Consider the following 54,201-nt stretch of genomic DNA (forward strand, 5'->3'; position numbering starts at 1 on the left):
GTCGGTCAGCACGATGTGGGTGCGGACGGCGGCGTACATCCTCGGCAGCGTGGCCTCGATGTCGGCCCGGTCGGCGGTCAGCGCTGCCGCTCGCAGTGTGCCGAGAGTCCACGGTCCGGGCCTGCGCGCGGTGGGGCCACGTGCCCGTGGCCGTGGCGAACACCCTGCTGGCCGGTAGGTGGGTAGTCTCGAAGCGCCTTATCCGGTCGCGGCCCGGGGCTGGTCGTGGGTGGCGCAGTGGATGCCACCGCCTCCGGCGGCGATGTTGTCGATCCTCAGTTGGCGGATCTCGCGGCCGGGGTACTGCTCGGCCAGGATCTGCCGGGCGTGGTCGTCGGCGGCGGCGTCGCCGAACCTGGGCAGAAGGACGACCTTGTTGGCGATGGAGAAGTTGGCGTAGGAGGACAAGAATTCCTCGCCCCGGCCGGTGATCTTGTCAGGGTCGGGCTGGGGCAGCTCGATGACCTTCAATTTCCTGCCGCGGGCGTCGGTGGCGTCGGCCAGCACCTGCTTGGCCTGAGCGGAGGCGCGCGACCATACGTCCGGCTCGGCGCCGGGTGCGGGCCGGTCCAGAAGGACGACCCCGGGTGCGGTGAAACGGACCAGGCAGTCGATGTGCGCGTCGGTGATGTCCTTGCCGGCGACCCCGGCGAACCAGATGACCTTGGTAACGCCCAGCGTCCGCTTGAGCTCGTCCTCGATCTGCTGCCGGGTCTTGCCGGGGTTGCGGTTGCGGTTGACCAGGGAACTCTCGGTCACCAGCAGCGTCCCCTGCCCGTCGGTCTCCAGCGCGCCGCCCTCGCTCACCAGCCAGGTCGCCACCCGCGGGATCTCGTACTTCGCCAGGACCGCGCGGGCGACGCGCGCGTCCTGGTCGTGGGGCTCCTGCTTGCCGCCCCATCCGTTGAAGTTGAGATCCACACCGGCCAGGGAGCGGTTCCGCTCGACGAAGACCGGCACCGTGTCGCGGGCCCACAGGTCATCGGCGGGGATCGGCACCACCTCGACGTCGTCGCCGCAGGCCCGCTGCGCCGCGTCGGCCAGTTCCGGCCTGGCCATCATGACCACCGGCTGATAGCCGCCGATCGTGCGTGCCAGGGCGGCGATGTCGCCCTGCACGGCACCCGCCTGCCCACCCCAGATGTCAGAAGTGGGCCAGCACATGAAGGTACGGGCCTGCGGTTCCCATTCGGCGCCGAGCCGCAGCCCGGCCGTGGCCGTCGAGGGGCCGACCGCCTGATCGCCGCTCCCGGAGCAGGCGGCGACCCCGGCCACGAGCGCGCCGCACCCGGCCAGGGAGCGCAGCGCACTTCGGCGGGACATGCCGGAGGCGGAAGACTCGGACACGGCAGACACCCCAGGATCGAGATCGGCTCGGTCGGGCACACCGGGGCGGACACGGACGTGCCGAAGAACCACCCCCCTCATGCCCGACCCAGATCCCGAACAAACAACGCCGCTCGGCTCTGACCTGGCGCTATGGATGATCGCCTCTTGCCGGCGCGGCCGGTCGGTGCCGCGTTCCGGCCTTGAGTGATGATCCGATGGCCCGACGGACGGCGCAGCAGGTGTAGTGCTTGGTCAGGGGACTCCGAGCTGGGAGGGCCGGAGGGTGCCGGACGCATCGACCTGAAGTTCACCGGCTCCCCGGCAGGCAGGTCGCCACCGTGCACCCTCACCTGTGAGGAGAACGGAGACGTCCGCGCCGCACGTTCGAGCTGACCGAGTGGTCGCGCCCGGCGAGGCGCCCGAGCGATTATCGAATCTGCTGGCGCGGTTTGACAACGGTAGGGACTGCGGAGAGCGGGCAGGCGGTAACGGGGTTCTCGCGGTCGCGGGCTCCTGGGGGAGAGATCGCCGAGCCGCTTGACCTTGACGTAGCGTCAGGGTCCGTAATGGGGGCATGCGGATCGGAGAGCTTGCCGCGCTGGTCGGGGTCTCGACGCGTGCGGTGCGGCACTATCACCATCTCGGGGTGCTGCCCGAGCCGGAACGGCTGGCCAACGGGTACCGGGAGTACCGGTTGCGGGACGCGGTCGTGCTCGCGCGGGTGCGGCGGCTGACCGAGCTCGGACTCTCGCTGGGGGAGGTCAGGGACGTCCTGGCCGACGGCCGGGGGCGTGAGCTGCGCGAGGTGCTCCTGGAGCTGGACGCGGATATGGCGCGCCAGCAGGAAGCGCTGCGCGAGCGGCGGGAGCGGCTGGCCGAGCTGCTGACCCGGACCGATCTGGACGCCGACTCGACGGTGCCCGCCCAGGCCGCCGCCGTCTTGAAGAGCGTGGCGCCGGGTGACTCCCGGTTCGCCGGCCTGGACCGGGAGATGCTGACGCTGGTGGCGAGCCTCGGCGCGGAGGAGGAGCGGCAACGGTTCCTCGCGATGCTGGCGCCGCTAGCCGATCCCGAGGTGGCCGCGCGCAGCCACGCGCTCTACGCCCGGCTCGACGAGCTTGAGGACGCGCCCGCGGACGATCCCCGGACCGAGACCCTGGCCCGCGACCTGGCGGCCCACCTGCCCGAGCCGATGGCCCGGCTCATGGCCGGCAACCCCGCCGACGAGCCCCGGATGTGGGCGTTGCTGGAGGAGCTCCCGCCGGCGCAGGCCGAGGTGTTCAGGATCTTGCCCCGCATCCTGAAGGGGACGCTCTGATGGTGCGCCTGGCCCGTGCCGCGCTGTTCATCGTCGTCCCGGCCGAGGCCGTCACCTTGATCCTGCCGGCGTCGGGCGTCCGACCTCCCGAGTCCGTCGTCGCGGTGGCCGAGGCGGCGGTGGCCGTGCTGTTCGTCGTGGAGGCGGCCGTCGCCGTCCGGCTGTGGCGGGCCCATCGCCGCACCGGGCTGAGCCGCCGCGCGGCACTGCGCACGGCCTACGAGGAACTCGTGCCGCTGAAGGTCCGCCGGATCATCGGGTTCGACACCAAGGGAATGGTCAGCCTGGCCCTGTTCGCCGCCCGCCGCAAACACGGCGTCCCGGACGGGGCCAAGGCGGTCTCCTATCACCGCGAGCAGAACATGTTGATGCTGATGTTCATGTTCGCGATGGTGGTCGAGGCGGTCGCCTGCGAGTTCCTGCTGCGCGGCGTCGGCGCGCCCGCGCCGCTGCGCAACGCCGTCCTCGCCGTCGATCTGTACGGCATTCTGATCGGCCTGGCCATCGCGGCGTCCAGCGTCACCCGCCCCCACGTGATCTCGGAGGACGAGGTGAGGGTCCGGTGGGGAGGATTCGTGGACCTGCGGATCCCCCGCGACCTGATCATTTCGGCCCACCGGGTGCGGAACTTCAACGAGGACAAGCACTTCCTGCTCCATGACGGTACCTTCGCCCTGGCGACCGGGTCCCAGACCAATATCGTCATTCAGTTGAGCGAACCGATCTCCGTCACCCGGCCCCTCGGCGGCCGAGACCGGGCACGGACGATTCGCTTCTTCGCCGACGAGCCCGACGAAGCGCTCCATGCCCTCACCGCCGTCCGCGCCGAGGTCAGATGATCCGGTGGCCTGCGCCACAACGCCGTAGCCCAGCGAGGGCAGGCTGACGATCACTGACCGGCAGAAACGGCGTGGCGAAGACCGGAACCGGATGGAAATGGTCGCCCAGCGGTTGAAAAGACCCCTTCACGAGCGGATCGACTGCTCGAATATTCCGATGTCATATCCGGTGCTCCGCATCTGGCGGTGGCGGTTCACCGAAAGCGCGGAATAGGCGGCGAGCAGGCTGGTCGGCGCTGAATGCCGGCTGAAGCAACCTGAAGCCGATTTCAGGATCGCGCGGCGCCGTGCTGCCATTATGACCCGATGCGATTGCTGCTGGTGGAGGACAACGAACGACTGACGACCACGCTGGCCCGCGGCCTGCGAGCCGAAGGGTACGGGGTCGACGTCTCCCATAACGGTCAGGAGGGACTGAGCCGTGCCCTTGCCCACCCCTATGCCGTGGTCGTCCTGGACATCATGCTGCCCGGGCTCAACGGCTTCGCCGTCTGCGAGCGGCTGCGCCGGAGCGGCAGCACGGTGCCGATCCTCATGCTGACCGCCAAGAACGGCGAGTACGACGAGGCGGAGGCGCTCGACACGGGCGCCGATGACTACATCAGCAAGCCGTTCTCCTACGTCGTCCTCATCGCCCGGTTGCGCGCGCTGCTGCGCCGCGGCGGCGCGACCCGTCCGTCGGTCCTGACCGCCGGAGACCTGCGGCTCGACCCGGCCGCCCGCCGGTGCCACCACGGCGTGACCGAGATACGGCTCACCGCGAAGGAGTTCGCGGTGCTGGAGTGCCTGGCCCGCCGCCCCGACGAGGTGGTCACGAAGATCGACATCATCGACGAGGTCTGGGACCACGCCTTCGACGGCGACGTGAACATCGTCGAGGTCTACGTCCGCACCCTGCGCCGCAAACTTCCGTCCGGCCCGGCCGCGATCCAGACCGTGCGCGGAGCGGGGTACCGGCTGGTGACGACCCATGCCTAGGCGGCTCAGATCGGTGCGGGCACGAGCCGCGCTGGGCGCGGCGCTCGCCGCCGCCGTCGTCTTCGGTGCCGGCGGCTGGTGGGTCCGCGACGCCATCGAGGACCAGTGGATGAGCGCGGCACGAGAGGCGGCGACGCGCGACGCCTTCTCGGTGGCCTCCGCCCTCGAATCAGGGGCCGGACCGCGCGGCACCGACTCCTCGTTCGCCGTCGTCCGCACCGATGGGCGATGCGTGATGACGGGCGGTACGGCCTTCGACGGCGATCTCGACCGGCCGCTACCTGGATTCCCTCCAAGGGTCGGGTGGAGCGTCCACGCAGTCCGCGGGAAGGGCCGGTTCGTCGTCGGCACCACCGACGTGCTGCCCTCGGACCGGATCGAGAAGCTGACCGGCGGCGGCGGGCAACCCGCGCAGCGCCTGACGGTGTACGTGCTCGTCTCGGCGTCCGACACCGAGACGGCCGTCGCCACAGTCGATCGCCTGCTCGGCTGGGGGCTGCCGCTCGCCGTACCGTTCGTCGGCCTGATCGCCTGGTTCGTCACCGGCCGGGCCCTGCGGCCGGTGGAGGCGATCCGGGTGAAGATGGCGGACGTCAGCGCCCGCGCGCTCGACCAGCGCGTCCCCGTACCGGACACCGGCGACGAGATCACCCGCCTGGCCCGGACCACCAACGAGACCCTCGACCGGCTCGAACACGCCCACCACCGGCAGCAACGCTTCGTCGCCGACGCCTCCCACGAGCTGCGGACACCGCTCGCGGGCCTGCGCAACTCACTGGAGATCGCGCTCGCCTACCCGGAGCGAACGGACTGGCCCAGCACGGTCGCCACGGCGCTGGCCGACGCCGACCGCCTGCAACGCCTGGCCGAGGATCTCCTCCTGCTCGCCTCGCCCGCTCGCGCCGCGGCGACGCCCTCGGACCTCGCCGACATCGTCGAGGAGCAGATCGCCGAACGCGCCCACACCGGCGACGGCCCCACCTTCACCGCGCATACGACCCGTCCCGCCCTCGTACGCGAGAGCGAGACCCGACTCGCCCGGATCGTCCGCAACCTGCTCGACAACGCGGCCCGGCACGCCCGCGCACAGGTGACGGTGACCGTCGCGGCCACCAACGGCAGCGTCACGCTGACCGTCGCCGACGACGGTCCGGGCGTCCCGCCGGAGGAACGCGAGCGGATCTTCGAGCGCTTCGTCCGCCTCGACGACGCCCGCACCCGCGCGGACGGCGGCACCGGGCTCGGGCTCACGATCGTCCGCGACCTCGTCACCGGTCTGGGCGGCACCGCCCGCATGGCGGACCGCTCCACCTTCGTCGTCACACTTCCCGGCCACGAGGAATGATCGCCACCGAGCCGAGGCGGATCCTCGCGGACGGTGTCACATCTGGTCGGCCAGGTTCCTGGCGGCTTCGACGGCGATGTCGATGGCCCGGGCCGCGAGTGGTGAGTGGTTGCGGCCGGCGGGCCAGCACAGGTACCACGTGCAGGTGGGCGATGGTCGCAACCGGTGGACGGTGAGCCGCTCGTCCGACCAGGCGTCCGAGCCGTAGAGGGCGAGCCACGGCAGGACCGCCGAGCCTATGCCCGCCCGCACCATCGACACGATGGTGTCGTGGCCGGTGGTCCGGAACACGATCCGGGGCCGGGCGCCGGCGTTCGCAAGCGCCCTCTCCAGCCATTTCTGGTGGGAGGTGGGCGGCCAGGCGACCATCGGGACATCGTCGAGCAGCTCGACCCCCACCGGGCCCTCGGGGAACGCGCCGGAGGCGGCCACCAGGAGGTGCGGCTCGTCGACGAGCCCGACGTGCTCGACGTCGCCGTCGATCCGGTCGTAGTGGAACAGCAGGTCGAGGTCCCCGATCCGCGGGTTCCTCGGATCCACCTCGGAGAGCCTGATGTCGCAGCCGGGGTGCTCGCTCAGCAGCCGGCGGACGACGGACGGGAGGATGAGCCTGGTCGCCCCCTGGAAGGTGCCGATGTCGATCCGGCCGTGGCCCGCGCGGTAGCGGTCGACGGCGTCGCCCAGCGCCTCGGCCTTCCTCAGCAGGTCGCGGCCGTGGGCGAGGACCACCTCACCGAGGGGCGTGATCCGTACCGGCCTGGGGCCTCCGGGACGGTCGAAGACGGCGCCGCCGACGGCCTTCTCCAGCGCGGCGATCTGCTGGCTCACCGACGACTGGGTGTAGCCGAGCCGGCCCGCCGCCCGTCCGAACGTCCCCTCCTCGGCGATGGCGGCCATGGTCCTGAGGTGGCGCAACTCCACGTCGGTCATGGCGATGAGCATAAACGGGAAGCGATCAATATGATCGGAATCAATCGCTTTTCTTAATGAAGTGCCGCTCCTAGGGTCATCGGCATGACGATCCACAGAGCTCCGGTGCGGCCGGACCTGCCGAACCTGGTCTGGGCCCTGGCGGCGACGCATTTCGTGAGCCGGGCCGGCGGGGCCGTGCAGTCGTTCCTCGTCCTCTACCTGACGCAGGAGCAGGGGCTGTCGCCGACGACCGCGGGCGCCGTCGTGGCGGCGGTCGGGGTCGGGGGCATCGGTTCACAGGTGCTCGGCGGCTGGCTGGGCGACCGGATCGGCCGGCGCCACACCATGCTGGCGGGGTTCCTCGGGACCACCGTGGCGATCGTCGCGCTCGGCTCGGCGGACACGCTGCCGGCGATCTGGGCGGCCGCGGTCGCCGTCGGGCTGATGACGGACCTGTTCCGCCCGGCCGGATCGGCCGCGGTGGCCGATCTCCCGCCACGGCAGCGGATCCGGGCCTTCGGGGTGCTGTTCTGGGCGACCAACCTCGGCTTCTCCGTGGCCACGGTCACCGCCGGGGCCCTGGCCCAGCACGGGTACGGGATGTTGTTCTGGATCAACGCCGTGGCCGCGGTCGCCGCGGCGCTGATCGTCTGGCGGCGGGTTCCCGAGACCCGCCCGCCGGCGCGGAGACAGCCCCGGCAGGCGCTGCTGCCGACGCTGGTACGCGACCGGCTGATGATCGCCATGGTGCTGCTCCACGTCGCCTACTTCACGCTGTTCCTACAGACGTTCGCGACGCTCCCGCTCGTCATGACGGCGGACGGGCACGGCCCCGCGACCTACGGCGCGGTGCTGGCCCTGAACGGCATCGTCATCGTCGCGGGCCAGCCGCTGGCCGTCCGGCTGCTCGGGGGCCGCGACCCCAGCACCGTGCTGGCCGTCTCCATGCTCATGGTCGGCGCCGGCGTCGGTGCGGGCGCCGTCGTGCACGGCGTCGCGGGTCAGGCGGCGTCGGTCCTGGTCTGGACGCTCGGGCAGATCGGCATCGCGGTCATGTTCGGCGCCACGTTCGCCGGCATCGCGCCGGCGGGGCTGCGCGGCAGGTACATGGGCGTCGCCTCCGCCGCCTGGAGCGCCGGCGCGATGCTCGGCCCGCTGGCGGGCACCGTCCTGCTCAACCATGCCGGACGGCCGGCCTTGGCGGTGGTGTGCGCGATCACCGGGATCGCGCTGTTCGCGGGGCAGCAGGCGCTCGGTCCGGCGCTGCGCTGCCGGACCGCGGCCCAGGAGCACCGGCGTCCGCCGGTCCACTGCGCGTCGGTTCGCGCCGGGCGACCGGCGTACGCGAACTCATGAGTGACCGCATTCCAACGATGAGAGGAAAGGTTCGATGAGCACCTTCGTATTGATCCACGGTGGGGGAGACGTCGGGTGGTACTGGCACCTGGTGGAGGCCGAACTGCGGGCGCGGGGGCACGACGTGGTGGCGCCCGATCTTCCCGCCGACGATGACGGGAAGACCCTGGTGGACTACGCCGACGCCGTGATCGAGGCCGTCGCCGGGAAACGGGACCTGGTCGTGGTGGGCCACTCGTTCGGAGGCTTCACCGCCCCCCTGGTCGCCGATCGGCTCTCCGCCGACGCGCTGGTCCTGATCGCCGGCATGATCCCGAGCCCGGGGGAGTCGCCGGACGAATGGTGGTCCAACACCGGATGCGGCGCCGCCGTCAAGGAGCAGGCCGAGCGGGACGGCGGCCTCACCGGCAACCCGGACCCGTTCGTCAGCTTCTACCAGGACGTGCCGCGGAAGCTGGCCGAGGAGGCGCTGAGCAAGGAGCGCGCCCACCCGTCGAGGGCCGCGATGGCCGCTCCGTGGCCGCTGGACGCCTGGCCGGACGTGCCGACGAGGTTCGTCCTGTGCACCGAGGACCGCACCTTCCCGCCGGACTTCGTCCGGCGGCTGGTCGAGGAGCGGCTCGGCATCGTCCCGGACGAGATCGCCGCAGGCCACTGCGTCGCCCTCAGCCAACCCGAAGCGGTGGCGGACCTGCTGACCGGCTACGCGGACACGGAAGGGGCCCGATCATGACCGGGTTGCGTTCGGCGCTGTGGCTGCCGATATTCGACGACCTCGCCGAACCGGCGGTGGTCGCGCGCCTGGCCGCCGAGGCCGAGGAGGCCGGCTGGCACGGCCTGTTCGTCTGGGACCACATCCGCTGGCGGTCCCCGGCCCAGCCGGTCGCGGACCCGTGGATCACGCTCGCCGCGGTGGCGACCGCCACCGAGAACCTCCGGTTCGGCCCGATGGTCACGCCGCTCGCCCGCCGCAGGCCGGCGAAGGTCGCCAAGGAGACCGCGACACTGGACCGGCTCAGCGGCGGCCGCCTCACCCTGGGCGTCGGACTCGGCAGCAACCGCTTCGCCGACGAGCTGCGCGCGACCGGCGAGGAACTCAGCGACCGCGAGCGCGGGCAGATGCTCGACGAGTCACTGGAGATCCTCACCGCCGCATGGTCCGGCGGGCCGGTGCACCACCACGGCCGCCACCACACCGTCGACGGGGTCTCCTTCCTCCCTCGGCCGGTTCAGCGGCCCGGTGTGCCGGTGTGGGCGGCAGGGTTTCCCGGCAACGCCAAACCGCTGCGCCGCGCCGCCCGGCACGACGGCTTCTTCCCCATCAACCTCGAACACCCGGACCAGGTCGCCGGCATCGCCGCGGCCATCACCGAACTCCGCCAGGGGAACACGGCCCCGTACGACATCGCCGTCGCCCTCCCGCCCGCGACCGATCCGGCGCCCTTCGCCAAGGCGGGCGCCACCTGGTGGTTGGCGGAGTTCGATCCCGACACGGTGTCGCTGGACGAGGTACGGGGCGTCCTCCGCGAAGGCCCGGCGGAGCGGAACCACCGATGACCGTGACGTCGAAAGGCCAGCACACCGAGCTGTTCGACTACGACGCGGAACTGCGCCTGCACAACGAGCACTTCCGCGCCGCCGCCCGCGTCGGCCCCGGCGACCGGGTGCTCGACGTCGGCTGCGGCACGGGCCAGTCCACCCGCGAGGCCGCCCGCGCCGCCGTCAACGGCAGCGCGCTGGGCATCGACGTCTCCGCGCGAATGCTCGAACGGGCCCGCCGGCTCAGCGACGTCCAAGGACTGACCAACGTCACCTACCAGCAGGCGGATGCCCAGGCACACCGCTTCCCACCGGCGCGCTTCGACCTCTGCGTCAGCAGGTTCGGAGCGATGTTCTTCGCCGACCCGGTCCCCGCGTTCACCAATATCGGGCGCGCCCTACGGCCCGGAGCGCGCCTGGTGCTGCTGGTCTGGCAAGACCGCGACCGCAACGAGTGGGCCTCCACGCTCTCCCGGATCCGCGCCACCCCCAGCCCGGCCCCCTTCTCTCTCGCCGACCCGTCCACCACGAAAGGCATCCTTACGGCAGCGGGCTTCACGGAAGTCGACTTCACCGACGTGCACGAGCCCGTGTACTACGGCCCGGACGCCGCGACGGCCCTCGACAACGTGCTCCACCTGGCGGAACTCAAAGACCTGCTCACCGCCCCCGGTGCCGCGAAGACCGGTCGGGCACGCGCGCGACTGCGCACCACCCTCGCCGCCCACGCCACCGACGACGGCGTGTACTTCGACTCACGCGCCTGGCTCATCACAGCCCGCTACTAGCCGCTACCCAGGGTCAGCCTCGCGCCCCTGACACTCACCGCCAGGAACCCCGCACCCACCGTCGGGGAACCGCACCTGGACGATGCGGTCGTCGTCGCGGGCCCATACCCGACAGTGGGCCCGCATCGCCCTCTAATCGACAATTGGGCCGGGCTCGGACAGATGTGGCAACTCTTAGCATCCATTGGGCACCCGGCACAGGGCATCCCCTTTGTCGGCATCAGAAGATCGTTCTGAGCGTCTTGGCGTCATCCATAGCCAATCGACGATTCAAAGGCTCCTCACCCATCGCGCGGCTACACTACGGCACAGCCAGCGGGCTTGACCCCTACAAGCGAGGTGCGTGTGGCCAGGTGAGCGAGGACGGCACCGAAGGTGAAGGGCGACACAGCGAAGCGTCACGACTTGCGAGGCAACTCTCCTCACCCCAGGTGCTATCCGGAGTGGCGGCCACCCTGATTTCCACGGTGATCATAAAATTCCTCGGCAAGCTGAACATCGCCTCGGTCACCCTGATCATCAGCGTGACCGCGCTGGTGGCTTCCGTCGCCGCCCTCAACCGCATCCACCGAGATGGCGGCAGGGTCATCTTCTGGGCGGCCGCGGCCACGACGATTATCAGTTCGGTGGTCTTGGCGGGCGCGGCAGGCTGGCTCCTCAAGCTGCGTCCCGAGGGCCAGGGCGCTGCCCCGGCGAACTCGCCCGCCGCGACCGCCACCGTGACGCTCACCCCACCTCCGTTCATGAAGCTGAACGACAACTTCTCGGTGGGTGAATGCGTGCTGGCGCCGCAAGTGCACCAGCAGAACAAGGAAATACCGGACCGCCTGAACACGGTCTCCTGCTTGGCCGCCCACGACGCCGAAGTCTACTTCGTCGGCGATATCTGGCCCTCCGGGCAATCACACCCTGGCGAGGTGAAGGTGAACGAGCGCACCGACCGGTGGTGCGACGATTCCTTCCGGAAATACATCCAGACATCTTCGAAAGACTCCATCTTTGACTACGATTACTGGTACCCGGATCGCGATGAATGGACAAAGGGGGATCGCCGCGTCATCTGCATCGCCTTCCTGCCGGGCAAATCCCTCAACTATTCGATCAGGGGGATGCGGCAATAGCGTGGATCACCTCAGCGGTGGCGGGCGGACGACGGATCCGGAGGCTCGCCGACCCTGTGGCCACCGCGCTGACCCTTCGCGAGCGGGGAAGCCCGTCCAAGACGTCCAGGCCGGGGGACGGGGGAGGACTCGGTCGCGGAGGACGGCGGGCGCCGGTGTGGTCCAGGGAACAGGCGGACGCGGTGGTCGCGATGCTCTCGGCGGGGTCGCGCCGTTTGTTCGGCTCGAACAACGGCTAATATCTGCGCTGCGTTGATTGATCGCCGATGCGACCCGCGTCCTGGACCAGGGTTGGGAGAGAACTGTGGCCGGTCATCTGGACGCCGTCTCCCCCGAGACGGTTACATCCACGGCCGAGCGGGTCGCGGGGAACGCCGCCGCGTTCCCCGACGCCCCGCGTGATCTGGAGGGTCTGTCCGTGCTGCTCGTGGAGGACGACCCGGCCGATGCGATCCTGGTCGAGGACACCCTCGCCGACACCGGCATGCGCGTCGACCTGCGGTGGGTGCGGTCGCTTCCGGAGGCGCACGAGCCGCTGACCGCCTCCCCGGCCCCCGACTGCGTCCTGCTCGACCTGAACCTGGGCGAGTCGCAGGGGCTGTCGGTGCTGCGGCGGGTCCTCGGATGGGCGCCGGGCGTGACGGTGGTGGTCCTGACCGGGCTGGCCGAGTCGCAGGCCGGGACGGCCGCGGTCGCCGCGGGCGCGCAGGACTACCTGTTCAAGGGGCAACTGGAGCCGGACGGGCTCGGTCGGGCGATCCGGTACGCGGTGCAGCGCCGGCAGGCGCAGCAGGCGGTCGCGGCGCTCCAGGTCGAGCAGATGCGGGCGCAGGAGAACGCCCGGCTGGAGCGGGGGCTGCTGCCGACTCCGCGGGTGGCCGATCCGCGGCTGCGGGTGGTGGCCCGCTACCGGCCGGGACGGGCGCAGTCGCTGCTGGGCGGCGACTTCTACGACGTGATGGAGACCAGCGACGGGCGGGTGCACGCGGTGATCGGCGACGTGGCCGGGCACGACCCGGCCTCGGCGGCGCTCGGTGTCAGCCTGCGGGTCGGCTGGCGCTCGTTCATCCTGGCCGGGATCCGCGGGGTCCGGCTGGTCGAGCTGCTGGAGGATCTGCTGGTCGCCGAGCGCGACGGCACGGAGACCTTCGTCACGCTCACCACGGTGACGGCGCTCCCGGGCGATCCGACGGCGCGGATCGTGCGCGCCGGGCACCCGGGGTTCCTCGTCCACGGCGGCGGGTCGGTGGAGCTGGTCCAGCCGCCGGGCGGGCTCGGGGTCGGCATGGTCCCGGGGATGGGCGCCTGGCAGGAGCACGAGGTCTCGCTCCCGGACGGCGCGTCCATGGTGCTGTTCACCGACGGCCTGTTCGAGGGGCAGATCAGCGCCGACGGGCAACGCCTGGACGTCTCGGGGCTCGTCCAGATCGCGCGGCGCCACCGCGACCGCGCCCCCGTGCCCTTCGTCGACGCGCTCATCGCCGACGTCGAGACGGCGTCGGCTCCGCACGGCGGCCTCGACGACGATGTCGCCGTCATCCACCTGGGATGGACCACCGCATGAACGCTTCGAACGACACGGCCTCCGGTGCTCGTCCCGCCTCCTCTCCCGGCCGGCGGGGGCTGAGCGTCCGGTCGTGGTTCATGCTCGCCGCGCTGATCATCGGTGTGCTCACCCTGACCGCCGCGCTGGTGGTGCACTCCCAGCTCGAACGGACCAGCCGCGCCTCCGACCGGCTGGTGGACCGCATCGCGCCGGCCCAGATCGAGGCGGCCCGGTCGCAGATGGCCATGCTGAACCAGGAGACCGGAGTCCGCGGCTACGCGCTGTCCGGCGACCGGCAGTACCTGCGGCCCTACACCGATGGGCTGGCCACCGAGCGCGAGTCCACCGACCGGCTGCGCCAGCTGCTGGCGGACGAGCCGCGGCTGCTCGCCGACGTGGAGGCCGCGCAGCGAGCGATCCAGACCTGGCGCCGCGACTACGGCTCCGTCGTGATCGGGCAGGTCGCCGAGCGCGGCCCCGGGAAGGACGCGTCCGCCACCGCCTCGCGGGGCAAACCCGCCTTCGACGCCGTCCGCGCCACGTGGGTCGTACAGAACGGGCACCTGAGCGAGGCCCGCGCCGAGGGGCACGCCGAGTTGCGGCACACCCGCACCGTGCGGAACTGGACGATGGCGGCGTTGTTCGCGGTGCTGCTGATCACCGCGGTGCTGCTGGCGGGGCTGCTGCACTACACGGTGGGCCGGCCGCTGCGGATGCTGCGCGCCGCGTCCCGGCGGGTCGCCGACGGCGACTTCTCCCATGAGATCGAGGCGCACGGGCCCGCCGACGTCCGCGACGTCGCCGACGCGGTGGAGGCGATGCGGCAGCGCATCACCCTCGCGCTGGAGGAGTCCACCGCGCGGGAGCGGCTGCTGCGGCACCGCACCGAGGAGCTGGACGCCCAGACGGTGGAGCTGCGCCGCTCCAACGCCGAGCTGGAGCAGTTCGCCTATGTCGCCAGCCACGACCTGCAGGAGCCGCTGCGCAAGGTCGCCTCGTTCTCCCAGATGCTGGAACGCCGCTACGCCGACCAACTGGACGACCGGGCCCGCCAGTACATCGGGTTCGCCGTGGACGGCGCCAAGCGCATGCAGGTGCTGATCAACGACCTGCTGACCTTCTCCCGGGTCGGCCGCCTGAACCAGCAGCGGCAGGAGACCGCGCTGCGCGCGCCGCTGGAACGCGCCCTGGACAACCTCGACGACGTCCTCACCGGGGCCGACGCCCGGGTCGAGGTGCCGGACGACCTGCCGACGCTCACCGCGGACCCGATGCTGCTGACGATGCTGTGGCAGAACCTCATCGGCAACGCGGTCAAGTTCCGGGATCCCGAGCGCCCGGCGGTCGTCACGATCGGCTGCGCCCGGGAGGACGACCTGTGGCATCTGACGGTCACCGACAACGGCATCGGCATCGCCGCCGACTACGCCGAGAAGATCTTCGTGATCTTCCAGCGGCTGCACAGCCGCGAGGCCTACAGCGGCACGGGCATCGGCCTCGCGCTCTGCAAGAAGATCGTCGAATACCACGGGGGGAAGATCTGGCTCGACCCCGATTACCACGACGGAGCCCGCTTCCACTTCACCCTCGCCGCCCAGACGGACACGGCCGATCCCGACGATCCCGAGCCGGCCGCCGACGAGGCCGACGCCCGACCGCGCACCGCGGACGCCGACCCCGCCAGTACGGTGAACGACGATCCGTCCTCCACCGCCGACCCGCAAGGAGCCACCCGATGAGCGATGCCGCCGTCCAGCCGATCACCGTCCTGCTCGTCGAGGACGACCCGGGCGACGAGCTGCTGACCCGCGAGGCGTTCGAGCACAACAAGGTCGGCAACTCCCTGCACGTCGCCCGCGACGGCGACGAGGCCCTGGACTTCCTCCACCGGCGCGGCCCGCACGCCGACGCGCCGCGTCCCGACCTGATCCTGCTGGACCTCAACCTGCCCAAGCGCGACGGCCGGGAGATCCTGGAGGAGGTCAAGTCCCACGCCGACCTCTCCGCCATACCGGTGGTCGTCCTGACCACCTCCGCGGCGGAGGAGGACATCCTGCGCAGCTATGCCCTGCACGCCAACGCCTACGTGACCAAGCCCGTCGACTTCGACCAGTTCATCAGCGCGGTCCGGCAGATCGACGACTTCTTCGTCACCGTCGTCCGCCTCCCCCACCGCGGGACTCTCTGAAGGCGTCGGCGCCTCCTCGGTGGAGGCCGGACGGCGGGGGAGGCGTCCTCTGAGGCGCGGCTCAGCTCGGGAGAGCCGACGCGACCTCGAAGACCCGTTTCAGCCCGGTCGTCTCCAGCACCTGGGCGAACCGTTTGCGGGGCCGCAGCAGCACCAGCCTGCCGCCCTCGGCCCGGATCAGCTTGAGCGCGCGGATCAGCGAGTTCAGCCCGGAAGAGTCGCAGAACACCATGTCGGTCAGGTCCACCGCCACCTGCATCGGGTCGGCCCGCTCGATGGCGGCGGCGAGATGGGCGTTCAGAACGTCGGTGACGGTGAGGTCCACCTCGCCGACCACCGTGACCACCGTCCAGTCGCCCTGTTTGAGAACCTCGAACCTCGCGCCGGCCGGACGACGATCCACCTGTGCCCCCGTGAGCATCGCAGACTTCTCCCTTCCACCCGAATGACCTTGCCGCCACTGCGGAGAATAAAAGAGCTTCCTGGGGTTTCTTCTCCTTTCGGCCGGTCGCGGTCACCACGTCGACCGGCCGGCACCGCCTCGCGGCGGCCGAACGCCGACCTGCCACAGGCGCGAGGCCGCACCTGTCGGGGCGAGGTCGCCGGCCGTCGCGGAGGCGCCCGTCGTGGCCCCGCTGGTTGGCGCGTCGCCTACGTCCGGCGCGGATCATGCCCCAGACTGGGCCGGGGTCCAGGTATTCGGGGGAATCACATGGGGACTCACGACCGTTCGCAGCCCGCGCTCCACTGGTTGTTCGGGGACCAGTTGGGCCCGCACTTCCTTCGGCCGAACAGCGACATCGTCATGATCGAGTCGCGGGGGGTCTTCCGCCGACGGCGTTTTCACCGCGCCAAGGCGCATCTGATGCTGTCCGCGATGCGGCACCGCGCGGCCGAACTCGGTGACCGGGTGCGCTACGTCCAGGCCGACACCTACCGCGACGGCCTGGCCCAGGCCGTGGGGGACGCGAAGGTGACCGTCCACCACCCCACCTCGCACGCCGCCCTCGGCTTCGTTCGGGGCCTGCGGCAGGTCGAGGTGCTGCCGCCGCGCGGGTTCCTCGTCCAGCCGGAGGCGTTCAGCCGATGGGCGGAGTCCGTTCGCGGCGGACGGTTGCGCATGGAGGACTTCTACCGGCGGGTGCGCCGGGAGCACGACCTGCTGATGGACGGCGACCGACCCGCGGGCGGGAGGTGGAACATGGATGCCGAGAACCGCGAGCCCCCGCCCAAGGACGCGGCCGCCCTGCCGGTGCCGCCCCCTTACCGGCCCCGGGAGGACGCCATCGACGAGCAGGTCAGGGCCGATCTGGACCGGTGGGAGCGGAGCGGGGACGTCGCGTTCGTCGGCCGGGACGGGCCGCGCCGCTTCCCCGCCGGCCGCGCCGAGGCCCGGCGGGCGCTGCGCGCGTTCGTGACCAGGCGGCTGCCCACCTTCGGCCGCTGGGAGGACGCGATGCTGGCCGGAGACTGGACGATGAGCCACAGCATGCTGTCGGCCTCCCTCAACCTCGGGCTGCTGGATCCGGCCGAGTGCGTCGAGGCCGCCGAAGCCGCCTACCGCGCGGGCGATGCTCCGCTCAACTCCGTCGAGGGCTACGTCCGGCAGGTCGCCGGATGGCGCGAGTACATGTGGAACCTCTACTGGTACCTCGGCCCCGGCTACCGCGACTCCAACGCCCTGGGGCACCGCGCGCCGGTACCGGGCTGGTTCGCGGACCTGGACGCCGACGCCGTCCAGGCGCGCTGCCTGTCGACCACCCTGGCACAGGTCCGCGACCGGGGCTGGGTCCACCACATCCCCAGGCTGATGGTCCTGGGCAACCACGCCCTGCAGCGCGGCTGGGATCCGGCCGCGGTGACCGACTGGTTCCACCGCTGCTTCGTCGACGCCTACGACTGGGTGATGCTCACCAACGTCATCGGCATGTCCCAGTACGCCGACGGCGGCCGTGTCACCACCAAGCCGTACGCGTCCGGCGGCGCCTACATCAACACGATGAGCGACCTGTGCGGCCCCTGCGCCTACCGTCCCGCCGAACGCACCGGTGAGCGGGCCTGCCCCTACACCGCCGGCTACTGGGAGTTCGTCCACCGCCACCGTGAACGGCTGGCGCACAACCACCGCACCGCCCGCGCCGTCAAGCAGCTTGAGCGCCTCGGCGATCTCGACGATGTGCTGCGGAACGCCCGGCGGCGCGACCCGGACGCGGCGCCCTGAGCCCTGCGCGCGGAGTCATCGCACCAGCCGCACGGCCGCGGGCTGCCGCTGGTTCGCCGAGTTCTGCCGAACGGATGCGTCCGCGGAGTCGCCGGGCTCCGAAGGAACTGGTGTGGGATACGTGCGGAGGAGTCGGGACGAAACGGCGCCGACGGCTCTGGGGGCGGCCGGGGCCGGGTTCCTGGCCGCGATGGTGGCCGCACAGGTCGCGTCGGGGGTGCGGGCGGAGCCGGTCCGTCTGACCAGCGTGGTCGTGGTGCTACTTGCGGCGAGCGCGGTGGCGTTCCTGGCGGCCCGGTGCGGACTTCGCCGGGCCTGCGGCGCCTTCCTCGCGGTGGCGGCCGCGGGGTACGCGGCCGAGTGGATCGGCGTGCGCACGGGTGTGCCGTTCGGGGAGTACGCCTACACGCCGGTGCTGAAGCCGCAGGTCGGCGGTGTGCCGATCGTCGTGGCGGTGGCCTGGGGCGGTATGGGGCTGGCGGCGCACGCGGTCGCGACGGCCCTGGCCCCGAGGCGCCGCGGGCGGCGGTGGGCGCTCGGAGCCGCGGCGCTGACGGCGTGGGATCTGTTCCTCGACCCGCAGATGCTGCGGCTGGGGTTGTGGACGTGGGCGGACGACGGTGCCTACCGGGGCGTACCGCTCAGCAACTTCGCCGGGTGGCTGCTGGTCTCCTTCCTGGTCATGGTGGTGATCGATGTGGTGGTCGGGCAGGGGTCCGCGGGCGTGTCCCGGGGGCTCGTCGCGCTGTACGCCGTGATGGCGGCGATGGAGACGCTGGCGTTCGCGGCGGTGTTCGAGCCGCGGGACGTGGTCGTGGCGGCGGTCGGGGGCGTGTCGATGGGGGCGTTCGCCGTCCTGGCGTGGAGGCGGCGGGCGTGGCAGAGGTGATCGTCGTCGGCGGCGGCGTCGGCGGGATGGTCTCCGCGCTGCTGCTCGCGCGGAACGGGCACGAGGTCCGGTTGTTCGAACGGCTCGACCGGCTCGGCGGGAAGCTCGCGGAGCACGAGCGGGAGGGATTCGTGTTCTCGCTCGGACCGTCGCTGCTGACCATGCCCGGCCTGTTCAGGGAGCTGGGCGTCGGGTGCGCGATGGTCGAGCCGGAGGAGTTGTGCCGGTACCGCTTCGCTGACGGGTCGCGCCTCCGCGCGTTGCGCGATCCGGCGCGGATGGAGGAGCAGGTCGAATCGCTGGCTCCGGGGCAGGGGCCCGCCTGGCGGGCCTTCCACGGCTGGGCGCGGGAGTGCCTCGCGGCGTCCCGGCGGACGTTCTTCACCGGGCCGCTGGGCCGCCGGCCCGAGCAGGCCAGGCTCGGTGACCTGCTCGCCGTCGCCCCGGGCCGGACGCTGGACGGGCTGGCGCGGCGCTTCTTCACCGACCCGAGGCTGCGCCAGTACGTGGGCCGGTACGCCACGTACGCGGGGTCGAACCCGTACCGGGCACCGGCCGCGCTCGGCTGTGTCCCGGCGATCGAGCACGGGGAGGGCGGCTGGTACGTGCCGGGCGGGCTGCCGCGGATCGCCGCGGAACTCGGCGGGCTCCTGGCGGCGGCGGGCGTCGAGGTGCACCTCGGCGCCGAGGTGGCCGAGGTGATCGCCGACCGTGCCGCCGTGTCCGGCGTACGGCTGGCCTCGGGGGAGCGGGTGGGCGCGGACGCGGTGGTGGTCAACGCCGACGCGGCGGCGCTCTACGGCCGGCTGCTGCCGGACCGGCGCAGGCTGCGCCGGATCGCGGGGCTCGGCCTGTCGTCGTCGGTGCTGTTGCTGCTGGCCGGTGTGGAGGGCCGGACGGAGGGGCTGCCGCACCACTCCGTCGTCTTCTCGGCCGACTACCGGCGGGAGTTCGACGACATCTTCCGGCACCGGAGACCGGCGCTGGACCCCACCGTCTACATCGGCTGCACGGCGGTGGACGACCCGACGCAGGCGCCCTCCGGGGCCGAGAACTGGACGATGCTGGTCAACGTCCCGGCCGGGGACCCGGGCCGGTGGCCGATGCCGGTCGAGTCCTACCGGGACCTGGTGCTGGAGCGCCTGGCGCGGCGCGGGCACGACCTGTCGGGACGCCTGCGGTTCGTGGACCTGTTCACGCCGGCGGACCTGCGTGACCGGTACGGGGCCTGGGGCGGGGCGGTCTACGGCAGCGCCTACGGGGGCCGCCTCGCGCCGTTGCGCAGGCCCGGGAACCGGGGCCCCCGGCGCGGGTTGTACCTGGTGGGCGGCTCGGCGCATCCCGGCGGCGGGCTCCCGCTGGTCGCGATGGGCGGGCGGATCGTCGCCTCCCTCGTCGAGGAGGACTTCGGCCGCGCGCACCGTTCCGCCCGTCCGTGGGAGGCGACGGCATGATCGGGCCCCTGACCATCGCGCAGGCGGCCGCCGCCGGGGTCGTGGCGGCAAGGCTCGCCCGGGGGCGCGACCGCCCGGCGCCGCTGGCGCCCGGGGTCTCCGGACCGCCGCGGGAGGCGGTGTCGGTGGTGATCCCGGCCCGCGACGAGGAGTCCCGCATCGAGGACTGCGTCGCGCCGCTGCTCGCCGACCCGGCGGTCAGCGAGGTCATCGTCGTGGACGACGAGTCCGGCGACGGCACCGCGCGGCTCGCGAAGAGCCTGGGCGCCGTCGTCGTCACCGGCGCGCCGCCGCCGGACGGGTGGGTCGGCAAGCAGTGGGCGCTGCACCAGGGCGTGCGCACGGCGGCCGGGCCGATCGTGGTCCTGCTGGACGCCGACACCCGTCCCAAGCCGGGGCTGTGCTCGGAGCTGGCGGCGTTGCTGGACTCCCACGACCTGGTGAGCGCGGGGCCGAGATTCATCTGCGGCGGCGCGTCCGAGCAGGCACTGCACGCGTCGCTGCTGGCCACGCTCGTCTACCGGTTCGGTCCCCCCGGGCCACCCGCACGGGACCCGGACCGGCTGCTCGTCAACGGCCAGTGCCTGGCCTTCCGGAAGGCGCGGATGGTGGAGGCCGACGGTTTCGCTCGGGTCCGCCGCCACCTGACCGACGACGTGGCGCTCGGGCGGATGCTCGCGCGCGACGGCTGGCGGATCGCCTTCCGGGACGCGGGAGCCCTGCTGGAGGTGGACATGCACGAGTCGGCCGCCGGCGTGTGGCGCGACTGGGGCCGCTCGATCGGGCTGCGGGACGTGACCTCGGTGCCCCGCCTGGCGGGCGACCTGGGCGTGGTCTGGCTGACCGCCGCGCTGCCCGTCCTGCGGCTGGCGGCGGGGCGCCCCACCGCGCTCGATCTCGGCCTCCTGACGCAGCGGTTCCTTCTCGTGGCCGCGCTGCGCGGGAGCTACGCGCGCCCCGGGCCGGGCCTGGCGGCGTCTCCGCTGCTGGACGCGGTCGCGGCCGTCCGGCTGACGTGGTCGGTGCTGGCGCCGCCGCGCACCTGGCGTGGTCGCGGCTACGGCCGCGCGGCGGTCAGGCCCGGCGGCCGGCCAGCGCGGCCTGCCCGAAACGCAGCCCGATGAGGCACATCAGCGCCCCGGTGCCCGCGACCTGCTCGACCGGCGCGAAGAGCAGTTGCAGCACCGGCAGGGAGAACACCGCCAGGCGGGTGCCCCACGCGAACGAGCGGAGCGCCGTCCCGCCAATGGCGAGGAGGGCGAGGCCGAGCGCGAACGCCGGCGGGCAGATCACGGCGAACCCGCCGGCGAACGCCAGGACGGAGCGGCCGCCCCGCCACCCGGCGAACACCGGCCAGGAGTGCCCTGCCATCGCCGCGGCCACCGCGGCGTACACCGGCACGACGCTCGCGCCGTCCGGCACGCCCAGGGCGCCCGTCTCGGCGCCGCTCACCAGCAGCCCCACCAGTCCGGCGGCGGTCCCCTTGAGCATGTCGCCGGCGAAGACGGGCACGGCGGCCTTCCAGCCGAGCCGTTCCATCATGTTCCAGAAGCCGGGGTTGCGGTCGCCGACGTCGCGCGGGTCGAAGCCGTGCGCGCGTCCGACGAGCACCGCGACCGGCACCGAGCCGAGCAGGTAGCCGCCGATGACCGCCACGAGCACGGGGATCATCGCCTCATTTCACCTCATCAGATACGCGGGGCTGGACGCGATGCGGCACATGGCGTTCGACCGTCCGGTGCTGCGCGGCACCGGCGGGCTGCGGTTCTGGCGGCTCCTCGGCACGGGGAAGGGCCGGTCCATGAGCCTGGGCGCCGACCTGCGCCGCTGGGCGATGTTCGCGGTGTGGGACGGGGAGCCCGCGCTGGAGCGCTTCCTTGAGCGCTCGCCGGTGGCGGCGCGCTGGCGGGAGGATTCCGCGGAGGCGTGGCACGTCCGCCTCGCGCCGCTGTGTTCCCGCGGCGGCTGGGGCGGGGCCGACCCGCTCGCCGCGGCGGCGGCCGCCCCGCGTGCGGCGCCGTCCGGGCCGGTGGCCGTGCTGACCAGGGCGTCGATCCGCCCGCGGCGGCTGGTGCGGTTCTACCGCTCGGTCCCCGACGTCGACCGCCTGCTGCGCCGCCAGGACGGGTGCCTCGCCTCGGTCGGCGCGGGGGAGTGGCCGCTGGCCCGGCAGGCGACCTTCTCGCTGTGGGAGGGCGCGCCCGCCGTCGAACGCTTCGCCTATCGAACCTCCGCGCACCGCGAGGTCATCGGGCGCGTCCGGCGCGAAGGCTGGTACAGCGAGGAGTTGTTCGCGCGTTTCGTCCCGTTCGGGAGCCAGGGCACGTGGGACGGCCACGATCCGCTGCGTCCCGTCCGGGCCTGATCCGTTCACGTGGTCGATCCCGCGGGGCGATGGCCGTTCACCGCGGTCGGCGCCTCCCCGGCGGCCAGGTCGCGCGCCACCGCGCACGCGCGGGCGATGGCGGCCGCGTCGGACGCGCCGTGCGCGACGACGACCGTCCCGGCCAACCCCAGCAGCGCGGCGCCCCCGTGGGTCTCGGCCGCGTAGAGGCGCGCGACCTCCTCCAGCACGCCCGGGTCGCTGGTCCCGGCGCGGACCGCCAGCGCGCGGACGGCGCGGACGCAGCCCTCGATGTTCTTCAGCACGATGTTGCCGGTGAACCCGTCGGTCACGACCACGTCGACGGTGCCCGCGAGCACGTCGTGGCCCTCGACGTTGCCGTGGAAGCGGACCGGCAGGTCTGGGAGGAGCCGGGCGGCGTCCACGACGAGGCGGTTCCCCTTGCCCGGCTCGGAGCCGATGGACAGCAGGCCGACCGCCGGGTCGCGGACGCCGAGGACGTCGCGCGCGTAGGCGGCGCCCAGCGTCGCGAACTGCGCGAGCATCTCCGCCGTGGGGTCAGCGGTCCCGCCCGCGTCGACCAGCACGGTGGACCCGGACGTGGTCGGAAGCGCCACGGCCAGCGCCGGGCGGCGCACCCCCTCGCGCCGCCCGAAGGCGCGGACCGCGCAGGCCACCACCGCGCCGCTGGACCCCGCCGAGACGAACGGGAGCCCTTCCCGCCTGGCCAGCTCGCAGCCCACCATCAGGCTCGACCCCTGCCGGGAGGCGGTGTTGCCGCCCCGCTCCGCCATGGGGACGACCTCGTCGGCGTGCCGCACCTCCACCCCCTCGGCGGCGCCGTACCGCCGCAACCACCGCCGGATCTCGCCGTCCCGCCCGACCAGGACCACCCGCACCCCGTGCTCGCGGTAGGCCGCCAGCGCCCCCGGCACCGTTTCGGCCGGCCCGTGGTCGCCGCCCATCGCGTCCAGCACGACCCGCGGCCGTCGCCCGGCCATGTCAGGCGGTCCCGGCGGGGGAGCGCCGCTCGGCCCGGCCCGCGGCCGACGCGGCGAGCAGGTGCCGCGCGTAGATCGCGGCGCGCCGCCGGCGTGGCACCCGGGCCCGTGCGCCGAGGACGTCGTGGCCCGCCGCGGCGATCTGGCCCAGGATTCCGCCGTACAGCTCGTGGGCGGCGCGGATGCAGGGGCGGGAGGACGGTGCCAGCAGCTCGATGCCGTCCAGGGCGCGGCGGTAGTGGTCGCGGGCGCGGTCCGCCTCGAAGGCCACGAGCGCGCGCACGGCGCGGGTGCAGGCGCCGCCCGCGAGGTCGGCCTCGGTCACGCCGAACGCGGCCAGGTCCTCCTGGGGCAGGTAGACGCGGCCTCGTTCCAGGTCCTCGGCGATGTCCCGGATGAAGTTGGTGAGCTGGAAGGCGCGTCCCAGTTCACGGGCGGGCTCCCGCGCGGTCTGCTCGGCGCCCGGCACCGTCTCCAGGACGGGCAGCATCATCAGCCCGATGGCGGCGGCCGATCCCTCCATGTAGGCGAGGAGGTCCTCGTAGGTGGCGTAGCGGGTGACGGTCAGGTCGCTGCGCATCGAGGCCAGGAACGCGCTGATATCGGCGCGTTCCACCCCGAAGGAGCGCACGGTGTGCACGAAGGCGGGCAGCACCAGGTCGTCCACCGGCTCGCCCGCCGTGGCGGCGGCCAGCCTCGCGGTGACGCCGTCGAGCGCGGCGGCCCGCCCGGCCGCGTCGGCCGCCCCGCAGTCGTCGACGATGTCGTCGACGTGGCGGGCGAAGCCGTACAGCGCGTGCACGTGCCGGCGTTTCCACTCCGGCAGCAGCAGCGTGGCCAGATAGAACGAGCGGCCGTGCCGGGCGTTGAGGCGGCGGCAGTGCTCGTAGCTCGCGGTCAGCGTCATCGGCTGTCTTCCATGATGCGGTCGGCGGCCAGCCGCCCGGAGATCAGGACGGGTGGAACACCCACGCCGGGCGCGGTGTGCATCCCCGCGAAGTGCAGGCCCGGGACGCGGCGGCTGCGGCCCGACGGCCGGAACCACGCCGTCTGCCGGAAGCGGTGGTCCAGCGCGAACGGTGTGCCCGCCGAATGGCCGAGCCGGGCCCACGCCGGCGGGTCGAAGGTCGTGCTCGGCGCCGACGACAGGTCCCCGTAGCCGAGGTCGGCCATCCGGCCCAGCAGGCGTTCCGTCAGCCGCGGGCCGAGCCGGTCCCAGTCGGCTCCGCCCGTCAGGTTGGGGACCGGTTCCAGGACGCTCAGGGTCGCGTGGTCCGCGGTCGCGGCGGCGCCGTCGGGCGACGGGCAGGTGACGAGCAGGCTCGGGTCGGGCTGCGGGCGCCCGGCCGCCAGCGCGTCGAACGCGCCCGCCCACCGGCGGCCGAAGTGGAGGGTGTGGTGCGCCCGGTCCGGCGGCCGCCGGTCGATCCCGAAATGCATGACCAGGCAGGACGGGGAGTACCGCGGCCTGCGCAGCCGCCAGTCCCGGGCCGCCTCGGGGAGCAGCCCGGCGTGCGCCCGCGGCAGGTCGCAGGCGACGACGACGTGGCTCGCGGGCAGCCGCTCGCCCCCGGCCAGCCGTACCGCCGTCACCCCGGACGCGCCGGTCTCCACCCGCTCGGCGCGCACGCCGTACCTGAGCGCCGCGCCGGCCTTCTCGGCCACGGTCGCCATCGCCTGCGGGATGGCGTGCATGCCGCCGCCCGAGGGGAAGTACACGCCGCCGACGGTGTCCATGTGCGCGATGACGGCGTAGATGGCGAGCGCCTTGTGCGGGGGCAGCCCGACGTACAGCGACTGGAAGGTGTGCGCCCGGACGAGCCGCTCGTCGGTCAGGTGGGCGGCCACGTAGCGGTCCAGGCGCCGGAACCCGCCCGCCGCCGCCAGCCTGAGCAGCGCGTAGGGACGGGCCATGCCGCGGAGCCGGGTCATGTCCGCGTCGATGAACGACGACCACTCGGCGTCGAACATCTCCCCGAGCGCCCGGCGGAACCGCAGATACCGCGCGGCCTCCGCCGGGCCGCACAGGTCCCGGACGTTGCCCGCCATCCGCTGCGCGCCTTCCACGACGTCCAGGCGGGATCCGTCGTGGAAGGCCAGCCGGTAGAACGGGTCCAGGCGCCGCAGCGGCAGCACGTCCTCCAGGTCCTCGCCCGCCGCGCCGAACGTCTCGGCGAGCACGTCCGGCATCGTCAGCACCGAGGGGCCGGTGTCGAAGCGGTAGGGGCCGACCTGCGCCGTGCCGCAGCACCCGCCCGGTTCGTCCGCGGCCTCGACCACCACCACCTCGCGCCCCCGCGCCGCCAGGTGGAGGGCCGCCGACAACCCGCCCAGTCCGGCGCCGACCACCACGACCGGATTCCGCGCCGCCATCAGCGCCGCCCGCGCTGACCGTCGCCCCATGCCACCCGAAGTCGGAAACGCACTGTTTCTCCATCGTCGTCCGTATAGGTTCTGCACTGTCCTTCGGGACGCGGCGTCCGGCCGGTTGCATCCACGCGGCGAGCGGCCCGCGGACGACCGGACCGCCCACCTCAGCCGTGCGGCGTGCTGGTCGAAAGGTCCCCCTTCGGTCGGCCGCCCCGTACCCGGAGCCGCTACGGGCAAGCGCGGGTTGCCGGAGTCTTGCGCGCCCGCATGCCCGCAGATGACCGGGCCCAGGAGGCGGGCGGGGTAACAGCCCCCAGGACGGGCATGGGTGCCCCGGACCGCCCACTCGGGCGCGACACAGGAGATGGGGACCAGGTGGCTGATTCGGTGGTGGTGGTCGGCGCCGGGCTGGCCGGGCTGGCCTGCGCGGTGCGCCTGCACGAGGCGGGCGTCCCGGTGCGGGTGCTGGAGGCGTCCGACGGAGTCGGCGGACGGGTGCGGACCGACATCGTCGACGGCTTCCGCCTCGACCGGGGGTTCCAGGTCTTCAACACCGCCTATCCCGAGGCCAGGCGCGTACTGGACCTGGAGGCGCTGGACCTGCGCCCGTTCGCGTCCGGTCTGCTGGTCTTCCACGAGGGACGGCGTGAGCGCGTGATGCTCCCGTGGAGGCATCCCGAGCACGCGCTGAGCGGTGTCCTCGCCGATATCGGATCCGCCCGCGACAAGGCGGCGCTGGCCGCGATGACCGCCCGTGACCTGGCGGTGCCCGGCTCCTGGATCCGGGACGGGGCCGAACGCGACACCGCCGCGGAACTGCGCCGCTGGGGGATCTCCGGCGAGATGACCGAGAAGCTGCTGCGCCCGTTCCTGGCCGGAGTGCTGCTGGAACGGAAGCTGGAGACATCGAGTCGCTTCTTCCATCTGATCTGGCGGTCGTTCGCGCGCGGCACCATCGCCGTCCCCGCGCGGGGGATGGGGGAGATACCGGCACAGCTCGCGGCCCGGCTGCCGGCGGGGACGGTGTCGCTGGAGACCCCGGTGCGGCAGGTCACCGACGAGGGGGTGGAGACGGTCGGCGGCGAGACGATCAACGCCGACGCGGTGGTCGTCGCGACCGATCCGGCAGGGGCGGCCGCCCTCGTGCCCGAGATCGAGGCGCCGGTGATGCGGGACGTCACGACCTTCTACCACGCGGCCCCGGAGTCCCCTCTGAACGAGCCCGTCCAGGTCCTGGACGCCGAGGGGGTCATCACCGACACGCTCGTCCTCACCGACGCGGCACCCGAGTACGCCCTGGACGGCGGCGCGCTCGTCTCGACCTCGGTCCTCGGCCTCGACGCCGACGAGGCGCGCGTGCGGGACCGGTTGGGCGACATCTACGGGGACACCGCCGCGTGGCGGCTCGTCGCCGCCTACCCGGTCAAGGCCGCGCTCCCGGCGATGCCGCCGCCGCTGCGGCTGCGCCGCCCGGTGCGGCAGCGCGCCGGGCGGTACGTCTGCGGCGACCACCGCGACACCGGATCCATCCAGGGCGCGCTGGTGTCGGGCCGCCGCGCGGCCCAGGCCGTCCTGGCGGACCGGCCGGGCGGTCAGAGCTGATCATCTTCCGTCGACCAGGCGTTCCGTGGCGACTACTCATCTCGGCGGCGGGTACCGCGAGCTCATGGGCAGGGGAAACGAGAAGGCCGTCCACAGGTGTTCCGCGCAGCGCGGGCGGGAGGGGTCCCGATGACCGATGAGGAGGCGGCGGACGAGTTCGGCAAGGTCGTCAACATGACGCCAAAGGAACTCGAACGCTGGCTGGAGACCGAGGAATCGCGGTCGGTCGGGCAGGCGGAGAGCGGTAAGGAGTCCACGGGCCATGCGTCGGGCCGCAGGATCGTCGAGCTGCTGCGGGCGAACCGATCGGATCTGGGCGAGCAGGACTACGCGCATATGAACAAGGTGGTCGGCTACGTCCACCGCCATCTCGCGCAGCGTCCCTCCGGCGATGTCAGCGACACCAGGTGGCGCTACTCGCTGATGAACTGGGGCCACGACCCGCTGAAATGACCTTCGTGGACGAAGGCGACCGGCTCCTGCGGTCGCCGCCGCCGCGCTGACCGCCCGCTCTTCGGCTTCATGGTCTCGCCCTGCCTCGCGGTTCACGGCGCTGCTCGACCCGATGCGAAAGTCTGGCCGGAAACGCAACCGCCGGGGACGGTTCCGGCGAAGTTCTGGGAGATCGTACGCTGTGCGGTCGTAACGACGGCGCGGAGACCGGAACGCAGGAGCGGGGCCAATGGATCGGGAGCCCGGACTGGGTGTGGGCGCGGTGGCGCGGCACCTGGGCGTGGCGGCCGCCACGCTGCGCACCTGGGACCGCCGGTACGGCATCGGACCCAGCGGGCGCAGCCCCGGCGGCCACCGCCGGTACACGCCCGCCGACCTCGCGCGGCTGGAGGCGATGCAGCGGTCGATCATCGCGGGCGCCCCTCCGGCGGAGGCGGCCCGGGCCGCGTTGAACGAGCCGCACGGCGCGCCGCCGCACCCCCGCGGGCACGGCGCCGGCGGCAACCGGGTCCCGCTGGGCGACCTGCCCGCCGGATCGGACCCCGCCGAGGTGCGGGGGCTCGCCCGTGCGGCGATGGCGCTGGACGCTCCGGCGATGGGCCGGGCGGTCCGGGCGGCGATCGCCGACAGGGGGGTCGTGGAGGCGTGGGACTGCCTGATCGTCCCGGTTCTGAAGGGGATCGGCCGCAAGTACGCGGCGTCGGGTGAGTGCGTGGAGGTCGAGCACCTGCTCTCGACGGTGCTGGTCGGCTGCCTGGTGGAGGTGGCGCCGCCCGCCCGGCCCTCGAACCCCCGTCCCGTGCTGCTGGCCTGCGCGCCGGAGGAGCAGCACACCCTGCCGGTGCACGCGCTGGCCGCCGCGCTCGCGCAGGCGGACATATCCTCCGCCCTGCTCGGCGCGCGGGTGCCGGCGTCCGCGCTGGCCGCCGCGATCCGGCGGGCCGGGCCGAACGCCGTCCTCGTCTGGTCGCAGACCGCCCGGACCGGCGACGACCCCGGCTGGCTGGACGGGCTCCCGGGCTCCCGTCCGGCGGTGCGCCTGCTGGTCGGCGGGCCGGGGTGGAACCGTGGTCGGCTTCCGTCCTCCGCCCGGCTCGTGACCGACCTGAGCGAGGCGGTCACCGAGATCGGTTCCGCGTTCACGCGGCCCTGACCTGCGAAAAGATTCCACGGCCTTTAGGGGGCCTGGATTGCTTCCGCCCGCCGAATCGACTATGAACAAGTTTTGAAGCGATTTTCGCGGGCAGGTGGGGGCCATGACGCTCGGACAGCGACTCGGCCAGGGCGACGAGACGGCCCTTGAGGAGTGCTACGCCGTTCTCGGCCCCCTGGTCCGCCGGCACGTCCTCCGGCTGGTGCCATGCCACGCCGTGGACGACGTCGTGCAACTCGTCTTCCTGGAGGTCTGGCGGTCGCGGGGCCGCTTCGACCCGGCACGCGGCCTGGAACCCTGGGTCCTGGCCATCGCGCGGAAGCGCGCCATCGACCAGTTGCGGGCCGAGGCGCGCCACTCACGCAGGGCGGTGCCGCTGGACGACGCCGCCCGCGTGCCCGACGCCGCTCCGGCCGTGGACACCGCGTGCGACGTCCGCAGGGCGCTGGCCGACCTGCCGGCTCCGCAGCGGCAGGCCATCGTGCTGGCCCACTACGGGCAGCTGACCCAGCGCGAGATCGCCGACCTGCTGGCCGTCCCGCTCGGCACCGTCAAGGCGCGCACCGCCCGCGGCCTGCACCGGATGAGGGACATGCTATGACCACCGCGCATCCGCGCGCCCGGCTCGCGGTGTCCAGTTGCCTGCTCGGCGCCCCCGTCCGCTACAACGGCGGCCACAGCCGCGACCGGTTCCTCACCGACGTGCTCGCGCCCCACGTCGACTGGGTGCCCGTCTGCCCGGAGATGGAGATCGGGCTGGGCGCGCCCCGTCCCACACTGCGGCTGCACACCGGTGGACGCATCGTCACCAAGGACGGCGCCGCCGACCACACCGAGGCGATGACCGCGCTGGCCGGGAACCGCATCCCCGATCTCACCGACCTCGACGGGTACGTGCTCAAGTCGCGGTCGCCCAGTTGCGGCCTGATGAACCTGCCGCGCTACGCCTCCGGGCGACCCGGCGAGCGCACCGACGGGCAGCCGGTGGACCGCCGCGGACGCGGCGTGTTCGCCGATGTCATCACGCGGGCCCTCCCTGATCTGCCCGCCGAAGAGGACGGACGGCTCCACGACCCCGTCCTCCGCGAGAACTTCGTCGAACGCGTCTTCGCCCACGCCCGCCTCCGCGTCTTCTTCGCCGCCGACTGGCGCCCCCGCGATCTCGTCGCCTTCCACAGCCGCCACAAACTCCAACTCCTGGCGCACGACCCGTCCGCCTACCGGGTGCTCGGCCGGATCGTCGCCCAGGCGGGAACCGCCGCCCGCGCCGACCTGGAGACCGAATACCGCCGCCGCTTCAGCGAGGCGTTCGCCGTCCGTCCCAAGCGCGGTCGCCACGTCAACGCGCTCCAGCACATCCTCGGAATGCTGAGCGAGCACCTGAACGACACCCGCCGGCACGACATCCTGAACGCCATCGAGACCTACCGGCAGGGACGGGCACCGCTCAGCATCCCCATCGCCCTCCTTCTCCACCACGCCGAAGGCGAAGATCTCGACTACCTGGCCCAGCAGACCTACCTCGACCCCTACCCGGCCGACCTCGTCCTCCGCCACCACCTGTAGGCCGGGCCCTCGTCGTTGGTGGACGTTCAGCGCGGTTCGATCGCGACGCCGTGGGAGGTGAGGATCTCCACGAGGGTCTCGTAGGTGACCGCCGGTGCGTGCCGGCGGCGGTCGTGGCCGGCGACGAGGTACCGGCGGGCCACCGCCGAGTCGCGCCAGACCAGCCGGAAGGGCGCCGTGGCGCCGAAACCGCCGGTGAGGCAGTCGTGCAGGGCGTCGAGGTTCCAGCCGAAGTAGCCGCCCGGGCCGTTGACCGCCTCACCGATGGCGCAGTAGAAGCCCTCGACGTCGGTGACGAAACGGCCGTCCAGGTGGAAGACGGTCCCCGCCGGTCGGTCGGGGGAGTCGCGGCGGCGATGGGCCAGCGCCACCCCGGCCCACTCCAGCCGCAGCGCGCGGTCATAGCGCGCCCACAGGTTCCGCTCGGCCGGCCGGCCGTTGAACCACAGGTCCAGGATGCCGCGGGTCCCCGCCGGGCGCGGCTCGCGTGGCTCGCTGGCGATGGTGACCTCGACCAGGCCGGCGCCGAGGGCGGACGGGACGCTGGACACCAGCGTCCCGGAGACGACGCCCTCGACCAGCCGGACCGCCGAGCCGTCGGCGGCGACGGCCGCCACGTCCGCGGACACGCGGCGGCGGCGCAGGCCCGCCTTCGTCGTCTGGTGCACCGCGGCGATCGCGGTCAGCAGCGGCGGCTCGGGACGGCAGCCGACCAGGGTGACGTGCGGGATCGGCGGCTCGGCGGACTCCCGGAACACGCCGGTGATGTCGGCGCAGGTGCCGCATGGCGCATCGTCCGAGCCGGTCAACACGAAAGGGGTGACGTCGTTGGGGCGGCTGATCTCCTCGGTACGGTCGTGCACATCGACCAGGCCCTCCAGGTCGATATCGACATGCTCCGGGGACGTCGGTGACGGTCGGTGACCCATGACGGTCAGGTCGACCAGCCGCTCGCCGATCCACCCCCACGCCGCGGGGCTGTCGGGTGCGGCCGACAGTTCGAGGTCGCCCAGCCACGCCCCTTCCGGCTCCGCGGCGCCGGCGTCCATGGCGTCGAGGACGCGGGCGAGCGCGCCGTCCGGCGCGCAGCCCAGGAGCGTGAAGCGTTCCCGCCGCCTGGGCGGAAGATCGACGAACAGCCCTTCGATGTCGGCGCACAACCCCAGGGCGTCATCGCCGGGGAACTGCGGTGTGCCGGTGGATCCGACGAGCAGCCAGCGGGGCGCGAAGGGCCGATCCCACGTCCATCTCCGCTGCCATGGATCATCGGCTCGGCCCGTGCTGTCGATCACCACGCCTGCGACCGTACCGCCGACCGGCCGACGCCCGGCGGCCGACCGGCGGCACGGGTGTGGCGTTCGAGCAGATCGGGGGCATAGTGGCCTCATGAAGTACGTGTTGCTGATCTGTGACGATGAGACGGTGTCGCCCACCATGGAGGAGATAGCAACAAGCCCGGCATATCAGGCATATGGGGCAGAGGTGAATCGGCGGGGAGCCAGCCTCGGCGGTGCGCGGCTGCGTCCGGTGGCGGACGCGACGACGGTCCGGGTCCGTGACGGGGAGACGCTGGTCTCCGACGGGCCGTTCGCGGAGACCAAGGACTTCATCGGCGGCATCGACATCATCGAGTGCGCCGACCTGGACGAGGCGATCGCGATCGCGGCGACCCACCCCTACGCGGGCCGGGGTTGCGTCGAGGTCCGCCCCGTCTGGGAATGACAGCGCCGCAGGCGGTCCGCACCGCGGTCGACGCGGCGTACCGGGACGAGTGGGGCCAGGTGGTCGCCACGCTCATCGGCCTGACCGGGGACTGGGACCTGGCGGAGGACTGCGCGCAGGACGCGTTCGCCGCCGCGTTGGCGACGTGGGAGCGCGACGGCGTTCCGGCTCGTCCGGGGGCGTGGCTGACGACGACGGCACGCCACCGGGCGACCGATCGGCTGCGCCGGGACGCGACGGGGGCGGCGAAGCTGCGGCAGCTCGCCGTGCTGGAGCGCGATCCGGCCCAGCCGCCGGCCGAGGAGATCCCGGACGAGCGGTTGCGGCTGATCTTCACGTGCTGCCATCCCGCACTGCCCTTCCCCGCCCGGGTCGCCCTGACGCTGCGGACGCTGGCGGGGCTGAGCACGGGGGAGATCGCCAAGGCGTTCCTGACCGCCGAGCCGACGATGGCGCAACGCCTGGTCCGCGCCAAGCGCAAGATCGTTGAGGCGGGGATTCCGTACCGGGTCCCCCCGGCGGAGCTCCTGCCGCACCGGCTGACGGCCGTCCTCGCGGTGCTGTACCTGATCTTCAACGAGGGCTACGACGAGGAGGACGGGCGCAGGGCGCTGGCCGCCGAGGGGATCCACCTCGCCCGGACGCTGGTCCGCCTGATGCCGGCCGAGCCCGAGGCGCGCGGCCTGCTGGCGCTGATGCTGCTGCTGGAGGCCCGCCGCGCGAGTCGCACCGACGGCGGCGTGCTGGTCACGTTGGAGAACCAGGACCGGTCCCGGTGGGACCGCGCACTGATCGACGAGGGCCTGGCGACGCTCGACCAGGCACTGGCCGTGCGGCGCTCCGGGCCGTACCAGGTGCAGGCCGCGATCGCCGCCTGCCACGCCACCGCGCCCGACGCCGCGGCCACCGACTGGCCGCAGATCGCCGCCCTCTACGCGGGGCTCATGCGGCTGGCGCCCTCCCCGGTGGTGGCCCTCAACCGCGCGGTGGCGGTCGCGATGGCCGACGGCATCCCCGCCGGACTCGCGCTCGTCGACGAGCTCACCGAGTCCGGCGAACTCGACGGCTACTACCTGCTGCCCGCGACACGGGCCGATCTGCTGCGCCGGGACGGCCGCCTCGCCGAGGCCGCGACGTCCTATGAGGAGGCGCTGAGGCTGGCACCGACCGACGCCGAACGGCGCTACCTGGCGGGCCGCCTTTCCGAGCTCTGACCGGCACAAGAGCCGGCGCGGCCAAGATTTTCAAAGTTTCCTCCCGGTCGATGTCGATCCCGGGCGGCCTCCTTCGTCGGTGGGGCGAAACCACCGAGAGAGAGGCAACGACGATGCAGGACACCGAGTACCTGACCGCCGCCACGACCGTCGATCGGTCGCCGGAGCAGGTCTTCGCGGCCGTCACCGACGTCCGCGGCTGGTGGAACGAGAACCTCATCGGCCACTCCGCCGCCCTGCACGACGAGTTCGTCTTCACCGACGACACCGAATACGCGGGGGAGACCGTCCGGGCCAAGAAGGGCATCCGCTTCGCCCGGTTCCACATCACCGAGTTCGTGCCCGGCCGGCGGGTGGTCTGGCACGTCGTGGACTCCGACCTCACCTTCGTCGACGACCGCGACGAGTGGACCGACACCCGCGTTCTCTTCGACATCACCGCCGACGCGCAGGGCACGACGCTGCGTCTCACGCACGAGGGCCTCAGCGCGGAGGAATCCGCCTGCTTCGAAGCCTGCTCGCGCGGCTGGACCTTCTTCATCACCAAAAGCCTGCCGCAGTTGCTGACCACCGGCACAGGCCGGCCCATCGCGAGCTACCGCTCGACCACCGCGGGCTGAAAGGACACCGAACCCATGCCTGACACTCGAAGCCCCTTGGACACCGCCGCGGTTCCCTTGGCCTCCGACCGCCGCAAGAAGCCGGGCCCTCGCCACGGGCTCGTCCTGACGATGACGTGCGCCGCCATGGCGATGGTCGGCCTCGACATCGCCATCGTGAATGTGGCCCTTCCCTCGATCCAACGAGACCTCAGCATCAGCCAAGGCGGTTTGCAGTGGGTCGTCGTCGCCTACGGTCTCCTGCTCGGCGGATTCCTCCTCGTCGGCGGCCGGATGACCGACCTGCTGGGACGGCGCCGCGTCCTGCTCACCGGCCTCGGCCTGTTCACCGCCGCGTCGCTGGTGGCGGGTCTGGCGCAGCACAGCGCCGTGCTGATCACGGCCCGCGGGCTCCAGGGGCTGGGCGGAGCGCTCATCGCCCCGGCGGCCCTGTCACTGCTGGCCGTCACCTTCCGCGAAGGGCCGGAACGCAACCGGGCCCTCGGCATCTTCGGGGCCGTCGCCGGAGCGGGCGGGACGGTCGGCGTCGTCGCGGGCGGTCTCATCGCCGACGGTCCCGGCTGGCGGTGGGCGTTCTTCATCAACGTTCCCGCCGGCCTCGTGCTCATCACCCTCGCCATCGCCTGCCTTCTGGCCGACGAGCCGGGTGGCCGTTCCGGACGGCTCGACGTCACCTCGGCCGGCACGGTGACCGGCGGACTGCTGACGTTCGTCTACGCACTCCACCATGCCTCCACCCACGGCTGGACCTCCGCCGGCGCGATCGCCTGGTTCGTCGGGGCCGGCGTGCTGATGGCCGTGTTCGTGTGGTCGGAGAAGCGTTCACCGGCGCCGCTCGTCCCGGCCAGGGCGCTGAAGAACCGCACGCTCGTCGCGGCGAACGTCACCGCCCTCCTGGGCTTCGGCGCGCTCTTCTCGTTCATCTTCCTCGGTTCGCTGCTGATGCAGCAGAAGCTCGGCTACACGGCGACGCGGACGGGTCTGGCGTGGCTCGCCACGACGGTGACCTCGTTCGCGGTCTCGTGGACCGCCGGTCGCCTCGCGGCCGCCGTGGGCGTCCGCCGCCTGCTGGTCACCGGCCTGGCGCTGTTGACCGTCGGCATGGTCTGGCTGGTCCGGATCCCCGCCGACGCCGCCTATCTCACCGACCTGCTCCCGGCGTTCCTCATCGCCGGACTCGGCTTCGGGATCTGCGGTCCCACGCTCCAGATCGGCGCGCTCTCCGGCGTCACCGAATCGGAATCAGGACTGGCATCGGGCCTGCTCGAAACGATGCGCGAGATCGGCGGCGCGGCGGGCGTCGCGGCCGTGTCCACGGTCCTCGTCTCCGGAACCGGCCTCGACGGCTTCCGCACCGCGTTCGCCGCCATCGGGATCCTCGCCGCTCTCGGAGCCGTCGTCGCGGCGACCGGGTTCCGGCGCGAGTCCTGACCGTTTCCGTCCCCGGCCCGCGCCCCCACGCGCCGGGGACGGAAGACGCGGGACCGGTGACGCGCTGTTCAAGGCCGAAAAGTTCCAGCAGGCGGGCCGCGCGTAGCCAAGGAGATCTACTGCGATTCGGCCTCGCGGATTCAGGCGGGGCGCGGCGTTGCCGCCGTTCGGTGCGTCAGGCCGTCGAGGATGAGGGCCAAGCCGGCTTCGAAGGCCGACTCGTAGTCGATTCGCGGGACGTCGGCCGGGAGATCCGCGCTGTCGCCGGGCGGGGTGTCCGCCTGTTCTTCCAGGACGCTGCCGACGGTGAAACGGCCGGCGGCCAGCATCGCCATCTGCGCGTCACACTCGGGCACGCCGGAGGCGACGAGGAACTCCATCTTGCGGCGGATCCGATCGAGGTCTCCGGTCGGGGTGCTGCCGGCATGGAGTCGCGCGCCGTCGCGGCGCCCTAGGAGAGTGCGCCGGAAGCTACGCGTGTTGTCGAGGAACCATGCGCGCCAGTCGTCGTCGGGGGTGGGCAACGGCGCGGTCGTGTGGGGCGCCATCGCGGCCTCGGCCATGGCGCCCAGAAGTTCCTTCTTGGTGCGGAAGTGCCAGTAGAGCGACGGCTGCTCGACGCCGAGTCGCCTCGCCAGCCGTCTGGTGCTGACGGCGTCCAGCCCGACCTCGTCGAGCAGGCCGAGCGCCTCGGTGACGACGGCCTCACGGTTCACCTTGGTCATGTTGACAATCTATCGCCGATAGGTGACGCTGAAGAAAATCATTCACCGATAGGTTTTGGGTGGGGGACATGGCACGGTCTCTGCGGGTCCTCGTCGCGGGCGGCGGGGTGGCGGGACAGGCCCTGGCCTACTGGCTCGTCCGGGGCGGCCACCGGGTGACCGTCGTCGAGCGCTTCCCGGCGCTGCGGGCCACCGGGGCGCAGGTCGACCTCCGGGGTCAGGGCATCGAGGCCGTCGAGCGCATGGGGCTCCTCGATGCCGTGCGCGGCGAGCTCGTGGACGAGGCGGGCGTCGCCTTCGTCAACGCCTCCGGCAAGGCCAGGGCGACGATCATGGCCAACACCTCCGGCCGGGGCCGGCAGAGCCTGACGTCGGAGTACGAGATCATGCGCGGCGACCTGGTACGCATCCTCCACGACGCGTCCAGGGAGGGCGCGGAGTACGCGTTCGGCCTGAGCGTGGACGGCTTCACGCAGGACGAGCACAAGGTGCTCGCGCACTTCTCCGACGGATCGTCCGGCGAGTTCGACCTCCTGGTCGGAGCGGACGGGCAGGGCTCGCGCATCCGGCGGGCGATCCTCCCGGACGGCTTCGACCCCTACTGGCGGGTCGGCATCCACATGGCCTACTGGTTCGTCCCGCGCATCGCGTCCGACAGCGACATCCGGGACACCTACATGGTCCCGGGCGGTCGCCAGATCATGCGCCGCAGCCACAACGCGGCCGAGACGCAGGTGTACTTCGTCATGCGGGAAGTCTCGGAGGAGGCATCGGCGATCCATCGAGAGCCCGTCGAACGCCAGCGGGAGTTCTGGGCCGGCAGGTTCCGTGACGCCGGCTGGCAGACCGAGCGGTTCATCGAGGGCATGAAGGCCGGCCCCTTTTTCTACTCGCAGGAGATCCTCCAGGTGCGTACCGACACCTGGTCCAAGGGGCGCGTGGTTCTGGTCGGTGACGCCGCGCACTGCGCCTCTCCCTACAGCGGCATGGGTGTTTCCGGCGGGCTGGTCGGCGCCCATGTCCTGGCCGGTGAGATCAACCGGCACCCGGATGACCTGCCGGCGGCGTTGGCGAACTACGACGCCGTGCTGCGGCCTTTCGTCGACGAGATCCAGGCCGAGGTGAATCCGCGCATCCTGCGCCTGGGCATGCCCATGACCCGGCGGGCGATCGGCGCCTTCCTCTCCGCGACCGCGCTGGCCTGCTTCCTGCACGTCCCCGACTTCGTCGCGCGCCACTCGAAGAAGGACCGCGGGGGCGACTGGCGCCTCCCGGAGAGCCCGGTACCGCTCCGTCCTCGCGGACGGTGAGGGTCGGGCGCCCCTGCCTATCCGCTCAGCACGCGATCGAGCGCTGCCCGGCCCGCGGGTCCCCATGCCGGTTTGCCGCCAGGGAGGCCGCGGTCTCCGTTCTCGCCCATCAGCATGAGGAACAGGCCCTTCAGAGCGGCCAGCCCGCGAGCGCGCCGGATCGTCCCCTCGTCCGCGTGCGCGTACGCGTCGAAGAAGCGCGCGGCGGCGCCGGCGGGGAGGATCACCCATGCGGCCGCCAGGTCCCAGGCCGGATCTCCGGCGAACATGTCCCCGAAGTCGATCACGCCTGCGAGCGTCCCGTCCGCGACCACGACGTTCGCGGGATGGAGGTCCCCGTGCACCCAGAGCGGCGGGCCCTCCCACTCGGGCGCCGCTACGGCGTCGTCCCAGACGGCCCGGACGTCGTCGGCGATGTCGTCGGGGACGACGGCGTGGAAGAAGTGGTCGAACCCGTCGGTGCACTTGCCGGGGTGGTCACCCCGGTCCTCGCTGATCGGCGCGTCGTCGGGCGCCTCCACGTGGAGCGCCCTGAGGAAGCCCGCCAGGGTGTCGGCCGCGTGGTCGCCGCGGCTGATCGAGGTGTGGTCCAGCGGCTCCCCGTGGACCCACGTCATGACGGTCCAGGGCCTGGGGAACCGGGCGGACGGCTCACCGATCCGTACCGGGGCGGGGATCGGAAGCGGCAGGCGCCCGGCCAGGACGGGCAGCCACCGGCACTCCTTGCGCTGCTGACCCACGGCGCCTTCCATGCGCGGCATGCGCACGGCCAGGTCGTCCCCGAGGCGCCACATCTGGTTGCCCCACCCGCCCGCCACTTCGCGGACGGCCGGCCCCGCGAGGTCTGGATGCTGCTCCCGCAGCAGGGCGTGGACCAGGTCGGCGGTGATCTCGAAGTGGGAGTCGGTCATGCGGGATCACTGTACTGCGGTGGGCATGGCGGCTCTCGATGACCTCTGGCGGGGGACTTCGGCACGGTTGACAGGATGGCAGTGATGGCACGTCCCCGAGGGGTCGAGGACACGGTGATCCTCCGCGCGACGGTCCGGGTCATGTGCCGGGTGGGGCCCGCGGGCCTCACGCTGGCCGCCGTGGCGCGCGAGATGGCCCGACGAGCGCGCCGGTCGTACGACTCGGCGCTCGGGGCCCTGGCGGCGTTGACGGCGGAGTCGGCGGCGGAGATCTCCACCCCGGAGAGCTACGCCAACCACCTGGCGTTCCTGTGCATGGATCTCGGCGATCCGCAGCTCTACGAGCGCGCGCCGGCCATTCACCGCACCCAGGCGCGGGTGATCGAGGACCTGCTGACGGAGGCGGCCGATACGGGCGAGCTGCGCGCCGGAACCGACGCCGCGGCGCTGGCGCGCTCCGTCCAGGCGATCACCGCCGGGGCGGGCCTGACCTGGGCGCTCGACCGTGAAGGCACCCTCGAACAGCGGCTCCGGCGAGAGCTCCGTGTCGTGCTGTCCCCCTACCTTCCGCCTCGGCACGACCTGGAGGAATCATGACGACCGACGCGCGTCCGCTCGCCGGAAAGGTGGCCCTGGTCGCCGGGGGCACCCGAGGCGGCGGACGGGGCGTCGCCGTCCGCGTCGACCACGGTCGTCCCGATGAGGTCCGCTCCCTCGTCGACAAGATCGCCGAGCGGGCCGGGCGGCTCGACATCCTGGTCAACCCGGTGTGGGGCGGAGACTCCCTGACGGACTGGGAACACCCCCTGTGGGAGCAGGATCTGGACGCCGGCCTGCGGTTGCTCCGGCAGGCGGTGGTGACCCATGTGATCCACGGACCAGCCCCTGGGCGCGGGCGGGGTTGACGAAAGCGCCGGTGTGGGACGCAATGTTCGTGCGCCGGGTGCCCGGCCCAGCGCCAGCGGGGAGCCGATCATGCGCGCCATGGATTCCGATGACGCCAGACTGCTGGGGATGGCGCTCTTCTTCGGGTGCGTCGGCCTCGGCATCATCCTGTTCAGCCTGCACGAGATGAGGGAACTCGCCCGGCTATCCGACCACGGCATCACCACCACCGGAACGGTGATCTCGAAGAGGACCGAGCCGAGGGGCCCGGCGGGTACCCGCACGGTCGTCAAGGTGGCCTTCACCGCCTCCGACGGGACGCGGCACGTGGTGGACGACGAACACGGCGACCACCCGGTGGGCGCCAGGATCGCGGTCGTCTACGATCCGGACGATCCCGATCGGGCCAGGCCCCACGACACGTCCTCGGGGGGCCGGTGGCGGTTCGGCGTCGTCTTCGGCGTGCTGTTCCTGATCTTCACGGAGGGAATGGCCCTGGTGATCTTCCGGGAGGGGCGGCGCGCGGAACCGGCCGGCTCCCGCTGAACCCCGTGTGAGATGTGTCTCGGAAGGCGCGCCGACGTCACATCCGGGGTCCGCGAAGCCTCTTTCCCAGTATGGAGACTTTCGCGACCCCGGCGCGGGAGACGGCGGACCTCGCGTTCGTCCACGCGGCGCACGACGCCTTCCGCCGCGACGTGGACCGGCTCGCGGCGGTCGTGGCGGCGGGCAAGGACCGCGCGCCGCATGTCCGCGCGGGCTGGGAGAACCTCAAGGAGCAGCTCCACCTGCACTTCCAGGTGGAGGAATCGCTGCTGTGGCCGCGCGTCGCGCGGGCGGTGCGCGGCAGGCCCGTGGAGCTGGCCGTCCTCGCGGACGTCCAGGAGGGGCACGCGCGGATCGAGCCGCTGGTGGTCGCGGTCGACGCCGCGCTGGAGCAGGACGACCCGTCCGACCGCGCGAACCTGGAGGCGGCGGTCGCGGCGCTGCGGACGGCGCTGGACGTCCAACTGCGGCATGAGGACACCGGCGCGCTGCCGCTGGCGCGCTCGGTGCTCGGCCCGGAGGAGTGGCGGGGGCTCCGCGACGCGCTCCGCCGCGAGTGCGGGACGCACATGACCCGCCTCGTCCCGTGGATCGTGGACGGGATCGGGCCGATCGAGCGGAGCCGCTTCCTGACCGCGCTGCCCAGGGCCGTCCAGGAGGACAACCGGCTGACGTGGGAGCCGAGGTACCGCAAGCGGCGCCTGTGGAGCGTGTGACTCAGTCATGCAGGACGCCGAACAGCGTGACCCACTGGTCGGGGTGGACGAACGCGACGACGGTGTCGCGGGGGAGCCTGGCGGCGCGGAACGCCGCGTCCAGGCGCCGCCTCGGATGGGCGGCGCGCAGTGAGGCGTGCAGCGTGCCGCCCCTGCCGCCGAACCCGAGGGTGACGCACCGCCGGTAGGCGTCCATGGCGGACCCGGGCAGGAGCGCGTGCTCGCGCCGGTCGAGCCGCAGGATCGCCGAGTCCACGCGCGGGACGGGGCGGAAGCCCTCGCGCGGGACGCGTTCGGCCGGCCGCCAACCGAACCGCGGCCACGTCTCGACGGTGAGGCGGCTCCAGCGTCCGTAGCCGCCGGTGCGCTTGCGGGCGTACTCCCACTGCGTGATGAGGGTGGCCGACGCCAGGCCCGGCGCGTCCAGGGCCCAGCCGACGATCCGGGACGTGGCGGAGTAGGGGATGTTCCCGGCCAGGTGGAACGGCCCGCCGGGCGGCCGCGCCCGGAGGAAGTCGCCCCGCACGCAGGTGACGTTGCCGAGCCCGCGGCCGCGCAGCCGGGCCGCCCACACCGGGTCGACCTCGTAGGCGATGACGCGGTCGGCGCGGTCGGCCAGCGCGGCGGTGACGCGCCCGTCGCCCGCGCCGACCTCGACGACGAGGCCGCCGGGACCGTCGCCGACCATGCGCGCGTAGCGGCGGATCAGGTCGCGGTCGGCGAGGAAGTTCTGGGAGAGCTCGCGGCGGGCGCGGTCACGGGCGGTCCGCCCCTTCGCCGCGCGCCGGTGATGGGAGATGCGTTCGTTCACGGTCGCCGTCCTTGGCGTCCGGCCATGGGCCGGGAGGACGGACGGGCCGCGCGCGAGGCGGCGCCGAGGAGCGCGGGGGTGCCCGGCGGGCCCGTCCGAGATGGTCAAGGGCTCGGAGGCCCTGGACGGCGTCGGGCGGCACGGGCGACGGAACGCGCGGCTCGGCGGTCAGCGGCTGAGGCGGCGTTCAGGAGGCGGGGCGTCCCCGCCGGGAGATCAGGCGTCGGCGCGCACTGGGCGGTCCAGGGCGGGACGGCACCCGCGCGGCCGCACATAGGCGGCGGCATGGGCGGTCCCCTGGGCCGCGATGTTCACGTAACATCCCACGCGCCCACCGTAGGGGCACGCGCCGACCTGACTCAAACGGTTTTCGGTCGGTCCGCGCACCACCCTCCCGATGGCGCATTCGGGCAGGTCAGAAGCGGCAAAGCCGTTTAAAGACGCTGTCAAGGGGCTATGACGGTAGGCGTATGGAGACCGGGACCTCGCCGGGACCACGCCGGTGCGGGCCCGGCGGTTGAGGAGGACCGTCTTGCGGAAAGCGCACGAGATGCAGATGGTCAGGGTCGGGGAGTCGGGCCTGGAGGAGTGGGTGTGCCCCATCTGCGGCCGACGCCTGATGCTCCGATGGCCCCCGAACTACGAGAAGCGCGTGATCGAGCCGGGCGACGAGGAGGCCGGTCACGTGGGCGCCCTGGAGACGCCCGCCGTGAACGCCGGGGCCTGCGAGCGCCGGTGGCTGCGCGAGACGGGCCGGGACCACCACACCGGGCACGCCGAGGCGATCTGACCCGCCGGTGTGCGAGGCCGGAGCCGCGTGGCCCGGGCCCCGCACGTCCTCGGCCGTCTAGAAGGGGTGCGGGGCGATCTCGCCGCGCATCGTCACCCACTGCGACTCGGTGAACGCCTCGATGTTGGCGTCCGGGCCGCCGAACCGGGACCCGTTCCCGGACGCGGCGAGCCCCCCGAACGGTACGACCGGCTCGTCGTTCACGGTCTGGTCGTTGATGTGCACGAGCCCGGTGGGCACGGCGTCGGCGATCTTCATGGCCTGGCCGACGTCGCCGAGGATGCCGAGCGAGAGGCCGTACTCGCTGTCGGCCGCCAGCGCGATCGCGTCGTCGGCCGTCGCGAACGGCACGACGGGCGCGACCGGGCCGAACACCTCCTGCGCGTACGCGGGCATGTCCGGGGTGACCTCCGCGAGCACGGTCGGGCGGTAGAACAGCCCCTCGTGGGTGCCGCCCGCCGCGAGCCGCGCGCCCGCCGCGACGGTGCCGCGCACCAGCTCGTCCACGTGCGCGAGCTGCCGCTCGTCGATGATCGGGCCCAGCGCGACCGGCCCGGCCGCCGGGTCGCCGACCGGCAGCTTGTCGGCCTTGTCGGCCAGCGCCGCGACGTACTCCTCGTGCAGGCTCTCGTGGACGAGGTGCCGCCCCGTCGTCATACAGATCTGCCCCTGGTGCAGGAACGACCCCCACGCGCCCGCCGACACCGCCTTGGACACGTCCGCGCCCGGCAGCACGATCAGCGCGTTGTTGCCGCCCAGCTCCAGGTGGGCGCGCTTGAGCAGCCGCCCGCACACCTCGCCGATCTTGCGTCCGGCGGGGGTGGAGCCGGTGAAGGACACCACCCGCACCTCGGGCGCGGCCACGACCGCCTCGCCCGCCTCCAGGCCGCCGGGCAGCAGGTGCAGCAGGCCCTCGGGCAGCCCCGCCTCCTGGAACACCCGCGCGAGCACCACGCCGCCGCACACCGCCGTGCGCGGGTCGGGCTTCAGCAGCACCGCGTTGCCCAGCGCCAGCGCGGGCGCCACCGACCGCATCGACAGGATCAGCGGGAAGTTGAACGGCGAGATGACGCTCACCACCCCGGCGGGACGGCGCCGCGCGAGGCTCCAGCGCGGCTGCGCCGACGGCAGCACGAGCCCCTGCGGGTGCGAGGCCAGCGCCGCCGACTCGTAGCAGAGGTTCGCGGCGAAGTGCGCTTCGAGCTCGGCCTTCGGCGGGATCGACCCGGCCTCCCGGACGAGCCAGTCGCGGATCTCCTCGGCGTGGTCCTCGAACAGCCGTCCGGCGCGGCGCAGCACGACCGCGCGCTCCTCGTAGGTGCGGGCGGCCCAGTCCCGCTGCGCGGCGGCGGCGGCCTTCGCGGCGGCGGCGACGTCCGCGCCGTCCGCCTGGCCCAGGCTGCCGAGCGTGCCGCCGGTCGCCGGCTCGACGACGTCGTAGACACCGCCCCGGCCGGCGGACCAGCCGCCGTCGAAGATCTTCCCCGTCCACAGGGCGGGATCGAGCAACGTCATCGTTCCTCCTCAGATACGCGCGCGGGGACCACGGAGGTCCCCCTCCCCACCCTGACCATGCCCGACGCGGCGGGAAACATCAGCTTTCCACTGAATGGAACCCCGCCGGTGTGATCTTGTGCCGCGCCCGCGCGGCGGCCCGCCGGGCCGCCGGCACCACCAGCGCCGCGCCCCAGCGAGACCGCTCCCGCGACCACCGCGCCGAGCCGCAGCCCCGCCGCGTAGGGCGGCCCGTCCGCCGCGCCGCCGGCACGGGCCGACAGGTGAGCCGCACGCCGCTGCCCCCCGGCCCGGGCGCGGCCGTCCGCGCCGCTTCTGCTCGGGGCGCTGCCGCCGGCGCGCCCACCGCGGCTGCACCTGGCCCTCGCCCCGCGCCTCCGCCCCTACGGAGGAGGAGACGACCCGACCGGCGGCCTTCAGCGGAAGGAGTCGCGGTGGTCCTCGGCCCACCGCTGGAAGGTGCGCGCCGGTTCCCCGGTGATGTCGGCGACGGTCGAGGTGACCAGCGTCGAGGCCGCGCGGATCTCGGCCGCGCCCAGCAGCGCGTCCACCAGGACGGGCGGGCGGCCGTCGGCCAGCATCCGCTCCCGCGCCCGCTCGACCGGGACCTCCTCGAAGCGCAGCTCGCGGCCGACCGCCGCGCCGATCGCCCGGACCTGCTCGGGAGGGCCGATCACCTCCGGCCCGGTCAGCCGGTGGGTCGCGCCCCGGTGGGCGTCGCCGGTGAGGACGCGGGCGGCGACGGCCGCGATGTCGCGCGGGTCGACGACCGCCGTCGCGGGCATGAGCGGGCCGCGCACCGTCCCGGTGGTGCGGATCTGGTCGGCCCAGCCCAGCGTGTTGCTGGCGATGGTGTCCGCCCGCAGGACGGTGTGGGAGGGCCCGAACTCCGCGACCAGGGCCTCCATCCCGGCGTGCAGCGTGAAGATGGGGTCGTGCCGTTCCTCGGGGCGCCCTCCCACGCCGATCGAGGACAGGTAGACCACGTGCCGCGCGTGCCGGGCGATCGCCTCCAGCACCTCGCGCGCGCCCTCGGTGGTCAGCATCGGCCACACCAGGAAGACCGTCTCGACGCCGGTCAGCGCGGCCTCCAGCCCTGGGCCGTCCTTCAGGTCGCCGACCGCGACCTCGACACCGGCGGGCAGGTCGGCCTCGGCCGCCTCGTCCGGACGCACCAGCGCGCGGACCCCGTCCGCCCCCACGGCCTGGAGCTGGGACAGCACGTGCCGTCCGACGTTCCCCGTTGCCCCGATCACCAGGATCATCGTCCTACCCCCATATCGTCCTACCAGGTCAGGTCGCTGACGAGGGTGCTGCGCGAGGCTGCGCCCGACAACTCAGACGGCCCACATCGACCAGATTCGACACCGCATAGGCTGTGGTGGTGAAAACCGACACCGCCGACGCGTTCGACCGGCGGCTCGTCCACGCGCTCCAGCTCGACGCGCGCGCCCCCTTCAGCCGCGTCGCCGACGTGCTGGGCGTGTCGGACCAGACCGTCGCGCGGCGCTACCGGCGGCTGCGCTCGGCGGACCTGCTGCGGGTGGTGGCGGTGCCGCCCGCCAACTTCTACGGCCACGGGCGCTGGATGCTGCGGCTGCGCTGCGCCCCCGGCGCGGCGGGCGCGATCGCCGCGGCGCTGGCCCGCAGGGACGACACCGCCTGGGTGCAGCTGGTGTCCGGCGGCACCGAGGTCCAGTGCATCGTCCGCGCGCGGGGGCCGGGCGAGGGCGAGCACCTGCTCCTGGAGCGCCTGCCCCGCACCGGACGGCTGGTGGACATCGCCGCCTACTCGCTCCTGCACACCTACTACGGGTCGCCCGGCCGCGTCCGGCTGCTCAACGCCCTCACCGAGCAGGAGGCGGAACGGCTCGGCCCGGGGCCGGAGGCGGCGACCGGCGCCGAGCCGGCCGACTGCGACGCCGACGACCTCCACCTGCTGAACGCCCTGGCCCGGGACGGTCGCGCCCCGCTGGCCGATCTCGCGGCGGCCACCGGCTGGTCGCAGTCGACCGTCCGGCGGCGGATGGAGGAGTTGCGGGCCGGCGGCGCGCTCCACTTCTACGTCGAGTTCGACACCGCCTACCTGGGCTACCGCACGGGCGCGCGGCTGTGGGCCTCGACCGCGCCCGCCGACCTGGAGGCCACCGGACGGGCGCTGGCCTCCCACCCCGAGATCGTGTTCGCCGCTGCCACCACCGGCCCCACCAACCTGGTCGCCACCATCGTCTGCGCGGACACCCACGACATGTACCGCTACCTCACCGAGCGCATCGCCGCGCTGCCCGCCATCACCCACGTGGAGACGACCTCGATCATCCAGACCCGCAAGCGCCTCGGCCGCCCCCTGCCCTCCCCCTGAGGCCGGGCGCCTCACGCCGGGTCGATGTCGTGGGGACGCGTGGCGAGGACCACCAGGGCCCCGGCGACCGCCAGTGCGGCCAGGACGGTGCCGAACGTGGTGGCCCCGCGGGTGAGGCCGACGGCCTCGCTGAGGTAGCCGGTGGAGACGGGCAGCAGGCCGGCGGGCAGGTAGCCGCCCACGTTGAGCGCGGCGTTGGCCTCGGCCAGGCGCTCCGCCGGGACGTTGGAGTTGAGCAGCGACAACCCGCCGAGCTGCCCCATGCCCTGCCCCGCGCCCGCGAGCAGGGCGGCGGCGACCAGCACCGCGACCGACCCGGTGTGGACGGCGGCGACCAGGGCGCCCATGGCGGCGAGCGTCGCCCCGGCGCCGGTGAGCAGGATCGTGCGGCGGCGCAGCGACCGGACGGCGAACTGCACGGCGGTGGAGGTCAGGAACATCGCGAAGGCCATCGCGCCGGCGACGATCCGGTTGGTGGTGTCCAGCAGGCCCGACAGCAGCGAGGGGCCCAGGGACAGCACGAACGAGGTCGCGGTGATGCCGGGGGCGAACACGGCGATGCCCAGGATCAGGTGCCGCCGGTTGGCCGCGGGCACGCGCGGCAGGCGGACCCATGACCCGGAGCCGGGCGCGGGCGGCCGGGGGAGGGGCATGCGGAGCACCGTCAGGACGGCGGTGGCCAGCAGGACGGCCTCGACGAGGAAGACGGTGACGGTCGGGCCCGGCACGGTCTCGGACAGGACGCCCGCCAGCAGCGGCCCGAGACCCGCGCCGAGCACCATCGCGCACGAGGCCAGCAGGGCGGCCAGCGGTGTGCGCTCGGGGCCGGCGACGTCGGTGACCGCGGCCATGCCGGCCGACACCACGGCGCCCACGGCGATGCCGCTGAACAGCCGGGCGATGATCAGCGCGGGGACGCCGGGCGCGACGGCGAAGATCGCGCAGGCGGCGAGGGCCAGCCCGAGCGCCGGTACGAGCACGCGCCTGCGGCCGAGCCGGTCGGAGGCGACGCCGGAGACCAGCAGGGACCCCAGCAGCCCGGCGATGTAGGAGGCGAAGATCACCGTCAGCGTGCCCCGGGAGAAGCCGAGGTCGCGCTGCCACAGCACGTACAGCGGGGTCGCGGCGTTGGACAGCACGAACACGGCGGTGACCGGCCAGGCGGCCAGCCAGATCCAGGCGGTGGACCCCCGCTCGCGGGGCGCGGGGGAGGACAAGGGCAGGCGCGGTGACCGCGGTGACAGGGTCCGGCTCGATGACATGCGTGTTCTCCCAGCACATCGACAGTACGACTTGAGTCGAATAGGTTCGAGTGCGTTCGAACATAGCACGTAGTACGATCGGAGTCGTACAGCAGTCGACATTGGGGGAGGGCCGCCGTGGCCGCGACCGTGACCGAGGTTCCCGCCGTCCGGGAACTGCCCGAGCCGGACGGCCTGCCCGAGCCGCTGCCCGAGCCCGCGGTCGACGACCTGCGGCTGGAGGCGGTGCTGGGCGTGCTGAGCGATCCGCTGCGGCTGGGGATCGTCCGCAAGCTGCTGGTGGAGCGCGAGCGCTTCGACCACACGTGCGGCTGGTTCGGCCTGGACCGGCCGAAGTCGTCGCTGACCCACCACTTCAAGGCGCTGCGCGAGGCCGGGGTGATCAGGCAGCGGCAGTACGGGCTGGAGCGCCGCAGCCACGTCCGCACCGCCGACCTCGACGCGCGCTTCCCCGGCCTGCTGGACCTCGTCGTGGCCTGGACGCCGCCCCCCGCCTGACGGCCGCGGCGGACGTCAGGCGGCGGACTCCGGCCACTCGGCCTTCAGCCGGGCTCTGTCCTTACTTGTGGACGGTGATGCAGGGTTTCGCCGGGCCGGCGATCGTCCAGCTGTTGCACAGTTCGGCGTTGTGGCGGAACTTGCGCCCCTTGCCGCGCCAGGTGAGCTGTGCGGAGTGGTGTTTGTCGGCGCAGTACTTCTGGTTCGTGTGGAACCGTTTCCCGTCCACCCAGAACCGCCCCTCGCTGCACAGGTACTTGTAAGGCTCCTGGGTGTGCTCGAAAGTGGTGGCCCAACTCTTGACGTACAGGCCCTTGCCGTTGACGTTGACGCACACCCTGCCGACCCAGGCGGTTTTCTCACACTTCTTGGCGCTCTTGGTCTCGGCCCTGTCGGACAGGATGAGCGTGCCGGCCGGTTCGCCGGTCCGGGAGTCGAAGACCGTCATGGTCTGGGAGCCGGCCCGCCCGGCGGCGACGCCGAGGCGGGCGCCTCGGCCAGACCCAGGCCGCCCGCGGTGACCACGGCGGTCACGGCGAGGGCCGCGATACGAGAACGCAAGCGCTTCCTCCGAATGTCCCTGAACTCGAATTCGAGATCGCCGACAATGGCGGAGGTCCGAGCCGCCCGCACGCGGCGGCTCGGACCTCCGGAGAAGAAGACTGCGAAAGCATCGCTTATGTGACATCCCAAACCCGCCAGCCACGATCGGGTTCGATGGCGCCGGCCTCCTTACGGAGTGTCCGCCATGGGACGGCTGTCGACCGGAGCCTCATCCCTCCCCTCGGACCGGTGGCGCCGCACCAGCGCGCACGACGCGGCGCCGATCACGATGACCGCGATGGGCAGCGCCAGCGTCGGCCGCAGCGCGTGGACGAACCCGTGCTCGAACGTCGCCGCCGCCACCCGCTGGACGTGGTGGACGAGGTCCGGTGACGTCCCCGGAGGGGTGTCCGGCGCCGCGCCCCGGCCGCCGCCGACCTCCAGACCGCCCTTGGCGGCGTGGTCGAACCCGGCCACGAACCGGCCGCGGAGGTCCGCTGGGAGTCCGGCGGCCCGCGCGGACGCCTCGTCCCGGAGCGAGCCGGCGAGGCGGTTCTGCAGGATCGCGCCCACCGCCGCGCTCCCGGTGATCGTGCCGATCTGCCGGATCGTGTTCAGCACTCCGGACGCGGCCCCGGCCATCCTCGGCTCCACGTTGCGCAGCGCGACCGTGACCATCGGGCCGAACACGCAGCCGATCCCGAGCCCCGCCACGGCCAGGGGAGGCTGGAGCGCCTGCCAGGTGCGCCCGACGTCGGCGACCGCCGCCAGCCAGGCCATGCCGACCGCGAACAGGGCGAGGCCGGACATCAGGATGTACTTGCCGCCGAGCCGGTCCGACGCGCGTCCCGCGACCGGCGACACCAGCGCCGACAGCACCATGCCCGGCGCCATCACCAGACCCGCCTTCAGCGCGCTGAACCCGAGGACGGACTGAAGGTAGATCATCACCGGCAGGAACAGGCCGATCATCCCGACCTGGACCGCCGCCGACACCACGCTCATGACCGCGAAGTCGCGGTCGCGGAAGAGCGTGAACGGCAGCAGCGGCTCATCGTCCTGCCGGGTGCGCTGGTGCGCCAGGAACACCGCGAGCAGCAGCGCCGCCCCGGCCAGCAGCGCCCAGATCCCGGCGTTCCAGCCGTACCGCTGGCCCTCGGTCAGCCCGAAGGTCAGGCACAGCAGCGCCGCGGTCGCGAGCGCGACGCCCGGCACGTCCAGCCGGTGCGGCCTGCCGGGCCGGACGTCCGGGATCAGCGTGAGCGCCATCACCAGCACGGCCGCGCCGATCGGGACGTTGACGAAGAAGATCCAGCGCCACCCGGCGGCGCTGACCAGCAGCCCGCCGAGCGTCGGCCCGGCGATCGTCGCCACGCCCGCGACCGCGCCCCAGACGCCCAGCGCCGCGCCCCGGCGCTCGGCCGGGAACGTGGCGATGATGATCGTCATCGTCTGCGGCATCAGCGCCGCGGCGCCGAGGCCCTGCACGGCGCGGGCGGCGATGAGCTGGGCCGGGTCCTGCGCCAGGCCGCACAGGACGGAGGCCACCGTGAAGAGCGCCACCCCGGCCACGAACATGGCGCGCGGCCCGCGCAGGTCACCCAGCCGACCGGCGGTGATCAGCAGCGCGGCGAGCACGAGGATGTAGACGTTGATCACCCACAGCACCGCGTCGAGCGAGGCCTCCAGCTTGTCGATCATGCTGGGGATGGCGACGTTGACGGCCGTCAGGTCCAGCAGCGTCATGAAGAACCCCAGGCTGAGCGTCACCAGCACCGCCCAGGGGTCGCCGCGCCACCTGCTCATGCGTGTCCTCTCCTCGTTCCCGTCCGGGCCGGTGGGGGTCAGCCCTTGCCCGGCGCCTGGAGGCTCCAGAGCCGCCCGTCGGGGTCGCGGACGGTCATCTCCTTCGTCCCGAAGTGGGTGTCCTCGAACGCCGTGACCACCTCGACCACCGGGTCGGGGCGGAACGCCTCGGCGTCCTCGACCCTCAGCGCGAGCTGGAGGCGGGGCTCCCGGTCCTCGGGGACCTCGGCGATGAAGACGTAGGGACCGTTCCCGTTGCGGAGCTGGCCGGAGCCGTGGCCGGTCTCGAACTCCAACTCGAAGCCCAGCGCCTGGAAGAACCTGGCCGCCTTGCCCCAGTTGTGGGTCTCCAGGAAGACGGCCTCGAAGCCTTGGGTGCTCATTGCTTGTCTCCTTGTTCCGACGATCGCCGACTCTGCCCGTGGGGGTCGCCGAGATAGGCGCGCAACGCCTCGGCGACCAGGGCCGACAGGGACAGGCCCGACTCGACCGAGTGATGTTTGACCTGCTTGATCAGCCCGATGGGCAGATACACGTTGAACTGCTTGACGTCCTCATCTCCCACGGACTTGATGCTAGCATCCTAGCTGGCACGGATGCTAGCAACCTAGGAACGCCGAAGAGAGGGCGGTTCGGAGAAGGTCAGGCGGTGGGGTGCTCGGGCGAGGTCAGCGCCGTCCAGCCGTGTTCGAGCAGCGCGAACGCGCGGTCGAGGGCGGCGGACGGGTCGTCGCGGTCGGCGGCGAAGGCGGGGACCTCCAGCGCGAGGCGGGCGAGCGCGGCGCAGCCGTCGTCCTCGGGCGGGCGCCCGGCCTGCTCGGCTATCGCCCGCGCCAGCGCGTTCGCGTGCCGCAGCAGCATCCGGCGCGAATGCTCGCGCAGCTCGGGAGTCTCCTGGACGAGCCGCTGGAACCCGCCGAAGCGCGGGTCGCCGGCACGACCGGACGCGGCGAGGTGCGCGCGGATCGCGTCCGGCACCGACCGGCCGGGGGAGCGGCCGGTGACGGCGGCGACCAGGGCGGCCTCGCGGTCGGCGTCCTCGTCGAAGACCAGGGCCTCCTTGCCGCCGGGAAAGTGCTTGAACAGCGTGCTCACCGACACGTCGGCCGCCTCGGCGATCTCGCGGACGCCCACCCCGTCGTAGCCGCGCTCCAGGAACAGCCGGAGCGCCGTGTCCGCGATCGAGCGGCGGGTGGCCGCCTTCTTGCGCTCGCGCCGGCCGGGCCGCGCCGAGGTCTCCGTCATGCGCCCACCCTAGCCCAAACTCGAAGCGGTTCGAAACTCGGAACCGTTTTACTTTCAGAACGATTCTACTTATGCTGGCGGAAGCGGCCCCCGGCACCGGCGGCCCCCGACCAAGGAGAAGGATCATGAACGCGAGCATCGCCGTCGTCGGCGCCGGCCCCGGCGGGCTGACCTGCGCACGCGTCCTCCAGGCCCACGGCATCGGCGTCACCGTCTATGACACCGACGCCTCCCGCGACGCGCGGAACCAGGGCGGCACCCTCGACATGCACACCGGCACCGGTCAGGCCGCCCTCGACGCGGCCGGGCTCCTGGAGCCGTTCCTGGCGCTCTCGCGGCCCGAGGGGCAGCGCATGCGGGTGCTCGACCGGGACGCGGCCGTCGGGTTCGACAAGGTGTTCGGCGGCAGCGGCGACGGCGCGCCCGAGATCGACCGGGGCCGGCTCCGCGCCCTCCTGCTGGACTCCCTGACGCCGGGCACCGTCCGGTGGGGTCGCGCCGTCACCCGCCTGGAGCCGCTGGGCGGGGGCGTCCACCGGGTCCACTTCGGCGACGGCTCACACGCCGACCACGACCTGGTCATCGGCGCGGACGGGGCGTGGTCCCGCGTCCGCGCCGTGCTGACCGGCGCCGTCCCCGGCTACAGCGGCGTCACCTTCGTCGAGGCCCGCTTCGACGACGTCGACACCCGGCACCGGGACATCGCGGCTCTCACCGGGGATGGCACCATGATGGCGCTGCACGACAACCGCGGCCTCATCGCGCAGCGCAACGGCGGCGGCCACATCCGCGTCTACATCGCCATGCGCGTCGCGCTCGACTGGCACGAGAGCGCCGGCGTCGACCTCGCCGACACCGGAGCCGTCCGCGCGGCGCTGCTGAAGGAGTTCCCCGGCTGGGACGCCTCGCTCCTCGCCCTCATCACCGGCAACGACGGCCCCTACATCAACCGGCCCATCCACGCGCTGCCCGTCCCGCACACGTGGGAGCACACCCCGGGCCTCACGCTCCTGGGCGACGCCGCGCACCTGATGTCGCCCTTCTCCGGCCAGGGCGCCAACCTCGCGATGCTGGACGGCGCCGACCTCGCCCGGGCCATCGCCGGCGCGGACGACCTCAACGAGGCCGTCCGCGCCTACGAGAAGGTGATGCTGCCACGCTCGGTCGAGGCGGCCGAGGGCGCGGCCGGGGCCATCGCCGACGCCATCGCCCCCGACGCCCCGGCCGGGGTCCTCGCCCACATGCGCGCGCACCACTGAGGCGACCCCGCACCGCATAGGATCATGTCCTGACCGAGGAACGAGGGGGTTCACGGTGGATCACTTGAACAGCGGGCTCGATCGCTTCGCCGGGCTCGTCCCGGGCGACCACGGCCTGTGCGTGGTCTCGACCCTGCGTCCGGACGGGACGATCCAGTCGTCGGTGGTGAACGCGGGGGTCCTCGCGCACCCGGTGACCGGGGCGCGGGTGGTCGGCCTGGTCGCGGTCGGCGGCGCCCGCAAGATCGACTACCTGCGCGCGCGGCCGCGCGCGAACGTGGTGGTCCGCTCCGGCTGGGAGTGGGCGTCCGCCGAGGGCCCGGTCGAACTCGCCGGCCCCGACGACCCGCTGCCCGGCGTGGACGCCGAGCGCCTCCGGGTGCTGCTGCGCGAGATCTTCACCGCCGCGGGCGGCACCCACGACGACTGGCCGACCTACGACCGGACGATGGCCGAGGAACGCCGCGTCGCGGTCCTGCTCACCCCCGACCGCGCGACCGGCAGCCCCGCCCGCTGAGCCGTACACGCAGCGCGAGGCAGGAACGGGCCTGCCAGCAGTCCAGGCGGTGACCCGGCCGGAACCGGCGCGGGGCGGCCTTCCTGGTCGCCGAGATCCATCACCCTTCGCAGGGGAAGCCGCATCTAGCGCCTCCGAAACAAAGGGGCTCCTAGCCCTTTGAGGAGTCCGTCGGGGGGGCGGAGAGGCGGCAGGCGCGGGCCACGCCGTCCAGCCAGTCCCGGGCGGCCGTTCGCTGCTCGGGGGTGAAGGCCGCCTCCAGATCGGCCTCGCGGCGGGCCACGGCGACGCGGGCCTCGGCCAGGCGCGTCCGGCCGGACTCGGTGATGTGGATCTTGTGTGAGCGGCGGTCGGACGGGTTCGGGCGGCGCTCGACCAGGCCCTGCGCCTCCAGGCCCGCGAGCATCTCGTTGGCGGCCTGGCGGGTGCTGGCCACCTGCCGGGCGATGTCGGCGACGGACATGCCCGGATGCGCCTGGGTCATGATCAGCGTCGCGTACTGCGGGGTCGACAGGCCGAAGGCCTTGAGCTCCTCGCCGATCGCCGCCCGCATGTTCAGCCAGACCGTGCGGACCTGGAACGCCAGCGTCCCGGTGTCGTGGCGATGGAAACCCAACGTTCGCCCCTTCGGAGATTGACAGGTTCCTGACGATCGGGCCATCATGCGTTTCGTCAGGTTCTTGACTATCTTAGCGAAGGTTCCCCATGACGAGTCCGCCCGCGTTGCCGGCGTCCAGGCAACGGATGATCCTCATCGTGCTGCTGTCGTCCTCGCTGCTGATCTGGCTGGACAACACGATCCTCTCGACCGCCTTCGAGACCCTCGCCGACCCCGAGCGGGGGATCGGCGCCAGCCCCGCCGAGCTGCAGTGGGTCACCGGCTCCTACACGCTGGTGTTCGCCACGCTGATGTTCACCGCGGGCGCGCTCGGCGACCGCTTCGGCCACCGCACCGTGCTCGCGACCGGGATCGCGGTCTTCGGCGCCGCCTCGGTGTGGGCGGCCTACGCCGGCGGCGCGGGCGGGCTGATCGCCGCGCGCGCCGCGATGGGCGTGGGCGGCGCGCTGATCATGCCCGCGACCATGGCGATCATGATGTGGACGTTCAGCGGCGCCGCGCGGGCGACCGCGATCGGGCTGTTCTCCTCCTCGGCCGGCGTCGGGATCGCGGCCGGGCCGCTGCTGGCCGGGCTGCTGCTCG

58 protein-coding genes (1 of these 58 only partly in view) are annotated in these 54,201 nt (G+C 73.0%); 37 read left to right on the forward strand and 21 right to left on the reverse strand.

Annotation, left to right across the window (positions count from 1 at the left end; translation table 11 throughout):
• Window positions 1–198 precede the first annotated feature (198 nt).
• Entirely contained in the window at window positions 199–1,347 is a 1,149-nt protein-coding gene (locus GNZ18_RS12650; RefSeq protein ID WP_214619392.1) for an agmatine deiminase family protein, read from the reverse strand.
• Window positions 1,348–1,903: 556 nt separating this feature from the next.
• On the opposite strand from GNZ18_RS12650, the gene GNZ18_RS12655 reads away from it, so the two are divergent.
• Together GNZ18_RS12655 and GNZ18_RS12660 are read left to right on the forward strand one after the other, a co-directional pair.
• Entirely contained in the window at window positions 1,904–2,647 is a 744-nt protein-coding gene (locus GNZ18_RS12655) for a MerR family transcriptional regulator (RefSeq protein ID WP_156216492.1), read from the forward strand.
• On the forward strand, window positions 2,647–3,486 hold the full coding sequence (locus GNZ18_RS12660) for a hypothetical protein (protein ID WP_156216493.1): 840 nt from the start codon (window positions 2,647–2,649) through the stop codon (window positions 3,484–3,486). The genes GNZ18_RS12655 and GNZ18_RS12660 overlap by 1 nt, the downstream gene beginning before the upstream one ends.
• Before the next feature lie 126 nt (window positions 3,487–3,612).
• On the opposite strand, the gene GNZ18_RS12665 is transcribed toward GNZ18_RS12660, so the two are convergent.
• A complete protein-coding gene (locus tag GNZ18_RS12665) occupies window positions 3,613–3,783 on the reverse strand; it encodes a hypothetical protein (protein ID WP_156216494.1) in 171 nt (56 codons plus the stop codon).
• A 9-nt stretch (window positions 3,784–3,792) separates the two neighbouring features.
• On the opposite strand from GNZ18_RS12665, the gene GNZ18_RS12670 reads away from it, so the two are divergent.
• The gene (locus GNZ18_RS12670; protein WP_156216495.1) at window positions 3,793–4,464 is read left to right on the forward strand and encodes a response regulator transcription factor; all 672 of its coding nucleotides are present in this window, start codon (window positions 3,793–3,795) and stop codon (window positions 4,462–4,464) included.
• A complete protein-coding gene (locus GNZ18_RS12675; protein ID WP_156216496.1) occupies window positions 4,457–5,809 on the forward strand; it encodes a sensor histidine kinase in 1,353 nt (450 codons plus the stop codon). The genes GNZ18_RS12670 and GNZ18_RS12675 overlap by 8 nt, the downstream gene beginning before the upstream one ends.
• 36 nt (window positions 5,810–5,845) lie before the next feature.
• Here GNZ18_RS12675 and GNZ18_RS12680 read toward each other — a convergent pair whose 3' ends face one another.
• A complete protein-coding gene (locus tag GNZ18_RS12680) occupies window positions 5,846–6,739 on the reverse strand; it encodes a LysR family transcriptional regulator (RefSeq protein ID WP_156216497.1) in 894 nt (297 codons plus the stop codon).
• An 84-nt stretch (window positions 6,740–6,823) separates the two neighbouring features.
• On the opposite strand from GNZ18_RS12680, the gene GNZ18_RS12685 reads away from it, so the two are divergent.
• The 8 genes from GNZ18_RS12685 (at window position 6,824) to GNZ18_RS12720 (ending at window position 15,259) form a co-directional block, all read left to right on the forward strand.
• A complete protein-coding gene (locus GNZ18_RS12685) occupies window positions 6,824–8,077 on the forward strand; it encodes an MFS transporter (RefSeq protein WP_156216498.1) in 1,254 nt (417 codons plus the stop codon).
• A 34-nt stretch (window positions 8,078–8,111) separates the two neighbouring features.
• A complete protein-coding gene (locus tag GNZ18_RS12690; protein WP_156216499.1) occupies window positions 8,112–8,810 on the forward strand; it encodes an alpha/beta fold hydrolase in 699 nt (232 codons plus the stop codon).
• Window positions 8,807–9,634 carry an LLM class flavin-dependent oxidoreductase gene (locus GNZ18_RS12695; protein WP_156216500.1) on the forward strand — a complete coding sequence of 276 codons (828 nt, stop codon included), beginning with the start codon at window positions 8,807–8,809 and terminating at the stop codon, window positions 9,632–9,634. The genes GNZ18_RS12690 and GNZ18_RS12695 overlap by 4 nt, the downstream gene beginning before the upstream one ends.
• Entirely contained in the window at window positions 9,631–10,404 is a 774-nt protein-coding gene (locus GNZ18_RS12700; protein WP_156216501.1) for a class I SAM-dependent methyltransferase, read from the forward strand. The genes GNZ18_RS12695 and GNZ18_RS12700 overlap by 4 nt, the downstream gene beginning before the upstream one ends.
• Before the next feature lie 353 nt (window positions 10,405–10,757).
• Entirely contained in the window at window positions 10,758–11,525 is a 768-nt protein-coding gene (locus GNZ18_RS43635; protein WP_156216502.1) for a septum formation family protein, read from the forward strand.
• A 304-nt stretch (window positions 11,526–11,829) separates the two neighbouring features.
• Window positions 11,830–13,089, forward strand: coding sequence for a PP2C family protein-serine/threonine phosphatase (locus GNZ18_RS12710; protein ID WP_308166258.1), 1,260 nt, complete (start codon window positions 11,830–11,832; stop codon window positions 13,087–13,089).
• On the forward strand, window positions 13,086–14,810 hold the full coding sequence (locus tag GNZ18_RS12715) for a sensor histidine kinase (protein ID WP_216651266.1): 1,725 nt from the start codon (window positions 13,086–13,088) through the stop codon (window positions 14,808–14,810). Before GNZ18_RS12710 ends, GNZ18_RS12715 begins: the two co-directional genes overlap by 4 nt.
• Window positions 14,807–15,259 carry a response regulator gene (locus GNZ18_RS12720; RefSeq protein ID WP_156216503.1) on the forward strand — a complete coding sequence of 151 codons (453 nt, stop codon included), beginning with the start codon at window positions 14,807–14,809 and terminating at the stop codon, window positions 15,257–15,259. The genes GNZ18_RS12715 and GNZ18_RS12720 overlap by 4 nt, the downstream gene beginning before the upstream one ends.
• A gap of 61 nt (window positions 15,260–15,320) precedes the next feature.
• Here GNZ18_RS12720 and GNZ18_RS12725 read toward each other — a convergent pair whose 3' ends face one another.
• Complete coding sequence (locus tag GNZ18_RS12725; protein WP_156216504.1) at window positions 15,321–15,680, reverse strand: STAS domain-containing protein; 360 nt, start codon at window positions 15,678–15,680, stop codon at window positions 15,321–15,323.
• A gap of 291 nt (window positions 15,681–15,971) precedes the next feature.
• Between GNZ18_RS12725 and GNZ18_RS12730 the strand changes: the two genes are divergently transcribed.
• The 4 genes from GNZ18_RS12730 (at window position 15,972) to GNZ18_RS12745 (ending at window position 20,947) form a co-directional block, all read left to right on the forward strand.
• The gene (locus tag GNZ18_RS12730) at window positions 15,972–17,480 is read left to right on the forward strand and encodes a cryptochrome/photolyase family protein (protein WP_156216505.1); all 1,509 of its coding nucleotides are present in this window, start codon (window positions 15,972–15,974) and stop codon (window positions 17,478–17,480) included.
• Between the two features lie 112 nt (window positions 17,481–17,592).
• Window positions 17,593–18,369, forward strand: coding sequence for a carotenoid biosynthesis protein (locus tag GNZ18_RS12735; RefSeq protein ID WP_312874465.1), 777 nt, complete (start codon window positions 17,593–17,595; stop codon window positions 18,367–18,369).
• The gene (locus GNZ18_RS12740) at window positions 18,357–19,823 is read left to right on the forward strand and encodes a phytoene desaturase family protein (RefSeq protein WP_312874466.1); all 1,467 of its coding nucleotides are present in this window, start codon (window positions 18,357–18,359) and stop codon (window positions 19,821–19,823) included. The genes GNZ18_RS12735 and GNZ18_RS12740 overlap by 13 nt, the downstream gene beginning before the upstream one ends.
• Window positions 19,820–20,947 (forward strand): glycosyltransferase family 2 protein, encoded by a 1,128-nt coding sequence (locus GNZ18_RS12745; protein ID WP_156216506.1) that lies wholly within the window; start codon window positions 19,820–19,822, stop codon window positions 20,945–20,947. Before GNZ18_RS12740 ends, GNZ18_RS12745 begins: the two co-directional genes overlap by 4 nt.
• Here the strand turns inward: GNZ18_RS12745 and GNZ18_RS12750 are convergent.
• Window positions 20,898–21,494: a glycerol-3-phosphate acyltransferase gene (locus GNZ18_RS12750; RefSeq protein ID WP_156216507.1), complete on the reverse strand. Its 597-nt coding sequence runs from the start codon at window positions 21,492–21,494 to the stop codon at window positions 20,898–20,900. The two genes, GNZ18_RS12745 and GNZ18_RS12750, sit on opposite strands and share 50 nt — an antisense overlap.
• Between GNZ18_RS12750 and GNZ18_RS12755 the strand changes: the two genes are divergently transcribed.
• Window positions 21,469–22,188, forward strand: coding sequence for a spheroidene monooxygenase (locus tag GNZ18_RS12755; RefSeq protein WP_156216508.1), 720 nt, complete (start codon window positions 21,469–21,471; stop codon window positions 22,186–22,188). The genes GNZ18_RS12750 and GNZ18_RS12755 overlap by 26 nt on opposite strands.
• Before the next feature lie 5 nt (window positions 22,189–22,193).
• Here GNZ18_RS12755 and GNZ18_RS12760 read toward each other — a convergent pair whose 3' ends face one another.
• The 3 genes from GNZ18_RS12760 to crtI are packed head-to-tail and all read right to left on the reverse strand — an operon-like array spanning window position 22,194 to window position 25,571.
• A complete protein-coding gene (locus GNZ18_RS12760) occupies window positions 22,194–23,168 on the reverse strand; it encodes a phosphate acyltransferase (RefSeq protein WP_156216509.1) in 975 nt (324 codons plus the stop codon).
• Window position 23,169: 1 nt separating this feature from the next.
• Window positions 23,170–24,075 carry a phytoene/squalene synthase family protein gene (locus GNZ18_RS12765; protein WP_156216510.1) on the reverse strand — a complete coding sequence of 302 codons (906 nt, stop codon included), beginning with the start codon at window positions 24,073–24,075 and terminating at the stop codon, window positions 23,170–23,172.
• A complete protein-coding gene (gene crtI, locus GNZ18_RS12770) occupies window positions 24,072–25,571 on the reverse strand; it encodes a phytoene desaturase family protein (protein ID WP_246249726.1) in 1,500 nt (499 codons plus the stop codon). The genes GNZ18_RS12765 and crtI overlap by 4 nt, the downstream gene beginning before the upstream one ends.
• A 342-nt stretch (window positions 25,572–25,913) precedes the next feature.
• Here crtI and GNZ18_RS12775 point away from each other — a divergent pair, with 342 nt between their 5' ends.
• The 5 genes from GNZ18_RS12775 (at window position 25,914) to GNZ18_RS12795 (ending at window position 30,312) form a co-directional block, all read left to right on the forward strand.
• Window positions 25,914–27,140: an NAD(P)/FAD-dependent oxidoreductase gene (locus tag GNZ18_RS12775; RefSeq protein WP_312874467.1), complete on the forward strand. Its 1,227-nt coding sequence runs from the start codon at window positions 25,914–25,916 to the stop codon at window positions 27,138–27,140.
• A gap of 129 nt (window positions 27,141–27,269) precedes the next feature.
• Window positions 27,270–27,593, forward strand: coding sequence for a DUF3140 domain-containing protein (locus GNZ18_RS12780; RefSeq protein ID WP_156216512.1), 324 nt, complete (start codon window positions 27,270–27,272; stop codon window positions 27,591–27,593).
• A gap of 229 nt (window positions 27,594–27,822) precedes the next feature.
• The gene (locus GNZ18_RS12785; protein WP_156216513.1) at window positions 27,823–28,746 is read left to right on the forward strand and encodes a MerR family transcriptional regulator; all 924 of its coding nucleotides are present in this window, start codon (window positions 27,823–27,825) and stop codon (window positions 28,744–28,746) included.
• A gap of 103 nt (window positions 28,747–28,849) precedes the next feature.
• A complete protein-coding gene (locus GNZ18_RS12790; protein WP_156216514.1) occupies window positions 28,850–29,347 on the forward strand; it encodes an RNA polymerase sigma factor in 498 nt (165 codons plus the stop codon).
• Window positions 29,344–30,312 carry a YbgA family protein gene (locus GNZ18_RS12795; RefSeq protein ID WP_156216515.1) on the forward strand — a complete coding sequence of 323 codons (969 nt, stop codon included), beginning with the start codon at window positions 29,344–29,346 and terminating at the stop codon, window positions 30,310–30,312. Before GNZ18_RS12790 ends, GNZ18_RS12795 begins: the two co-directional genes overlap by 4 nt.
• Before the next feature lie 26 nt (window positions 30,313–30,338).
• On the opposite strand, the gene GNZ18_RS42085 is transcribed toward GNZ18_RS12795, so the two are convergent.
• Entirely contained in the window at window positions 30,339–31,607 is a 1,269-nt protein-coding gene (locus GNZ18_RS42085) for a barstar family protein (protein WP_312874468.1), read from the reverse strand.
• A gap of 139 nt (window positions 31,608–31,746) precedes the next feature.
• Here GNZ18_RS42085 and GNZ18_RS12805 point away from each other — a divergent pair, with 139 nt between their 5' ends.
• From GNZ18_RS12805 to GNZ18_RS12820, 4 genes are all read left to right on the forward strand, one after another.
• On the forward strand, window positions 31,747–32,034 hold the full coding sequence (locus tag GNZ18_RS12805; protein ID WP_246249807.1) for a YciI family protein: 288 nt from the start codon (window positions 31,747–31,749) through the stop codon (window positions 32,032–32,034).
• Window positions 32,031–33,248 (forward strand): RNA polymerase sigma factor, encoded by a 1,218-nt coding sequence (locus GNZ18_RS12810; protein WP_156216517.1) that lies wholly within the window; start codon window positions 32,031–32,033, stop codon window positions 33,246–33,248. The genes GNZ18_RS12805 and GNZ18_RS12810 overlap by 4 nt, the downstream gene beginning before the upstream one ends.
• Window positions 33,249–33,361: 113 nt before the next feature.
• Window positions 33,362–33,868: an SRPBCC family protein gene (locus GNZ18_RS12815; RefSeq protein WP_156216518.1), complete on the forward strand. Its 507-nt coding sequence runs from the start codon at window positions 33,362–33,364 to the stop codon at window positions 33,866–33,868.
• 15 nt (window positions 33,869–33,883) lie between these two features.
• Window positions 33,884–35,299 (forward strand): MFS transporter, encoded by a 1,416-nt coding sequence (locus GNZ18_RS12820; RefSeq protein ID WP_156216519.1) that lies wholly within the window; start codon window positions 33,884–33,886, stop codon window positions 35,297–35,299.
• Between the two features lie 140 nt (window positions 35,300–35,439).
• On the opposite strand, the gene GNZ18_RS12825 is transcribed toward GNZ18_RS12820, so the two are convergent.
• Window positions 35,440–36,024, reverse strand: a complete 585-nt coding sequence (locus tag GNZ18_RS12825) for a TetR/AcrR family transcriptional regulator C-terminal domain-containing protein (RefSeq protein ID WP_156216520.1) — start codon at window positions 36,022–36,024, stop codon at window positions 35,440–35,442.
• Between the two features lie 68 nt (window positions 36,025–36,092).
• Between GNZ18_RS12825 and GNZ18_RS12830 the strand changes: the two genes are divergently transcribed.
• Complete coding sequence (locus GNZ18_RS12830) at window positions 36,093–37,334, forward strand: FAD-dependent monooxygenase (RefSeq protein ID WP_156216521.1); 1,242 nt, start codon at window positions 36,093–36,095, stop codon at window positions 37,332–37,334.
• A 17-nt stretch (window positions 37,335–37,351) separates the two neighbouring features.
• Here the strand turns inward: GNZ18_RS12830 and GNZ18_RS12835 are convergent, their stop codons facing one another.
• Window positions 37,352–38,245, reverse strand: coding sequence for an aminoglycoside phosphotransferase family protein (locus GNZ18_RS12835; RefSeq protein ID WP_156216522.1), 894 nt, complete (start codon window positions 38,243–38,245; stop codon window positions 37,352–37,354).
• A gap of 84 nt (window positions 38,246–38,329) precedes the next feature.
• Here GNZ18_RS12835 and GNZ18_RS12840 point away from each other — a divergent pair, with 84 nt between their 5' ends.
• From GNZ18_RS12840 to GNZ18_RS12855, 4 genes are all read left to right on the forward strand, one after another.
• The gene (locus GNZ18_RS12840; protein ID WP_216651267.1) at window positions 38,330–38,842 is read left to right on the forward strand and encodes a TetR family transcriptional regulator C-terminal domain-containing protein; all 513 of its coding nucleotides are present in this window, start codon (window positions 38,330–38,332) and stop codon (window positions 38,840–38,842) included.
• Window positions 38,839–39,150, forward strand: a complete 312-nt coding sequence (locus GNZ18_RS12845; protein ID WP_216651268.1) for an SDR family oxidoreductase — start codon at window positions 38,839–38,841, stop codon at window positions 39,148–39,150. Before GNZ18_RS12840 ends, GNZ18_RS12845 begins: the two co-directional genes overlap by 4 nt.
• A gap of 79 nt (window positions 39,151–39,229) precedes the next feature.
• Window positions 39,230–39,676 (forward strand): DUF3592 domain-containing protein, encoded by a 447-nt coding sequence (locus GNZ18_RS12850; protein ID WP_173390752.1) that lies wholly within the window; start codon window positions 39,230–39,232, stop codon window positions 39,674–39,676.
• Between the two features lie 71 nt (window positions 39,677–39,747).
• Window positions 39,748–40,392, forward strand: coding sequence for a hemerythrin domain-containing protein (locus GNZ18_RS12855; RefSeq protein ID WP_156216525.1), 645 nt, complete (start codon window positions 39,748–39,750; stop codon window positions 40,390–40,392).
• Window position 40,393: 1 nt separating this feature from the next.
• Here the strand turns inward: GNZ18_RS12855 and erm are convergent, their stop codons facing one another.
• Complete coding sequence (erm, locus tag GNZ18_RS12860) at window positions 40,394–41,191, reverse strand: ErmE/ErmH/ErmO/ErmR family 23S rRNA (adenine(2058)-N(6))-methyltransferase (RefSeq protein ID WP_376766269.1); 798 nt, start codon at window positions 41,189–41,191, stop codon at window positions 40,394–40,396.
• A 544-nt stretch (window positions 41,192–41,735) separates the two neighbouring features.
• Here erm and GNZ18_RS12865 point away from each other — a divergent pair.
• Window positions 41,736–41,993, forward strand: coding sequence for a hypothetical protein (locus GNZ18_RS12865; RefSeq protein ID WP_156216528.1), 258 nt, complete (start codon window positions 41,736–41,738; stop codon window positions 41,991–41,993).
• Between the two features lie 57 nt (window positions 41,994–42,050).
• On the opposite strand, the gene GNZ18_RS12870 is transcribed toward GNZ18_RS12865, so the two are convergent.
• The gene (locus GNZ18_RS12870) at window positions 42,051–43,508 is read right to left on the reverse strand and encodes an aldehyde dehydrogenase family protein (RefSeq protein WP_156216530.1); all 1,458 of its coding nucleotides are present in this window, start codon (window positions 43,506–43,508) and stop codon (window positions 42,051–42,053) included.
• A 416-nt stretch (window positions 43,509–43,924) separates the two neighbouring features.
• Entirely contained in the window at window positions 43,925–44,773 is an 849-nt protein-coding gene (locus tag GNZ18_RS12875) for an NmrA family NAD(P)-binding protein (RefSeq protein ID WP_173390753.1), read from the reverse strand.
• Window positions 44,774–44,892: 119 nt separating this feature from the next.
• On the opposite strand from GNZ18_RS12875, the gene GNZ18_RS43640 reads away from it, so the two are divergent.
• Window positions 44,893–45,870 (forward strand): Lrp/AsnC family transcriptional regulator, encoded by a 978-nt coding sequence (locus GNZ18_RS43640; protein WP_216651269.1) that lies wholly within the window; start codon window positions 44,893–44,895, stop codon window positions 45,868–45,870.
• A gap of 11 nt (window positions 45,871–45,881) precedes the next feature.
• Here GNZ18_RS43640 and GNZ18_RS12885 read toward each other — a convergent pair whose 3' ends face one another.
• Window positions 45,882–47,087, reverse strand: a complete 1,206-nt coding sequence (locus GNZ18_RS12885) for an MFS transporter (protein WP_246249728.1) — start codon at window positions 47,085–47,087, stop codon at window positions 45,882–45,884.
• Window positions 47,088–47,249: 162 nt separating this feature from the next.
• Here GNZ18_RS12885 and GNZ18_RS12890 point away from each other — a divergent pair, with 162 nt between their 5' ends.
• The gene (locus GNZ18_RS12890; RefSeq protein ID WP_308166252.1) at window positions 47,250–47,630 is read left to right on the forward strand and encodes an ArsR/SmtB family transcription factor; all 381 of its coding nucleotides are present in this window, start codon (window positions 47,250–47,252) and stop codon (window positions 47,628–47,630) included.
• 61 nt (window positions 47,631–47,691) lie between these two features.
• On the opposite strand, the gene GNZ18_RS12895 is transcribed toward GNZ18_RS12890, so the two are convergent.
• From GNZ18_RS12895 to GNZ18_RS12915, 5 genes are all read right to left on the reverse strand, one after another.
• Window positions 47,692–48,078: a hypothetical protein gene (locus GNZ18_RS12895; protein ID WP_156216534.1), complete on the reverse strand. Its 387-nt coding sequence runs from the start codon at window positions 48,076–48,078 to the stop codon at window positions 47,692–47,694.
• A 284-nt stretch (window positions 48,079–48,362) separates the two neighbouring features.
• Window positions 48,363–49,979: an MFS transporter gene (locus GNZ18_RS12900; RefSeq protein ID WP_156216536.1), complete on the reverse strand. Its 1,617-nt coding sequence runs from the start codon at window positions 49,977–49,979 to the stop codon at window positions 48,363–48,365.
• Between the two features lie 38 nt (window positions 49,980–50,017).
• Window positions 50,018–50,362 (reverse strand): VOC family protein, encoded by a 345-nt coding sequence (locus GNZ18_RS12905; RefSeq protein WP_156216538.1) that lies wholly within the window; start codon window positions 50,360–50,362, stop codon window positions 50,018–50,020.
• Complete coding sequence (locus GNZ18_RS12910; RefSeq protein WP_214619356.1) at window positions 50,359–50,544, reverse strand: ribbon-helix-helix domain-containing protein; 186 nt, start codon at window positions 50,542–50,544, stop codon at window positions 50,359–50,361. The genes GNZ18_RS12905 and GNZ18_RS12910 overlap by 4 nt, the downstream gene beginning before the upstream one ends.
• 77 nt (window positions 50,545–50,621) lie before the next feature.
• Entirely contained in the window at window positions 50,622–51,224 is a 603-nt protein-coding gene (locus GNZ18_RS12915; protein ID WP_156216540.1) for a TetR/AcrR family transcriptional regulator, read from the reverse strand.
• A gap of 125 nt (window positions 51,225–51,349) precedes the next feature.
• On the opposite strand from GNZ18_RS12915, the gene GNZ18_RS12920 reads away from it, so the two are divergent.
• Window positions 51,350–52,483, forward strand: a complete 1,134-nt coding sequence (locus tag GNZ18_RS12920) for an FAD-dependent oxidoreductase (RefSeq protein ID WP_156216542.1) — start codon at window positions 51,350–51,352, stop codon at window positions 52,481–52,483.
• Window positions 52,484–52,538: 55 nt separating this feature from the next.
• A complete protein-coding gene (locus tag GNZ18_RS12925; RefSeq protein ID WP_308166251.1) occupies window positions 52,539–53,000 on the forward strand; it encodes a pyridoxamine 5'-phosphate oxidase family protein in 462 nt (153 codons plus the stop codon).
• Window positions 53,001–53,151: 151 nt separating this feature from the next.
• On the opposite strand, the gene GNZ18_RS12930 is transcribed toward GNZ18_RS12925, so the two are convergent.
• The gene (locus GNZ18_RS12930) at window positions 53,152–53,616 is read right to left on the reverse strand and encodes a MarR family winged helix-turn-helix transcriptional regulator (RefSeq protein ID WP_214619353.1); all 465 of its coding nucleotides are present in this window, start codon (window positions 53,614–53,616) and stop codon (window positions 53,152–53,154) included.
• A gap of 89 nt (window positions 53,617–53,705) precedes the next feature.
• Here GNZ18_RS12930 and GNZ18_RS12935 point away from each other — a divergent pair, with 89 nt between their 5' ends.
• On the forward strand, window positions 53,706–54,201 hold the 5' end (the start) of the coding sequence (locus GNZ18_RS12935) for an MFS transporter (RefSeq protein WP_216651270.1). It continues 1,082 nt past the right edge of the window; 496 of the gene's 1,578 nt are visible here — the first part of the coding sequence; the start codon lies at window positions 53,706–53,708; the stop codon falls past the right edge of the window.

Source organism: Actinomadura litoris (assembly GCF_009733595.1).
Lineage (GTDB): Bacteria > Actinomycetota > Actinomycetes > Streptosporangiales > Streptosporangiaceae > Spirillospora > Spirillospora litoris.

What these genes read in the sequence shown, in the direction of transcription:
- GNZ18_RS12655 (WP_156216492.1), top strand. Translation starts at nt 1,904, where the DNA reads ATGCGGATCGGAGAGCTTGCCGCGCTGGTCGGGGTCTCGACGCGTGCG.
- GNZ18_RS12660 (WP_156216493.1), top strand. Translation starts at nt 2,647, where the DNA reads ATGGTGCGCCTGGCCCGTGCCGCGCTGTTCATCGTCGTCCCGGCCGAG.
- GNZ18_RS12665 (WP_156216494.1), bottom strand. Translation starts at nt 3,783, where the DNA reads ATGGCAGCACGGCGCCGCGCGATCCTGAAATCGGCTTCAGGTTGCTTC.
- GNZ18_RS12670 (WP_156216495.1), top strand. Translation starts at nt 3,793, where the DNA reads ATGCGATTGCTGCTGGTGGAGGACAACGAACGACTGACGACCACGCTG.
- GNZ18_RS12675 (WP_156216496.1), top strand. Translation starts at nt 4,457, where the DNA reads ATGCCTAGGCGGCTCAGATCGGTGCGGGCACGAGCCGCGCTGGGCGCG.
- GNZ18_RS12680 (WP_156216497.1), bottom strand. Translation starts at nt 6,739, where the DNA reads ATGACCGACGTGGAGTTGCGCCACCTCAGGACCATGGCCGCCATCGCC.
- GNZ18_RS12685 (WP_156216498.1), top strand. Translation starts at nt 6,824, where the DNA reads ATGACGATCCACAGAGCTCCGGTGCGGCCGGACCTGCCGAACCTGGTC.
- GNZ18_RS12690 (WP_156216499.1), top strand. Translation starts at nt 8,112, where the DNA reads ATGAGCACCTTCGTATTGATCCACGGTGGGGGAGACGTCGGGTGGTAC.
- GNZ18_RS12695 (WP_156216500.1), top strand. Translation starts at nt 8,807, where the DNA reads ATGACCGGGTTGCGTTCGGCGCTGTGGCTGCCGATATTCGACGACCTC.
- GNZ18_RS12700 (WP_156216501.1), top strand. Translation starts at nt 9,631, where the DNA reads ATGACCGTGACGTCGAAAGGCCAGCACACCGAGCTGTTCGACTACGAC.
- GNZ18_RS12715 (WP_216651266.1), top strand. Translation starts at nt 13,086, where the DNA reads ATGAACGCTTCGAACGACACGGCCTCCGGTGCTCGTCCCGCCTCCTCT.
- GNZ18_RS12720 (WP_156216503.1), top strand. Translation starts at nt 14,807, where the DNA reads ATGAGCGATGCCGCCGTCCAGCCGATCACCGTCCTGCTCGTCGAGGAC.
- GNZ18_RS12725 (WP_156216504.1), bottom strand. Translation starts at nt 15,680, where the DNA reads ATGCTCACGGGGGCACAGGTGGATCGTCGTCCGGCCGGCGCGAGGTTC.
- GNZ18_RS12730 (WP_156216505.1), top strand. Translation starts at nt 15,972, where the DNA reads ATGGGGACTCACGACCGTTCGCAGCCCGCGCTCCACTGGTTGTTCGGG.
- GNZ18_RS12745 (WP_156216506.1), top strand. Translation starts at nt 19,820, where the DNA reads ATGATCGGGCCCCTGACCATCGCGCAGGCGGCCGCCGCCGGGGTCGTG.
- GNZ18_RS12755 (WP_156216508.1), top strand. Translation starts at nt 21,469, where the DNA reads ATGACCGCCACGAGCACGGGGATCATCGCCTCATTTCACCTCATCAGA.
- GNZ18_RS12750 (WP_156216507.1), bottom strand. Translation starts at nt 21,494, where the DNA reads ATGATCCCCGTGCTCGTGGCGGTCATCGGCGGCTACCTGCTCGGCTCG.
- GNZ18_RS12760 (WP_156216509.1), bottom strand. Translation starts at nt 23,168, where the DNA reads ATGGCCGGGCGACGGCCGCGGGTCGTGCTGGACGCGATGGGCGGCGAC.
- GNZ18_RS12765 (WP_156216510.1), bottom strand. Translation starts at nt 24,075, where the DNA reads ATGACGCTGACCGCGAGCTACGAGCACTGCCGCCGCCTCAACGCCCGG.
- crtI (WP_246249726.1), bottom strand. Translation starts at nt 25,571, where the DNA reads ATGGGGCGACGGTCAGCGCGGGCGGCGCTGATGGCGGCGCGGAATCCG.
- GNZ18_RS12780 (WP_156216512.1), top strand. Translation starts at nt 27,270, where the DNA reads ATGACCGATGAGGAGGCGGCGGACGAGTTCGGCAAGGTCGTCAACATG.
- GNZ18_RS12785 (WP_156216513.1), top strand. Translation starts at nt 27,823, where the DNA reads ATGGATCGGGAGCCCGGACTGGGTGTGGGCGCGGTGGCGCGGCACCTG.
- GNZ18_RS12790 (WP_156216514.1), top strand. Translation starts at nt 28,850, where the DNA reads ATGACGCTCGGACAGCGACTCGGCCAGGGCGACGAGACGGCCCTTGAG.
- GNZ18_RS12795 (WP_156216515.1), top strand. Translation starts at nt 29,344, where the DNA reads ATGACCACCGCGCATCCGCGCGCCCGGCTCGCGGTGTCCAGTTGCCTG.
- GNZ18_RS12805 (WP_246249807.1), top strand. Translation starts at nt 31,747, where the DNA reads ATGGAGGAGATAGCAACAAGCCCGGCATATCAGGCATATGGGGCAGAG.
- GNZ18_RS12810 (WP_156216517.1), top strand. Translation starts at nt 32,031, where the DNA reads ATGACAGCGCCGCAGGCGGTCCGCACCGCGGTCGACGCGGCGTACCGG.
- GNZ18_RS12815 (WP_156216518.1), top strand. Translation starts at nt 33,362, where the DNA reads ATGCAGGACACCGAGTACCTGACCGCCGCCACGACCGTCGATCGGTCG.
- GNZ18_RS12820 (WP_156216519.1), top strand. Translation starts at nt 33,884, where the DNA reads ATGCCTGACACTCGAAGCCCCTTGGACACCGCCGCGGTTCCCTTGGCC.
- GNZ18_RS12825 (WP_156216520.1), bottom strand. Translation starts at nt 36,024, where the DNA reads ATGACCAAGGTGAACCGTGAGGCCGTCGTCACCGAGGCGCTCGGCCTG.
- GNZ18_RS12830 (WP_156216521.1), top strand. Translation starts at nt 36,093, where the DNA reads ATGGCACGGTCTCTGCGGGTCCTCGTCGCGGGCGGCGGGGTGGCGGGA.
- GNZ18_RS12835 (WP_156216522.1), bottom strand. Translation starts at nt 38,245, where the DNA reads ATGACCGACTCCCACTTCGAGATCACCGCCGACCTGGTCCACGCCCTG.
- GNZ18_RS12840 (WP_216651267.1), top strand. Translation starts at nt 38,330, where the DNA reads ATGGCACGTCCCCGAGGGGTCGAGGACACGGTGATCCTCCGCGCGACG.
- GNZ18_RS12845 (WP_216651268.1), top strand. Translation starts at nt 38,839, where the DNA reads ATGACGACCGACGCGCGTCCGCTCGCCGGAAAGGTGGCCCTGGTCGCC.
- GNZ18_RS12850 (WP_173390752.1), top strand. Translation starts at nt 39,230, where the DNA reads ATGGATTCCGATGACGCCAGACTGCTGGGGATGGCGCTCTTCTTCGGG.
- GNZ18_RS12855 (WP_156216525.1), top strand. Translation starts at nt 39,748, where the DNA reads ATGGAGACTTTCGCGACCCCGGCGCGGGAGACGGCGGACCTCGCGTTC.
- GNZ18_RS12870 (WP_156216530.1), bottom strand. Translation starts at nt 43,508, where the DNA reads ATGACGTTGCTCGATCCCGCCCTGTGGACGGGGAAGATCTTCGACGGC.
- GNZ18_RS12875 (WP_173390753.1), bottom strand. Translation starts at nt 44,773, where the DNA reads ATGATCCTGGTGATCGGGGCAACGGGGAACGTCGGACGGCACGTGCTG.
- GNZ18_RS12895 (WP_156216534.1), bottom strand. Translation starts at nt 48,078, where the DNA reads ATGACGGTCTTCGACTCCCGGACCGGCGAACCGGCCGGCACGCTCATC.
- GNZ18_RS12900 (WP_156216536.1), bottom strand. Translation starts at nt 49,979, where the DNA reads ATGAGCAGGTGGCGCGGCGACCCCTGGGCGGTGCTGGTGACGCTCAGC.
- GNZ18_RS12905 (WP_156216538.1), bottom strand. Translation starts at nt 50,362, where the DNA reads ATGAGCACCCAAGGCTTCGAGGCCGTCTTCCTGGAGACCCACAACTGG.
- GNZ18_RS12915 (WP_156216540.1), bottom strand. Translation starts at nt 51,224, where the DNA reads ATGACGGAGACCTCGGCGCGGCCCGGCCGGCGCGAGCGCAAGAAGGCG.
- GNZ18_RS12920 (WP_156216542.1), top strand. Translation starts at nt 51,350, where the DNA reads ATGAACGCGAGCATCGCCGTCGTCGGCGCCGGCCCCGGCGGGCTGACC.